We start from the raw sequence: 57671 nt of genomic DNA on the forward strand, positions 1-57671 counted from the left end.
TGGACGAAATGGCGCTTTTCTGCCATGCAGTCCATTTGTCTTATGACCTCGAGCAGCTAGGCGCTGCAGCTAGACAACTTAAAAGCGGAAGCGCCTCGTCAGCTGCGACAAGCATAAAGCGAATGGACGAAATGGCGCTTTTCTGCCATGCAGTCCATTTGTCTTATGACCTCGAGCAGCTAGGCGCTGCAGCTAGACAAAATTAAGACGGTTAAAACCCGTCCAATGCAAGACGGACGCCTCTGTGACCACTTGTGTCCCCTGGGCGTGACAGCTTACTCTGACTGAAACTATTAGCCGTTTTCCTTTTCCAATTACTCCACAAATTCAAATTCGTAATCAAGCAGACGAACGATATCGCCATCTTCTGCTCCCCGTTCGCGCAGTGCATCATCTACACCCATGGAACGGAGCTGGCGAGCAAAGCGACGAACAGAGTCTTCCCGAGAGAAATCTGTCATTTTAAACAGCTTTTCTACCTTCGCTCCACTTACTACGAACACTCCCGCTGAATCTCTTGTAATTAAGAATTCCGCCGGCTGATCTTCATGTTTGTACATCACACGATGGATGCCTTTTTCCTCCTCAAAATCGGCAAGAGGGAATTCTGGAGTTTTATCTACCATATCTGCTACAGCGAACAACAACTCTTTTAGTCCTTCACGGGTCACAGCGGAAATTGGGAAAACCGGCACTTCTTCACCTATCTTTTCTTTAAATGCTGCAAGGTTTTCCTCTGAGTCAGGCATATCCATCTTATTGGCCACAACAATTTGCGGACGCTCAGTCAGCCTTAAATTATATTCCTTCAATTCATTATTGATCGTTACATAGTCTTCGTACGGATCTCGCCCTTCCATGCCAGACATATCAATAACATGTACGATAACACGTGTCCGTTCAATATGGCGTAAAAATTGGTGGCCTAGCCCTACTCCCTCATGTGCACCTTCAATCAGTCCCGGAAGGTCTGCCATAACAAAACTGCGGCCATCTTCTGTTTCCACTACACCAAGATTTGGCACAATCGTTGTAAAGTGGTATTCAGCAATTTTAGGGCGGGCAGCAGAAACAACAGAAAGCAGGGTGGATTTTCCGACGCTTGGAAAACCGACAAGACCTACATCTGCCAATAGTTTTAACTCCATTACAATATAGCGTTCTTGACCCGGTTCTCCATTCTCGGACAATTCAGGAGCAGGGTTAGCTGGTGTAGCAAAGCGAGTGTTACCACGTCCGCCCCGTCCGCCTCTTGCAATAACGGCCCGCTGGCCGTGCTCGGTCAAATCAGCGATTACTTCTTTCGTGTCATCATCCATAACAACAGTGCCAGGAGGAACTTTTACAACCATATCGGTTGCATTTTTTCCATGCTGACTTTTGCTCATTCCATGCTCGCCACGCGGAGCTTTAAAATGACGCTGATAGCGGAAGTCCATAAGTGTTCTTAACCCTTCATCCACTTCGAAAACTACATCCGCGCCGTTGCCGCCATCGCCGCCAGCCGGTCCACCTTTTGGCACGTACTTTTCACGACGGAAAGCAACCATGCCATTCCCGCCGTCACCGCCTTTTACGTATACTTTTACCTGATCTACAAACATAAAATCCTCCTATTAATGAAGCTATGCATTTTGTGAAGTGTTCTATATGATTGCTTCAAAGAGCATTTCCTCTTCCGAGTGCACATGAATTTCATACCGTTTCACATGAGGCATGCTTAATATTTCTGCTAATTCGCTAGTTAACGCTTCTTCATTGGTTATTATCCCACTGAACTCAAAAAAGAAACGAATTCCTTCCTCTGCCTTTCCAATGGAGAGATACAAATGATTATCGGCATACGTTTCAATATAATTTTCAACCAACTGAAAAAGCGAAGATGTCCAGCATGCCAGACGGTGATCAGTTGCCCTCGTTGTTATATCCGTATCCAGCACTTCATATTCTAACTGAAAGGAGTGCGCTTCCCAATTAAATGTGATTAGTGTTTTTGCGAGCTCTGGCAAAGATAAATTGCATACATGAGCCTCCTGCTTTGCTTGCATAACCGCTCGTTCAATCACCCGCTCCGCTTCCTCTATTTTCCCAAGCGCAATATACCCTTTAATAAGCTGAATGTGATTCATCCAGTCATGTCGGGCGTGCTGAAGTGCTCGAATGATCGTCCAATTATTACTTTTCCTATCCACTGCACAGGTACCCCCCTTGTGCCAAACATAATGGAAGAAAAAGAAGGAGCTTCTGCCTTCTCATTCACCTGCGTTATTGGTAAATATACGTCCATAATCTTCCTGCCTGTTGTGGCTTTCCAATTAGTATAACAGAAATCGAGTGAATAGAGATAGCAAACACTTAAAAGCCTCTTCAAAATAACCATAAAGAAAGCTCTAACCGGTTGGTTAGAGCTTTCCACTTCCATTTTATCCAGCTTTTATTATTGAGCTGCAGGGTATACGCTCACTTTTTTCTTGTCACGGCCATAACGTTCAAAACGAACAACGCCGTCAACTTTTGCGAATAGAGTGTCGTCTCCACCACGGCCAACGTTTTCACCAGGGTAAATTTTTGTTCCACGTTGACGGTAAAGAATAGATCCGCCAGTTACGAACTGACCATCTGCACGCTTTGCGCCAAGACGCTTCGCTTCAGAGTCACGTCCGTTCTTTGTAGAACCAACCCCTTTTTTCGATGCGAAAAATTGAAGGTCTAATCTTAACATGAGTCTCACCTCCTGTTAGTGAAAAGTAATCTTTATATATTTGCTATACTCACGTTCAATCGTCTGTAAGGAAACAACCATTCCTTCAAGCAGCAACTGGACTTTTTCAGCCTCGTCCATCGGAAGATCCTCCGGAACAAGACAGCGAAGAAATCCGCCTTCTTTCCCTTGCTCGATCCCAAGCTTAGCATCAGTCAATGAAAGAATAGCATTAAGCACTCCGAAAGAGACAGCCGTCGCTCCTGCACATACGAGATCTTTTCCATGTTCAGCAAATTCTGCATGCCCCTCCATTGTGAAGGAAGTAATTCTTCCGGAAGGCTGCCTTATTACGTCTACCCGAATCATTGGATCATCGCCTTACGCGTTGATTTTTTCGATAACAACTTTAGTGTATGGCTGACGATGGCCTTGTTTTCTGCGGTAGTTTTTCTTTGCTTTGAATTTGAAAACAGTAATTTTCTTTTGACGGCCTTGTTTTTCAACTTTAGCTGTAACAGTAGCACCATCAACAGTTGGGCTGCCTACTTTTACATTTTCACCGCCGACGAATAATACTTGATCAAACGTTACAGAATCACCTTCTGCAGCATCTAATTTTTCAATGTAGATAGCTTGACCTTCTTCTACTTTTACTTGTTTACCGCCAGTTTCGATAATTGCGTACATTCCCTGCACCTCCTTAATTACTCAGACTCGCCATTCGCAGGTGGTTTGCTAACAGCATACACTTATGACCTGGTATGAGCGGTTGTAGCACGGGTGCTACAAACAATAACATTAGAATCTTATCACTTTTGCTTTTTTATGTCAACTGCTTTTTATCAACATTCCCTTCGTTGATAGCTCCTTAACGCTGCCCGTTCTTATCATTTTTCCTATCGGCACTTGTCCATCGATCACGTTGTAAATAATCTTTTTATGAAGCATTTCCTGCAGCTTTTCATGGTACTTATACCTTTCACCAACAAAGGCCTCCATAACATCCGGCGTTACCTCTACAAGCACTGCCTCCTCCACATTTTTTATTAATTCAAACAAGTCTCTTTCAAGCGCAAAAGCGGCTGTTTCGGCACTGATGACCCGTCCGGTCCCCCGGCATGCTCGGCAAGGTACCGTTACTGTTTCTATGAGAGACGGCTTTGTTTTTTTACGGGTGATTTGCATGAGACCGAGAGAGGTAAACCCGCGGATGGATATTTGTTTTGAATCCTTCTTTGCCTCCCGCATAAATTCACTCTCAATCTCCCTGCGATCTGCTTCATTTTCCATGTCTATAAAATCAATGAGAATAATGCCACTAATGTCGCGTAAGCGCAGCTGACGGGCACTCTCTGTTGCCGCTTCCTTATTGGTTAAAAAAACCGTCTGCCGCTGACTACTTTTCCCAGTGAATTTCCCCGTATTCACGTCGATTACTGTCATAGCTTCTGTCCGATCAATAACGATAAATCCACCGCTCGGCAGCCAGATAATACGCTTTAATGAAAATTCGGCTGCATCCGGCAATCTGAATGCCGAAAATATATCCTGATCGGCTGAATGGAGAACAGTTGTCCAGCTTCCCCTTTCGAAGCGAAAATCTTCTTTAATATCCGACAAAAAAGCTACCTCATCGCAAATCAACTCTCCTTGCCCTAATTGGCTCATTCGCGCAAATAGCTCTTCTTTTAACTGCTGCTTTTCCATTAACAAAGCCGGCGCCTTGCTTTTCTCTGCTTTTTTAACGATCTGCTCATGCTGAAGGCGAAGATGCTTCCATTCGGCAAGCAGTGCTTCTTTCGAAGAATGGAAGGCAGCTGTCCGGAGAATCAGCCCCTCCCTTTCCTCCTTATACTCTTCTGCCCACTTTATCCATTCACGGCGTTTCTTTTCATTATCCAGCTTTTTTGATAAAGCAATGTAATGTCCTGCCGGCAGATAAACAAGCAGCTCCCCCGGCCATTCAATAATGGCTGTTAATCGCGGCGCTTTCGCCTCTGATCCGTCTTTAATCACTTGAACGATGACCTTCTGGCCCTGGTGAACAAGTTCATCAATCGATTTATTTTGATGATTGGGAAAGTCATTGCGATGCAAATAAGCATTCTGTTCTAGCCCAATATTCACAAAACAAGCATTCATTCCTTTTTCTACCTTAGAAACAATTCCATAATAAATAAAGCCGACACGGGAAAGGTGTGACGGCTGAAAAACGTGAAACTGATCGGCTACTCCTTCTCTGACAACCGCCAATCTTTTTTCCCTGCCTTTTGCGCTGACAATCAACGTATTCATATCAGACCCGCTTTCCTCTTTTTGTTTCACTTTACTGCTGCAAGACACTTCCGTCAATCGACAGGCAATAAATCCTTCAGAAGGGAGTCTGTTTTCTTTTCTGAGAAATACGCATACAGTAATTCATTCTCGTCTAGCCGGCCTCGTTTTTCTCCTCCTTCTGTCACATAAATAATATGTTTGGCATTGCGTTGAAATCGTTCAAGCACATTCATGATTGGTTCTCCCGCTGGGACAGTGAGCGGCTTTAAGAAGGCGGCTGATCCTTTATTCCCGTAATGACGTTCGAGGAGAAAACGCATGAAAGCATAGCGTTTTTCCTTCCAGGCCCGCCACAGTGTCCATGCTAAATAAAAAAATAATGTCCATGCCTGCAAATGGAAAGGAAAAAAAAGAAAGGCGGTCATTTGCAGGCAGAATAGCAAGCATGCAGAGCATATAATAACAAGGCGAAAAGCAGACAAAAACGGCCTAGCCGCAGAAAAACTGAGCATTAGCAGCTTACCGCCGTCAAGTGGATAAACAGGCAGCAAATTAAACAGCAAAATAGCCAAGTTAATTTGCCAGAAAGCCTCATATATACTGGCAGGCAGAACCCCGCCTTCGTGTGCCAGCCAAGCTATTCCAAACAACCAAAGATGTTGGAGTGGCCCCGCCAGCACGACGAGCAATTCTTCCTTCAAGGGCCGATTTCCGTGCTCGTCCACCTCTGCTACCCCTCCAAATGGAAGAAGCACCACTTTTCTAATGCGCCATCCTAGTAGATGGGCAGCTAAAATATGGCCTAATTCGTGAATAACAATGACCGTAAACGCTAGTAGCAAGTGCAAAAAAGTCCCTGTTAAAATACAAACACCGGTGACTCCCCATAAAAGTGGATGGACATGAACATGTTTCATCCATTTACTCAAACGGAACCACCTCGTTTGGATCGATAAATACGTTATCACGCTTGATAGCTAAATAGAATTGCCCGCCATTTGCATTTTCTCCTGCTTCTGCTTTTGCAAGCGTACTTCCTGTTTTCACTCGTTCATAAGGCTGTACAGATATATTTGATAGATGACCATACCACGATTCACTATTATCAGCGTGTTGCAAAACTACTGTTTTTCCTAGCCCCTCCTTTTCACCAGTGAAAATAATCGTCCCCTCTTTAATAGCCTTTACCTCTTCAGCTGGTCCGGTCTCAACGAGAATCCCCTGACCGTTCGTTTGAAAGTCTTCCAAGATACGTCCTGACGCTGGCAAGGCGATTTCTGGAGAGGCATCGGGACTTTGTTTTTTATCCGTCCAGCCATCAGCCGTAAAAGGGAGCGGTTTTCCGAGCGTGTTTTCATACCAAGCAGCCGCTTTTGAAAAAGGAAATTCTTTTTCCATCGTCTTTTCCATCCATTCCCTTCCTTCTATAAAAACAGGAGAGGGGTGTTGAAACAAAATGGCAGTAGCTAACACTAATGCAGCCGCTGCTAGCCACTTAAATAAAAAACGATTCCAGCTAAACAATGGATGCAGTTGTTCTTTTTCTTCCGGCAGCGGAAACAGCTCCTTTTCTTCTTTCACGTATCCTTCCTCCTTTTCTACACAGGTTTGTACACTATATGAGTGACAGGCCTGATTAAGAAGAAAGAATTCACCTAATAAAAAAAGCCGTCTGCAGCTTCGCAGCTTGCAGACAGCCTCTTTCAACTAATGGAGCTATTTCGAACGAACGCCGAAAAACTTCTTTAAACGAGTAAAAAACCCTTCCTTTATGTCATCCAGCTGCTGAAGCGGGACAGATTCTCCAAGGATTCTTCTGGCAATGTTGCGGTAGGCGATAGATGCCCGATTGTTTGGATTGTGAGCAACCGGCTCGCCATTGTGTGAGGATTTAATAACCTCATCATCATCCACCACAATACCAAGCAGCTCAATCGACAAGTGTGCAGCTACTTCATCCACATCCAGCATATCCCCCTGCTGCATCATATGGTTACGTATCCGGTTAATAATCAGCTTGGGAGGTTCCATTCCTTCTTCTTTTTCTAACAATCCAATGACCCTATCGGCATCACGGACGGCAGATTTTTCAGGAGTGGTGACGACAATCGCCTTATTAGCTCCGGCCACAGCGTTTTTGTAGCCCTGCTCAATTCCAGCTGGGCAATCTATTAAAATATAATCAAATTCCTGCTTCAATTCTTCCATTAGTTTTTTCAGTTGTTCAGGCTGGACCGCCGACTTATCTGTTGTCTGGGCCGCCGGCAGCAGATAAAGCAAATCATTGAAACGCTTATCTTTTACAAGCGCCTGATGAGTCTTACAACGCCCTTCTACCACGTCTACCAAATCATAAATAATCCGGTTCTCAAGCCCCATCACGACATCTAAGTTTCTAAGCCCGATATCTGTATCAACTAAACAAACCTTTTTCTCTTGCAGTGCAAGTGCGGTGCCTAAATTGGCCGTAGTCGTTGTTTTGCCGACCCCGCCTTTTCCAGATGTAATAACTATAGCCTCACCCACTGTGCTTTCCCCCTTTAAACGTAGAAATTCCCGGTCTCAGATGCTTGAGCACCTGCAAGCGGTCAACCACAATCTGGTTAGAATCATCTATGTAAGCGCACTCCGTCTCATAGCCTTCCTCTTCCTCATAACGGTCAGGTGCGCGATTAAAATAACGGCTGATTCTAAGTTGAGACGGCATCATCCGGCTGGCAGCGATCACAGCCATTTCGTCTCCATAACAGCCGGCATGGGCCATTCCTTTTAAAGCGCCCATGATGAAAATATTTCTTCCGGCTCTTACTGTTCCACCAGGATTGACATCGCCGATCAGCAATAAATCACCGGGAACCTCAAGTACCTGCCCAGAGCGGATTCTTCCTGTATAGGAAACAATCTCGCTTTCCTCCTTCCAGCGAATAGCCTCTTCCATTGTCATCACATTAGATTTAACCGATTCAACAGCAAGATGCTCGCGCTGGTTAATTAAATTTTTTATTTCTTCTATTTCTTTATCTAATAAATAGCGGTTTCCCGCCTGAACAGTGACTGTAAGGAGAGAACCGTGCTCTTGGCCACTAACGGCATCCATTTTATCTTTTAGTTCCTGCAGCAATTCATCGTATGCACATTTGTCATTCAAATGCAGCGTGAGCCCATCTTTTGTCCCTTTAATGACAACGTTCTGTTTTGTTTTCATAGCACGAAATTCACCTCTGTTGTCCAATTAATTCGACAAGCCTTCTCCTGATTCCTCTTTTTCCATTCCTATGAAGCTAGTCATTGTAAATGCGCTGAAGCTTCTCAAAAGCATTTTTTAGCGGAAATGCTAGAAGAATATAAAAGATAAGATTTAAAAGTAAAGTTGGTCCCAAGCGAATCGACATAAATTGTGTTAAGTCTATATCAGTCCGCTTAATCAGCACATTTAGCTGGAATAAAATCAATTCCAACAAAAAGGCCCCAAACAAAACAATAAAACCAAGAATAAATAAATTGTTTTGCAGAACTTTTACAAGCTTCGATACAATATACACAACAAGAGGCAGGAAGAACATATAAGCCCCTAGTATCCCCGTGTAGAAAATATCAAAGAGAAAACCAAAGAGAAAACCATATTTAATTGCTGTATTACGGTCAAAGAAAACGGCCATCAGCAGCAAACCGATGACAAAAAAGCGTGGGGTGATTACATATTTGCCATCAAACGCCGTTTCCGGGAATACAGTAAGAAACAAGCTGTCACTATAAAAGAGGACAATCATTAGGAGAGGAAGATAAAGCCGTTTCACAAGTTCCCCTCCTCAACAAGAACCTGTTTGCGCTCTTCCTTTTCTGGAAGAACTGTTGTCATGCTGCGTTTTGTAACCATCACATGCTCAAGATCATTGAAAGAAGCCGCTGGTTTGATAAGGGCTGTTTGTGTCAAGCCGAACTCATCAGGGACCATTTCTTCGATCTTCCCAATAATTAAGCCTTCCGGAAAAACACCGCCTTTACCAGAAGTCATAACGAGCATTCCTTTTTTCACTTTAGAATCATAGGGAACTTTCGTCATAAGCAATGCTTTCTTCTCTTTATCATAGCCTTCAATTACTCCAAAAACATCGTTCTTTCCTTGAATGACGGCTGATACACGATTTCTTGAATCGTGGGCGCTCAACAACTGAACAGTCGATGTGAATTTTGATGTACTCTGCACTTTACCGATCAAACCTTGAGCAGTAATGACAGCCATATTAGGCTCGACGCCGGTCGCTTCTCCCTGATCAATGGTGATAACGTCATACCAACGGTCCGGATTGCGGGCAATCACGGTCGCCTGTACTGGCTCGTAATCTGCTAAACTCTTCTTTTTATCAAGCACTTTTCGAAGTTCCTGATTGTCCTTTTGAAGACGGGCAACATCACTTTCGAGCTGGGCAGTCTTATCAATTCTTGCTCGTAGCTCTTTGTTCTCCTCGTATGTATTCCGCAAGTCTTTAATTTCATCAAAAAAACCTGCGAAGCTGTTGGCAGGTTTAGACACCGCTGCTTGTCCCAAACCGACAATGTCTTTGACGAATTGCTCCGGCCAGGATAAATTCTCCCTATCGCGAAGAGAAAAACCAATTAAAGCGACAAGAACAATAATGCTTCCAAGTAAAATGATCAGACGCTTATTTGTAAAAAATTGTGGCATATACTCCACCTCTGTTTGTTTGCATTAAGTTAGAATCCGGCAGCTGTCAGCTGCTGCCGGATAAATGAAAAGAGAAAACGCCCGTCCAGTCCTAACAAGCGCAGGAGAAGACTGTATCTCATAGCTGTATTTAGGCTGGAAAGGCCAAGCCAGTTGTTCTAGAAATAGCAACTGCATGAAAAATATAAAAGGCGCTTGTTCAGAGAGAACAATATCCTCCCACTCTTCTTCAGCCATGATGCTGTTAGATCATGTTTGTTTTTATTTATTTTTATTTTTGAACAAATCAATATGATCGAGTGCCATTCCCGTCCCGATTGCTACACAATCAAGCGGATTTTCTGCAATAATCACTGGCATATTCGTTTCTTTGCTAATTACTTTATCCAGATTACGAAGCAATGCACCGCCGCCTGTAAGGACAATTCCCCGATCCATAATGTCTGCTGCTAGCTCCGGTGGCGTTTGCTCTAATGTACTTTTTACCGTATCTACAATAGCAGTTACTGTGTCTTTTAGGGCATCAGCAATTTCCTCGCCAGTAATTTCAATTGTTTTTGGCAATCCTGTTAACAGGTCGCGGCCACGAATTTCCATGCTTGGCAATTGCTCGAAATCGCCGGCCGAGCCAATTTCCATTTTAATTGTCTCAGACGTTCTGTCACCAATCAATAGGTTATACTGTTTGCGAATATATGCGACGATCGCATCGTCCATTTCATCTCCTGCTGTACGAAGAGATTGGCTTGTCACAATGCCGCCAAGTGAGATAATAGCTACTTCTGTTGTTCCGCCGCCAATATCAACGACCATGCTGCCTGTCGGTTCCCAAACAGGAAGGTTAGCACCAATAGCAGCCGCGAACGGTTCTTCAATAGTATAAGCGTCGCGGGCACCCGCTTGGCGAGTAGCATCGATAACAGCCCGTTCTTCAACGGCTGTAATGCCGGATGGTACACAAACCATTACATATGGCTTACTGGAAAGCAAACCTTTTCCGTTTTTTGTTGCTTGTTTTAAATAATATTTAATCATTGTGGCTGTTGTTTCATAATCAGCAATTACCCCATCTTTCATAGGGCGCGTAGCTATTACATTCCCCGGTGTACGGCCAATCATTTTTTTAGCATCGTTTCCAACGGCCACAATTTGTTTCGTATCCGTCTGTAATGCCACAACCGATGGCTCACGTACAACGACACCCTTTCCTTTAGCATAAACGAGCGTATTAGCCGTTCCTAAGTCTATTCCAAGATCTCGGCTTCCAATTCCAAACATACAAGTATCTCCCTTTCTCGGTCCATTACTTTTATCATGATTGATTTGACATTATTCTTTTATTTTTCGACAAAAACAACTAGGAAAAATCATAACTTATATTATAACCGAAGGAAAAAAAAAATCCTAGCGTTATAAATAGCCTTTTTCTTTTAAACTGACGAATTTCTTCTCTCCGATAATTAAATGATCAAGCAGTTCAATGCCAAGGATTTTGCCGCATTCAGCTAATCTCTTAGTCACATCAATATCTTCCCTGCTTGGCTGGGGATCACCGGATGGATGATTGTGAATACAGATAATAGAAGCAGCAGATCGGCGAAAAGCCTCTTTGAACACTTCACGAGGGTGAACAATAGAAGCATTTAAACTACCAATAAATAAAGTCTGCTTGTGGAGAACTTGATTTTTAGTGTTCAAATACAAGCAAACAAAATGTTCCTGGGTAAGAAATCTCATTTCTTCCATGACATAATCGGCCCCATCTTCCGGTGAGCGAATGACATAACGCTCCTCAAATCTCAGCTGACTGACACGCCTTCCAAGCTCAAGCGCAGATATAATTTGTATAGCTTTTGCTTCACCAATACCTTTAATGGAGGTCATTTCTTCGAGAGAGGCTTCTTTTAACAAGCGGAGGCCTTCAAACGTTTGCAAAAGACGGTTAGCCAGTTGCAGAACGGATTCATCTTTTGTTCCAGTCCGTAAAATAATAGCGAGGAGTTCATGGGTGGACAGGCTGGCTGCACCGTAGGCAACCAGCCGTTCCCGTGGACGCTCTTCTGCCGGAACGTCGCGGATCATAAATGTTTCTTTCGACATACTTTTCTCCTTTCGACCTTTCAGGAAGGAAAGAAGAAAGCGGCACCTTGCCAGCCGAGTCGTCTTAGATGCCTATATAGGGAAGAAATCGGCAGGCCGACAACAGAGAAATAGTCACCATCAATTTTTTTCACCAGAATGGCACCTGCTCCTTGAATACCATATGCACCGGCTTTATCGAATGGTTCATCTGTCTCTAAATAGCCGTTGATCTCTTCTTCTGTAAGCTCCCAAAAAGTGACTTTTGTTTTTTCATAAAATAGGTATTCATCTGCTCCATGCCTTACAGCCACTCCTGTACATACAGCATGCGTACGGCCAGAAAGACGCTGAAGCATATCTCTTGCTTCCTTTCGATTCTGCGGCTTGCCTAAAATTTCCCCATCGAGGGTAACAACTGTATCCGCTCCGATAATAAAACTATCTTCATGATTTGCTGCGACTGCAGCGGCTTTGATGGAAGCTAAATGCATAACGGCTTCTTCCGGAGTCATTCCAGAGGGGATCGTTTCATCAGCATGGCTTACTTTCACAGTAAACGACAAGCCGATTTGTTCGAGGAGTTCTTTCCGTCTTGGGGAGCCCGAAGCTAAAATTAACTGCGTCAAATCGATTCACCTATCTTTCAAAAATAAGGGAGATACATCGTTATCATATCAAAAGTGCCAAAACACTACAAACTTTTAAAGCAGGCTTAACGAGCAAATATTTATCAACAGGTTCTACGTATAATCTCTTAGTTTCACCAAAAATAAAAGGATGCCTTAGCATCCTTCAAGCAAATATGACTGGGCGAGTTGCCAAAAGTGAAGAATTGGCTAGAATGCTTAAGCACCCCTATTGACTATAAACAGCTAAAAAAGCCAGAAGCTTCTCCTGCGCAGCTTTGGCAGCTTGCGGCTGATTGCTTTTGGCTTCAGTTAACGCTCCTGTCAGCAACTTTTTCAATTCGGCGGATGTTTCATCGCTCGGCTCTACTTTCACAGCGTCTAATTTACTTTCCGCCTCCTTAAGTTTATTCTTATCCGCTTCCAGTCCGGCAGCTTTTTTGCCACTCTCTTCCGCAATACTTGAAAATAAGGCAGCCATTTCTCCAGATGATTCTTCAAGCTTTTTAGAAGGCGAAATCGCCAATTGCTTTGTATAAGTGTCCGCTCCGGCTGTGCCATATATACCTTCAATCAACTTTGCTGTTTCGATCGTGGAGGAAGCAGCAAGTAAGATAAGATATTGGCCGTTTTGCAATACTGCTTCAGCAGGCAGGCCTAAGTCACTCATTTTTTGTTTCATAGAATTAGCTCCATCTTCCGTCGAAAAAACCCCTCCTTGAACAACAGCGGTCTCTATTGAAAAGAGCGAGTTCTTCTCACTTTTTGCGGGTGGGGCAGCTTTCGGCGTAGTTACTTCTCTTTCCTTCACAGGTTTTTCTTCTTTTAAAATAGCTTGCGGTCGTCCCTCTTCCTTTTGAGTGACAACTTTCACTAATGCGTAGCCAAGCAATACACCAACAATGACAGCACTCATTACAATAATAAAGAGCTTGCCAGTTGCCCGTTTAGCTGTAGTTTTTTGCATCGTTGCATATTGTTCGATTACATCGGCTTTCTGCTCTCCTTCTTCAGGAAACAACCATTGGAACTCCTCTTCTTCTTTTTTTGGCTCAATGGCAGCCGCACTCTCTTTTTTTCCATTTTTCCACTCTGGCCCAATAAACTCTTTTTTTTGTTTACTGCCGATTGTTAAGAATATTCCTTCTGGTTTTTTTGGCTTATCCTTGTCCATCATTTGCGACCATCCTTCCGCCTACTTTGAAGTTGCCTTCATGCTAACACAGCAAATAAAAAAAAGAACAAGACTTTTGTCGTCCTGTCCTGGAAAAATTTCGGCAATCTTTTTATCCTCTATAATTAATAAGCTGAAGGTACCAGTGAATGAGTATTTCGCCATAAAATAGTTCAGCGAGCGTGGCGAGCGCAATAAATGGTGCAAAGGGCATTGGCTTGCCTTTTTTTATAATGTGAAACATCATAAGCACTACACCACAGACAGCCCCTAATGCACATGAAAGAAAGAAAATAACTAGCACTTTCTTCAAGCCGCTCAATAAGCCAATGACACCAAACAATTTAATATCTCCTCCCCCCATGCCGCCTTTTGATACAAGAGAAACCAGCAAAGGTATGAAAAAGCCTACCGCACCGCCCACAAACATGTCCCACCAAGGCTCAAGCGGATGAAAGGTCCTTCCCATCAAAAAGAGAAATAAAAAAATGAACAGTATTTTGTCGGGGATAACCATGTAAGTAAGGTCTGAAACAATAATAATAAGAAGAAGAGACATAAGTATTAAAGCAATGAAAAAGTCTGCCGTCAGTCCAAACGACATATACGCGCACCAAAACAAGAGGGCTGTAACGAATTCTATCAGAGGATAGAGAGGAGATATTCTTATCCTGCATACGCGGCACCTTCCTCTTTGCCATACATAAGAGAACACCGGTATAAGCTCCGCAAAATGCAGCTTATGATTGCATCTAGGGCAAGCACTGTGCGGCCAGAAAAGCGATTGGCCTTTCGGTACACGCAAGCCAACGACGTTAAAAAATGAACCAAATACAAAACCATACATTAAAACAAACAATTCTATCATTCTGTCTTGGCAGCTACTTCCACTGCTTGGGACCCATATCTTTTTCTCATTTGAGGCATGACTGTTCCTCCTATTTTAATTTTATGGATAACCAACCACAAGTTTTTCAACTCCTTTTTTACATGTTCAACCTTTAACTAAAAGGTTTTCTTACTTGCTCAAAAGCAGTGACTACCAGTCCAGCAGACTGCTTGCTCGCTGCTTCATTCTTGGAATGCAGAGTGTGAAAAGATCGTTTAAAGATAGGCTTGAAGGGGATCAGTGAAAATAAATCGGTGGGGAGATGGAGCTTGGAGGAGAAGATCTTTATATTCTTGTCTATATTCTATTATACTGATATGCCTTCTACTTTTACAGAATATTTTGATAAAAGGAAGGAGTTCACTTAAAAAGTTGCCGTGCAGAAAACTTGTCACTGTTGTTCGTAAACTAAAATAAAAAGTTTTTACATAGAAAAAGGCAACCCCCGTTTTAAACAAAAGAAGTTGCCGATCTCTATTATTTTTCTTTTATAAATTTCTTTACACTTGAAATGAAATAAAGAGAGCCTGTTACAATCAGTACTTCATTTTCTTTTGCTGTTGTCTGAAACTCCTCAATAAACCGTTGCCAATCCTCTATCCACATTTGATTTTCTAAAAAAGCTTGAAACTCTTTTTTGCCAGCCGCCCGCGGAAAGTCAAAACTTGTGAAGGCCATTCGATGAGCTGCCTGCTTTAAAATAGCTATCATTTCATCTAATTTTTTATCCCTCATGCCGGCAAATAAGGCAGTGATTCTCTTGTCAGGAAAACGCTCAGCAAGCGATGCAACAAGCGCCTTCATTCCTTCCGGGTTATGAGCGCCATCTAACAGAACGACGGGCTGCTCCATGGCATACTCCATTCTCCCTGGCCAGCTCACTGATTGTAGACCAGCACGAATATGTTCTTCTTCCACTAGAAACGCGTAAAAAGTACGTAAATATAAAATAGCCATCACGGCTGTTGCCGCGTTTTCTGTTTGATGAAGGCCATTTAAACCTGTTGGCAAGTCTCTCATATTGGCAAAAACAGATTCAAAATGGAACATTTCTCCTTGAGGCAATGACCTTTGCCAGTCTGCCTTGAATTGCTCTCCCAGCTGATAAACAGCAGACTTCACTTCTTTGGCACGCTGTTGAATAATTTCACGAGCCGCCTCCTGTTTCACACCGCTAACAACTGGTGCCCCATTTTTTATAATTCCAGCTTTCTCGAAAGCAATCGCTTCAAGTGTATCTCCTAAAAACTGCATATGGTCCATGCCAATTGTGGTAATCACAGACAACAATGGCTGAATCACATTTGTTGAATCTAATCGGCCGCCAAGCCCCACTTCAAACAAAACGATATCAACAGGGCGAATCCAGGCAAAATAATAAAGAGCCATCGCCGTAATCACTTCGAATTCACTCGGACTGCCCAATTCTGTTTTTTCCAATTCCTCTGCCAACGGCTTGATCACAGCAGTTAATTTCATAATTTCCTCGTCACTGATTGCCTCACCGTTCACGCTAATCCGCTCATTGAACTGTTCTATATATGGCGAGGTGAATGTTCCTACTTCATATCCCGCTTCCTGCAGCATAGAACGCATCATAGCAACAGTCGATCCTTTGCCATTCGTCCCCCCAATATGGACGGCACGCAGATGATGCTCCGGGTGATTCATTCTCTCCATAAGCCACTCCATTCGCTTCAAGCCGGGCTTAATGCCAAGCTGAAGCCGGCTATGAATCCAATCGATCGCTTCTTCATATGTATTCATCTTCTCTCTCCCTTCGATTCTGTTTTTAACATATTGGCCAAATTTTATGGTTTACTGACTTGGTTAATAAATTTGCTTGCTGAGCTCTGTGAAAAAGACGAATCTGCCCCCGGCAGATTCGTCTCATTCCCCTACTTACCCTTGCATTTCCTTCATGCGCGCTTCAACAGCGGCACGTTTTTCTAGATAGTCTTTTTCCTTGGCGCGCTCTTCATCAACAACTTTTTGTGGAGCTTTGCTGACGAAGCGCTCATTGCCAAGTTTCTTTTGAACACGTTCAACTTCACTGTTCCATTTATCCCATTCTTTTTGCAAGCGGGCAATTTCCTCTTCGATATTAATTAACCCTTCAAGCGGCAAGATTAGTTCGGCACCTGTGACAACAGCCGTCATCGCTTTGTCAGGGGCTGCAGCAGTCGTTGATAATACAAGTTCCTCCGGATTACAGAAACGCTCGATGTAAGCACGGTTGCTTTCTAATGTGTTCAATACAGTGTCATCTTTCGCTTTGATGATTAACTTAATCTTCTTGCTAAGCGGTGTATTCACTTCCGCGCGGATATTACGTACGGAACGGATAATATCTACAAGCAGCTTCATTTCCTCTGCTGCTTGTTGGTCAGATAGCTCTTCATTCACTTCTGGCCATTTAGCTGTGACGATCGTTTCCCCCTCATGCGGTAGATTCTGCCATATTTCCTCGGTAATAAACGGCATGAATGGGTGTAATAAACGCATCGTGTTATCTAACACATAAGCAAGGATAGAACGGGTCGTTTTCTTGGCTGCTTCATCTTCACCGTAAAGCGGCAGCTTCGCCATTTCAATATACCAATCACAGAAATCATCCCAAATGAAGTTGTAGAGCACACGGCCGACTTCACCAAACTCGTATCGGTCAGCAAGTTTGGTGACGTTTGCGATCGTATCATTCAAACGCGTTAAAATCCACTTATCAGCAACTGATTTTTCACCACTTAAGTCGATTTCCTCATATTTCAAGCCATCCATGTTCATTAGGGCAAAACGGGAAGCATTCCAAATTTTATTGGCGAAGTTCCAAATAGATTCTACTTTTTCTACAGAGAAACGCAAATCCTGTCCTGGAGAGCTGCCAGTTGATAAGAAGTAGCGCAGAGAGTCAGCCCCATACTGATCAATCACTTCCATCGGATCCACGCCATTACCTAACGATTTACTCATTTTCCGCCCTTCTGAATCACGGACAAGCCCATGAATCAATACATCATTAAACGGACGTTCACCGGTAAACTCAAGCCCTTGGAAGATCATCCGAGAGACCCAGAAGAAAATAATATCGTAACCGGTAACAAGTGCAGCTGTTGGATAGTAGCGTTTAAAGTCTGACGCCTCTTTATCCGGCCAGCCCATCGTAGAAAACGGCCATAATGCCGAGCTAAACCATGTGTCGAGTACATCTTTGTCCTGTTCCCAGTTCTCCGCATCTGCTGGAGCTTCCTGGCCAACGTATACTTCGCCTGTTTCTTTATGGTACCAGGCTGGAATACGATGTCCCCACCAAAGCTGACGGGAAATACACCAGTCACGGATATTTTCCATCCAGTGAAGATATGTTTTCTCAAAACGGTCCGGCACGAAATGTACTTTGTCTTCTTTTGACTGCAATTCGATTGCTTTATCAGCAAGCGGCTGCATCTTTACGAACCATTGAGTCGATAAGTATGGTTCTACAACCGCACCGCTGCGCTCTGAGTGACCGACAGAATGCATATGGTCTTCAATCTTGAAGAGGACGCCTTCCTCCTGTAAGTCTTTCACGATCTGTTTGCGGCAGTCAAAGCGGTCCATGCCGTTGTATTTGCCCGCACGCTCATTCATCGTACCATCCTCATTCATCACGAGAATGCGCTCTAAATCGTGGCGATTGCCAATTTCAAAGTCATTTGGATCGTGAGCCGGTGTAATCTTCACCGCTCCAGAACCGAATTCCATGTCAACGTAGTCATCACCGACGATTGGAATTTCTCGGCCAACGATTGGCAGAACAACCTTTTTACCAATGAGGTGTTTATAACGCTCATCTTCTGGATGAACCGCTACAGCTGTATCACCAAGCATCGTTTCCGGGCGAGTTGTCGCAATTTCAATATGGCCGCTTCCATCTGCAAGCGGGTATTTCATGTGATAAAATGCCCCCTGGACATCTTTGTAAATAACTTCAATGTCCGATAAAGCTGTTTTTGTTGCTGGATCCCAGTTGATAATATATTCACCGCGATAAATTAAACCTTTTTCATATAACGAAACGAATACTTCACGGACTGCTTTTGATAAACCTTCATCCAATGTAAAGCGCTCACGGCTATAGTCCAGACCAAGGCCAAGCTTTGCCCATTGCTGGCGGATAAAATTTGCATACTCTTCTTTCCACTTCCATGCTTCTTCTAAAAACTTTTCACGGCCAAGATCATAGCGTGTTTTTCCCTCTTCACGAAGCTTTTGCTCCACTTTCGCCTGTGTGGCAATCCCAGCATGGTCCATCCCTGGAAGCCAAAGCACATCGTAGCCCTGCATCCGCTTCATGCGTGTTAAGATATCTTGCAGTGTCGTATCCCATGCATGGCCGAGGTGCAATTTCCCTGTCACATTCGGCGGCGGGATTACGATGGTATAAGGGGATTTGGTTTGATCGTCTTTCGCTTCAAAATACTGCCCTTTTACCCACCAGTCATACCGTCCCTGTTCAATTGCTTTTGGATCATATTTTGTTGGCATGGACAATTCATTGTTTTCCATCAAGATTTCCTCCTCATTACACAATAAATGTACAAACATTCTGGTCAGTTATCCGCCATATGTGATTGCCTGTTTTTAAACAACAAAAAAACTCCTATCGTCAAAAGGACGAAGGAGTTGTTCGCGGTACCACCTTTTTTCACAGACAGCTGCCTACTGGCAGACCTATCTGGCTCTCAATCCATTAACGGCTGGCAACCGGCTTCCACTACTAAACGGTTCACAGAAGCAGCTCACGGGGGACATTCCAAAGGGTTCTTGCGGAAAACTTTTCAGCCATGAGTTTTCCTCTCTGCAAGCAAGCGCTATCTTTGTACTCTTCCCGGTCTTCGCTTTTCATTATCATTCATATATTATCTGAAAACAGGCAGGGGCGTCAATCTTTCCTCTATTATTTTTTTAGAAAGCCTTTTGATTGCAAGAATTCAAGCATATATGCCCGCCGTGGCTCGGATAAAAAAGCTGCCATGCCGCTCGTCCAGCCTGCATCTTTCTTATTTGTTGTACGGCTTGCATAATATTTATGCATTTGCTCGTCATACTCAGGAAGTAGGCGACTATACTTTTCCTCATCATATACATCTTCATGCAAAATTGCCTTCATTGGCAAGCGTGGCTTTACTTCGTTTGATTCTGCTGGCACACCTACCGTCAATCCAAATAATGGAATCACATAGTCAGGCAATTGAAGCAAGTCGCTGATTGCCTGCGGATTATTACGAACCCCGCCAATATAACAGATGCCATATCCTTTGGATTCGGCGGCTATTACAAAATTTTGGGCAAGTAGAGCCGTATCGATAACAGCTACAAGCAGATTTTCTGCCGTGCTACCTTCGAATTTTTTCCCATGAAGGGTAACGGCTTTTTCCAGACGTTTTAAATCCGCACAGAAAACAAGCGGCAAGGCCGCAGATTCAAATTGCTGTTTATTTTTAGACAGCTCTCCAAGCTTCAGGCGCTTCTCCTCATTCTTCACGCGCACAACGGAATAAGCCTGCACAAAATGAGAGCTTGCGGCATGTTGGGCAACTTCCAACAACTCGTGAAATACTTCATCTGAAATGGGTTCGTCTGTGTATTTTCGAACAGATGCATGAGACTTCAATAAATCTATCATCTTATCCTTCCTTCCTTGTTTGCTTCGTCATATAAAAAGCGTATGTATAGACCTGTTCTTCTTTTAACGTAAATCACCTTTTAAACGCTGTCAACGTTCCTGCTCTCCTCCTCTAAAATCACCTCTCTTTGTTTCCATACATATAGTAAAAGAAGAACCTTTCATAGCACGCTACTCGTGCTTATGAATTCACAGGCAGGTGTAATAATTGAGAAGAAGATACAATCCTTACTCGTTACCTCCATGGCTTCGAACAGTCCGAGCGGTCTGCTGCCAGCTAGCCGTTCCATTTTGCATATTTCAGGGGATTCGAACGATCTTTTTTCCAACGACATTTGATGTGATACTGCTATCTATCCTCGTGTTACTTGCTGTAGCTCTTTACCTTGAATGGATTTAAAAAGACGTCTTGTATGAGCAGACGTCTTTTTAAATATGTATAGATTTAAGGAGTTCTATTCTTTCTTTAGCTATTCAGCCAACTAAAAAAATAATATGAATTTTCTCTTTACAAACCAATCTTTCAGGAGTATATTAGCTAAATAAATTTTATATGTAAACTCAATTATACCTTATATCGCTTAATCCCTAAGGAGTGGGGGACCCATTTTTGTGCATCGTCACTTGGGGTGAATCCTTCATTAAGAAGGTAGGGCTACTCTCATGGCCCGAACCCGACAGCTAACCTCATAAGCGTTTGGAGAGGAGGTTTGCTTTGTGTTGTCTTAAAAGAGCACTAAGTAACACCTTAGTGTTCTTTTTTGTGTTTTCTTTAGAATTAAAAGCGCTCTGTGAGCTTTTACTAGGATTGGTAACGATCAAAGGGGGAATTATAATTTTATCAACTTTTTACAGAAGAGCTTTCTTACAGTAAAAATAAACGTATGCTTTCTCACTATATGATTGATTTACTTTTCTGGAGGTCATCATGACACGTTATTCACTAATGAAAAAAGCCTTAATTGGCAAGCCGCTTAAAACGAGTGCACTAGGAGAACAGAGAATCAGTAAGTTAAAGGCGCTGGCTATTTTATCCTCAGACGCCCTTTCGTCTGTAGCTTATGGACCTGAACAAATTTTAATTGTGCTGTCTACAATCGGTCTAGTTGCTTTTTGGTATTCTGTTCCTATTGGCATTGGAGTACTGGTTCTCTTAACGGCCTTAATTCTTTCGTATCGCCAAATTATTTATGCCTATCCGCACGGTGGTGGGGCCTACATTGTCTCGAGAAACAACTTGGGAGAAAATGCCGGACTCATTGCAGGAGGCTCCCTATTAGTAGATTATATTTTAACCGTAGCGGTGAGTGTATCAGCCGGAACCGACGCTCTCACCTCTGCTTTTCCGCAATTGCACGAACATAATGTATCTATTGCTGCTTTACTAGTTGTATTAATTACGATTTTGAATTTACGAGGGGTAACAGAATCTGCTTCTGTTCTTGCTTATCCAGTATATTTATTTGTAGCCGCCTTACTTCTTCTTTCAGCCGTAGGTTTATGGAAAATTGCAACCGGACAAATACCGAGTGATCTGCACTCTCCGATCGGAACAGCCGTTCCTGGCATCAGTCTGTTTTTATTGCTCAGAGCTTTCTCATCCGGCTGTTCAGCTCTTACTGGAGTAGAGGCTGTTTCTAATGCGGTTCCTAACTTTAAGGAACCCGCTGCTAAAAATGCAGCAAACACCTTAATAATGATGGGGATTATCTTGGCGATTCTTTTTTCTGGCATTATGTTTTTAGCTTATTGGCTAGGAATCACTCCTAAAGCAGAAGAAACAGTGGTATCACAAATTTCGTCTGAAGTATTCGGTAGAAATTTCATTTATTACTTTGTTCAAGGAACTACAGCTCTTATTTTAGTTCTTGCGGCTAATACTGGTTTTTCTGCTTTTCCATTGCTAGCCGTTAACTTAGCAACGGACAAGTATATTCCACGGATGTTTCTCATGCGTGGAGACCGGCTTGGTTACTCAAATGGAATCGTCACGCTCGGCATCATGTCTATTCTACTTATCGTGGCTTTTAGGGGGGAAACTGAACAGCTTATTCCATTGTATGCCGTTGGTGTATTTATTCCCTTCACCCTTTCCCAATCAGGCATGATTGTAAAGTGGGTAAAAGAGAAGCCTGTTGGCTGGACGTATAAATTAACAGTTAATTTAATCGGCGCGCTCATTAGCTTAACTGTTGTGGTGATTTTCTTTACCACTAAGTTTTCTCAAGTGTGGCCTGTGCTAGTTTTCTTACCGATTATTATCTTTATGTTTCATCGAATTAAAAGTCATTATATGGCAACAGGTGAACAACTGAGAATTAAATCTGGAGAAGAAGCACTTCAATTTAAAGGAAATGTCGTCATTGTCCCGGTTGCCGGCATTACAAAGGTAGTTGAAAATTCCTTAAATTATGCCGAACTAATCGGTGATACTGTCATTGCTGTTTACGTCGCTTTTGACCGTGAAAGCGAACGACAAATGGAGGAGAGATGGAGAAAGTGGAAGCCTAATGTCCGTCTTGTTACTCTGCATTCTCAATATAGAAGCTTAATGAGGCCTCTCGCCCGGTTTATTGACATAGCCGTGGAAAAAGCGAATGAAAGGAACCATACCTTAACCGTACTTATTCCACAATTCATTACGAAGAAGAGATGGCAGGACATATTACACAATCAGTCGAGCTTACGTTTAAGAATCTACCTTCTTTATCAAAAGAATGTCATTGTCACTACCGTCCCTTATCGATTTAAAAAATAATCTTTACTCAAATTACGAAACACCTCTTCGAGAGGATGACAGGGCTTTGTGCATATTCCAGAGAAGAAGAGCTAAAATTAACCATTGCAAGATTGATAAGAATTGACTATAATTCTAGTGTCAATTAAATATTCCCATTTACCGATGGGATAGAGGCTGCAGCTTATATGAGTAAAGCGGAAGAGAGACAATGACATCTATGACTCCGTTTGAAAGGATAAACTGCCGAAGTGTGGACAGGTCATTGTCTGTTCATGCTGGGGATGTTTTCGAACAGGAACATCACTGTCGCGTTATTTAACGTGGAGGGCTATCTTCGGAAGGATTAAACGGACTTGTTAACAGCCGTCGATCTTCTTCGACGGCTGTTTTTTATTTGCCCTTGAAATGATTCAATCTTTATCACGAAAAGGAGTGCACAATATTGAGGAATACAGTTACGTCATCATCATCGACATCATCATCAAAGCCCAATCAGTTGAAGAGGACTCTAAAAGCACGCCATCTAACGATGATTTCTCTCGGAGGATCCATCGGAACAGGGATATTTTTAGCAAGCGGCGGAGCTATTCATAATGCCGGTCCTGGAGGGGCACTGCTCGCTTATGCAGCAATCGGAGTAATGGTCTATTTCTTAATGACGAGCCTTGCAGAAATGGCGGCCTATATGCCGGTAGCTGGTTCCTTTAAGGTATATGCATCAAAATTTGTTGATCCGGCCCTTGGATTTGCCATCGGCTGGAATTATTGGTACAACTGGGCGATTACCATTGCTGCAGAACTTGCCGCTGCAGTGCTCATTATGAAATTTTGGTTCCCTGACAGTCCTTCCATTCTCTGGAGCGGTCTCGCACTTTTAATTATGTTTGGCTTGAATTTTATGTCTGCCAAAGGATTTGGAGAATCAGAATTTTGGTTTGCACTTATTAAAGTAGTCACTATTATTTTATTTATTGTTACCGGTTTGTTTATGATTTTTGGTATTATGGGCGGCGAAGCCATTGGCCTCACAAACTTTACAATTAAAGACGCTCCTTTCAATGGCGGGTTTTTAGCTGTTTTAGGTGTTTTCATGGCAGCTGGCTTCTCTTTCCAAGGCACGGAGCTGCTCGGAGTAGCCGCCGGTGAAAGTGAAGAACCAGAAAAAAATATTCCTAAAGCTATTAATTCTGTATTTTGGCGCATTTTGCTTTTTTATATTTTAGCTATTCTTGTGATCGGATTGATTCTCCCATACACAGACGAACGTCTGCTAAGTGACTCTGTTTCTGTAAGTCCCTTCACGCTAGTGTTTGAACGGGCAGGTTTTGCTTTTGCTGCTTCTGTTATGAATGCTATCATACTCACTTCTGTATTGTCCGCAGGCAATTCAGGCATGTATGCTTCCACCCGTATGCTCTGGGACTTGGCACGTGATGGACAGGCCCCAAAATTTTTGGCTCGCCTTGACAAAAGAGGGGTACCGGTCAATGCGCTCATTATTACCACATTGGTCGGTTCTCTCGCATTTCTAACTACTTTCTTTGGCGACGGCGCTGTCTATGTTTGGCTGTTAAACGCTTCCGGAATGGCTGGTTTCGTCACATGGCTCGGGATCGCCATTAGTCACTATCGCTTCCGTCGGGCTTTTATCGCTCAAGGAGGGGACGTAACCACTCTTCCTTATCGTGCAAAATGGTTTCCAATTGGGCCATTGTTGGCACTTATTCTATGTACTTTCGTCATTTTGGGCCAAAATTTCCAAGCGTTTATGGGAGGCCAAATTGACTGGAATGGAGTCCTTGTTTCCTATATTGGTCTTCCTCTATTCTTGATCTTTTGGATTGCTTACAAAATCAAACACAAAACGAAAGTCATTCCTTTGGAAGAATGTGATTTCAACAGGGACTAATAGGTTATTGCTAAAGCAGAAGTAAAATTTTATCAAAGACATTATACGAGGATTACGATTACACCTTGTCAGAGCTGGAGGAATTTCATTCCTCCAGCCATTTTTTTATTCTTCCTCTTCTTTTAAGTCTGTGACGAAATACTCGATATTTTTTAACTGCCAATAATTTTGCTGCAGCTGATCCGTATAGCGATACTCGTTTTGTTTTCTTTGTGCCGAGAAATAGGCAGCTGCTGTCTCATAAAGCGCTCCCGGGTAAGCAATATAGCTTTGGAATAAAAGTTTCTCCCCTTTTTTCAGCGGAAAAAAATTTGTATAGTAACTGAATAACTCTCTCGCTAAAGCTGATCTTTCTGGGTACCCCTTCAATGTACGGGAGAAATAGGGAATTAAATCATGAATCGGCGTGGCTCTGCGAGATTGCTCCAAGTTAATAAAGTAGCCTCCCCCCCCTCGATCAATAAGAAAATGACCTGGGTCCAGTTTGCCATGAACCTGGACCGTTCTCTCTTTCTCCTCTTCCTCTGTTGCCTCTTTCCATTCTTTCAACTTTTCCTTGGCATAGAAAAAAGCTTGGCGAACATCTGTATAATAAAGACAAAACAACAATTGAAACGGAGACATATATGTTTCCCTTTCTGAAAGCTCTAAAAATTGCTCTAAGTGCTCTTCCTGTCTTTCCCACAAAGCCTTGACCTGTTCATATTGATAGATCCGCGCCTCCTTCGCTACAGCTACATCCGTGGAAGAAACGAAATGCAGCCTGGCAACCTCCCGAATCATCTTTTTTTCTCTCTCGGCTATTTCTTGCTCACCACTTTCGATCCACGGCATTAAATAATAAATATGAGCTCCCTCTAAAATGCCATATCTGCCATCCAAAGCCGGATAAACAGGAACAAATCGGTGATAACCCGTCTGGTAAAGCTTTTGCATATTGAATAAAAAATCCATCCCTTGTACTGAAGGAATTCTTTTTAAAGCAAAATTCCCTTTATCTGTTGATATTTTTTGCACGTGGCCTAATGTTTCTATGTGCAAAGGGGTTAATCCGTAGCTTCTCCAAATAGCTGAATAGGGCTGTTCCACTTTCTTCACCCGCTTTATAAAAAATAAGGCTGTCCCACCTTTAATCGGGAACAGCCGGATCATTAACGAGAATTCGGTATATAGAGTACCTGGCCTTCTTCAATGCTTTGGCTGGTCTCCAATTTGTTTTCTCGGACTAAGTCAGCTACCGGTAACTCATACCGCTCAGCAATCTTTTGGAGTGTATCATCTCTCTGCACAAGACAAACCTTCCAGGTTACAGCTTCCTCTGACTCTTTCCTTGAGAAGAAATCTGCTAGCGACATCGTTTCCGTTTTTTTCAAGCTAAATGACTTTTTCTTTTTCTGTGTGTTCTCCTCCTCCATTTCCTTTGAGGACGACTCTGCCATATGGGCTGGCTCTTGAGCCGGAGACTCTGTTAGCTCTGAAACATTAGGAACTTCATGATGAGATGACGGACTCGCGGAAGCAGACTCCATTATGGACAATGATTCAAGCACATTAGGAGATTCTTCGATTGCTGCAACTGCGGAATGATTGCTTTCCATCTCCAAAACAATATTTGGAGATTCTTTCTGCTGTTTTTCTTCTCTTTGTTCACTCATTGGTGGAACTGAAACTTCCTTCTTCTCTTCCTCAAGCACATCAGGTTGCCTTTTGACTTCAACCGAAAAATCTGTCTCCCTTCCTGTTTCCTCTGAGCCGCCTGCATCATTCACATCCAACTTTAAAATTGAAAACCCTGGTTCGTCATTTTTTACATTTTCTTCTTGTTCTATTTGTAACTCTTCGTCTGCTGGTGTCATTTCAACTAATTCATTCACCTGCTCTCTTTCTTTCTCTTCTTCCTCTTCCATGATCCCTGATATTGATAGATCGACTGTTAATTTCAAATTTGCTTTTTCAGGGAATTCATAGTCAAACGAATCAATGTAAATCTCCACATCTTCCATTTTAGCAATGCGTGATTTAGGAATCGTTATATCAATCGGAAAGTGATGAAAGAATTCACACTCATTCTCTCCGCGCTCCAGCACTTGTTGCACATATTTATAAGTAGGTGTATCCAGTGGTTCGGTTTGCTGCTCTGATGGAGCGTATTCTCCAGAAAGTTCCAAGAAACCGTGCATTCTAATAAATTCATCTGTTTCTTCAGTTTGAATTTGCGGATCAAGAGAAATAGAATATAATTCTCCTACTTCCTGACCACTCGTAAAACGGACAGTTTCTTCTAATGAAAACCGCAAATATGACAGGTCTTGAGACGCCACTTCATTTCCTCCTTTCTATTCATCGGCCTTATGCCATCCATTTGTTTATACAACGGCAAGATATTCCTATTGATCTTCTTTCACAATTTATTTGTATGACGCTTCTCTAAGAAATATGAAAGATTGCCTCATTCTATTTAGAATACGAAAAAAAACCGCCAGCATATAGCCAGGCGGTTTTTTCTATTATTATTTCTTTAGGCGGCTGAACGCTTTTTCAGCTGCAGCAATCGTATGCTCAATATCTTCTTCAGTATGGGCGCTGGATAAAAATAACCCTTCAAACTGAGATGGCGGCAAAAACACACCTTCATTTGCCATCTCCCGGTAATATTCAGCAAACAGTGCAAGATCAGATGTTTTTGCCTTTTCATAATTGGTTACATGTTCGTTAGTAAAGAAGAGGCCAATCATCGAACCAGCGCGGTTAAATGTAATCGGAATGTTATGCTTTTGTGCAGCTTCGGTCAATCCTTCTTCCAGGCGATCTGCTTTGCGTCCGAACTCCTCGTATATCTCTGGTGTTAACTGCCGGAGTGTTTCCAATCCGGCAGCCATCGCCATTGGATTTCCAGAAAGAGTGCCTGCCTGATAAATTGGTCCGCTTGGAGCAATTTGATTCATAATATCTGCCCGGCCACCATAGGCACCAACCGGCAGCCCACCACCGATTACCTTGCCAAGGCACGTAAGGTCAGGCGTGATGCCAAAGAATCCTTGCGCACAGTTATAACCGACACGGAAACCAGTCATAACCTCATCAAAAATAAGGAGAGCACCGTTATCCTGCGTTACTTCACGAAGTCCTTCCAAGAAACCAGGCTGTGGCGGTACAACGCCCATATTGCCTGCAACAGGTTCAACAATGACACAAGCAATGTCCTCACCAAATTGTTCAAAAGCATATTTAACACCGTCAAGATCATTGTAAGGTACGGTAATTGTGTTCTTCGCCACGCTCTCAGGAACGCCTGGACTATCTGGCAATCCTAAAGTAGCCACACCAGAACCAGCTTTAATTAAGAGGGAATCGCCATGACCATGGTAACAGCCTTCGAATTTTACTATTTTACTGCGGCCTGTAAAACCGCGGGCAAGACGAAGCGCACTCATGGTGGCCTCCGTCCCAGAAGAGACCATACGAACCACTTCAATAGACGGAACACGCTCGATCACAAGCTTCGCTAGTTCATTTTCAATGAGAGTCGAGGCACCAAAGCTCGTCCCAGTTTCAGCCGTCTTTTTCAAAGCTTCTACAACTTGATCATTCGCATGGCCCAAAATAAGTGGCCCCCACGATAAAACATAGTCAATGTACTCATTGCCATCAATATCGTAAATCTTAGAGCCCTTCCCCCGTTCCATAAAAATTGGATCCATATTTACGGACTTAAAGGCGCGAACTGGGCTGTTCACCCCTCCTGGCATTAATTTAACCGCCTCTTGGAAGGCTTGCTTTGATTTTTCGTAAGAACGCATACAAGAACCCCCTTATTGTTCATCCAGCCAGCGGGCTGCATCTTTAGCAAAATACGTAATAATTAGATCGGCACCTGCTCTTTTCATGCTGATCAACTTTTCCATAACGATTGCCTTTTCATCGATCCAGCCGTTCAATGCCGCAGCCTTCACCATGGAGTATTCACCGCTCACATTATAAGCGACAATTGGCAATTTAAATTCATTTCTCATGTCACGCACGATGTCCAAATAAGAAAGAGCGGGTTTGACGATTAAGAAATCAGCCCCTTCTTCTACATCTGACTCTGCCTCGCGAAAAGCTTCCAGGCGATTAGCCGGGTCCATTTGATAGGTTTTTCGATCACCAAACTGCGGAGTAGATTCGGCTGCGTCACGGAAAGGCCCGTAAAAGCCTGATGAGTATTTAACGGCATAAGACATGATCGGTACATCAGTGAAGCCTGCTTCATCCAATCCACGGCGAATAGCAGCGACAAACCCATCCATCATATTAGATGGAGCAATGATGTCGGCACCTGCTTCAGCCTGGCTGACTGCTGTTTTAGCAAGCAAACTTAATGATGGATCGTTTAACACTTTGCTGCCCTCGATCACTCCGCAATGGCCATGGTCTGTATACTCACATAAACACGTATCAGCGATAACCACCATATCCGGATAGTGCCCCTTAATAAAGCGTGTTGCCTGCTGAACAATGCCGTGATCATGATAGGCACCCGTTCCTTCTGCATCTTTTTCAGCTGGTACGCCGAATAAAATGACAGATTTTAACCCGAGCGCTAGAATTTCGTCCATTTCTGCTTTCAAGCGATCCATTGACAAATGATACACACCAGGCATGGAAGGGACTTCTTTTTTTATGTTTTCGCCTTCTACAATAAAGAGAGGATAAATAAAGTCCTCTTTATGAAGATAAGTTTCACGTACCAATGCACGCATATTAGCTGATTGGCGCAAGCGGCGATGACGTTTAAATTGTAATTCCATTACTCTTCTTCCTTTCTGAAATAGCGGGCAATTGCCTCTGCCAACGATTCGCTCGTATATACCTCTGGGCAAATCTGCGTATGAAGACCGAAGCGGTCCGCTTCTTTTTTAGTTACTGGGCCGATGCAGGCAACAACAGAATGTTCCAGCGTGTGCATGCCCACTTCCTTTATTGCTTTCATAAAATGACGGACAGCAGAAGGACTTGTGAATGTGAGGATGTCCGCTTTATTCGTTACAAGTAAATCAATTAATTGCTGATTTGCTTCTTCGGGGAAATATGTTTCATAAACGATCCATTCGTCAGCCGTCATCCCTTTTTCCCTGAGGGCGTCAGCAATAGCTGTTCTGGCAAGATTCCCCTTCGGAATTAACACCTTTTTCGCTTCAAAGCGCCCTCCGGTAATTTCTTCTACAAACTGATCAGCGGAAAATTTCTCGGGAATATACTCAGCATGAAATCCGTAGTTTTGGAGCACAGCAGCTGTTTTCGTTCCAATAGCAGCAAAACGGCCACGTATAACTGTGCGGTCTATGTTTCTATTCTTTAGCTGCTGAAAGAAAAAATCGACACCATTTTTACTCGTTAAGATAATCCAATCATATGTAGACAATTGCTGCAACCATTCTTCCTCACGATCATCTGAGAAAGACTGGAAAGCGATCAGGGGAACGAAGTGAACGATTCCCCCGGCTGTTTCTATTTTATCAATAAATGAAGCTGCTTGTCCTCTTGGACGGGTCACTAATACATGCTTGCCTGCAAGCGGCCGACCGGGTGTCATTCGGCATCAAGCTCTGCTTTCACCGCTTCAATCAATTCTTTAGCGCCACGTCCCGAAAGCAAAGCTGCTGCTTCTACACCCACAGCTTGCGGATCGCTGCCTCTTACTATTTCCTTATAAATCGTTTTTCCATCTGGTGAGGCGACAAGAGCAGTTAGCACGGTTTCATTGCCGTCAGCTACAGCAAACCCGGCGATGGGCACCTGACAGCCGCCTTCCATCTTGTGAAGGAAAGCCCGCTCAGCAGTCACCGTTTTCGTCGTTTCCTCGTTGGCAAAAGCAGCGAGCAGCTCAAGTAATTCTTTATCATCTTCCCGGCATTCAATAGCAAGGGCTCCCTGGCCTACTGCAGGCAGGCAAAGTTCTGGCTCCAAAAATTCTGTTACAACGTCAGAGGCCCATCCCATGCGTGACAAGCCTGCCGCGGCCAAAATAATCGCATCGTATTCCTCAGTTTCAAGCTTTGCTAAACGCGTATCGATATTGCCTCGAATCCATTTAATTTCCAAATCCGGGCGAGCAGCTAACAGTTGGGCGCTGCGGCGCAGACTACTCGTACCGATAACGGCCCCTGCTGGCATATCCTTAAGCTTTACATGATCTTTTGAAATGAAAGCATCACGGTGATCTTCCCGCACTGGAATACAGCCAATGGTCAATCCCTCGGGAAGCTCAGCTGGCATGTCTTTCATGCTATGCACGGCCATATCAATTTCCTTATCATACATGGCCTGCTCAATTTCCTTGACGAACAAGCCTTTCCCGCCCACCTTAGAGAGCGTAACATCCAGGATGCGATCGCCCTTTGTAACGATTTCTTTTACTTCAAAGTCGTATTCCGGCTTTAACTTTTTCAACTGGCTAATCACCCAGTTTGTTTGTGTTAAAGCTAGCTTGCTTCGGCGGGAGCCGACAATAATTTTTCTCATAATATCCCCCTGCTTTGCTTTTAAGTGTACCAAAAGTGAAACGACGAAAATCGGCTCACTAGGAAAAAGTTAATTAAAATAATTAAAAAGGCAGCAGTGTTCAACAGTGCCAATGATTTGCCATAAAGGCCCTTGCGAACTTTCAGGTAAAGGTAAATGCCGTAAATAATCAACAGAATAAAAGAAGTAATAATTTTCACGTCATACCAGCTTACATCCGGCAGTTTAATAAACTTCCAGATCAACCCAAGAATTAAGCTTAGCAACAGCATTGGCACTCCGACTGCATTTGATACGTATGAAAATTTCGTCAGCTTATCTAAATCACCTAGACGCCATAAACGCTGACTCCATTTTTTCATTTTTAATAGCCTGTACTGCAGCAAATAAAGTGCAGAAAAAATAAAAGAAAGCGAGAATGCAGCGTACGACAAAATGGCCATTGTAATATGAATAAGCAGCAATTCAGAAACGAGCTGTTCCGCCATCGCCTGAGATTCCATTTGCACAGGGGCAAATGTGTGTATCGCCATAATGGCAAAGCCAATCATATTAGTAAAGAAAACGGTAAAATCCATACGCAGCAGCCGGTTAATAACCAATGAAAGCGTAATTAAGATCCACGCATAAAAATAAAGCCCTTCAAAAAGGGTAAGAACCGGAAAACGGCCGGTTTTGAACATATATAAAAACAAAAAAATTGTTTGAAGAACCCAAACAATCGATAAAGTCCAGAAGGCGACTTTATTCGCCTTCCGGTTCTGATTTAAAAAGTCGATAAAATACAGCATAACACTCAGCGCATATAAAATTACCATCAATTCGTGGAGCCTGGCCATTCCTTGTTCAAACATCAAGTAACCCCGCTTACACTTGGAATAATGGCTTTGTCTGAATCTGCTGGGTAGACTGTTCCGCTGTTTTTACCTGCTTCTCTGCTTTCACTTCTTCTTCAATGTTAAAGATTTGTGTAAACAGAGCCAGCTTTTCAGCCGAACGTTTATCCCCAGCGAGTTCCTTCGCCTGTAAAATTGGATCCTTTAACAGCTGATTAATAATACTTTTTGTATGCTTGTTTAATACTTTTCGTTCACGATCTGTTAGGTTAGGCATTTTTCGTTCGATGCTGACCATTGTTTCTGCCTGGATGGCAAGCGCTTTTTGACGAAGAGCGGAAATAACCGGAACGACTCCCAGCATATTAATCCAATCGTTAAAAGCGACGATTTCTGCTTCGATCATCAATTCAATCTTTTCAGCCGCTTTCTGACGCTCTGCCATGTTTGCTTGTACAATGCCTTCCAGATCATCGATATCATAAAGAAAAACACTTTCCAGATCAGAAATAGCCGGATCAAGATCACGCGGAACAGCGATATCAACCATAAACAATGGTTTTCCTTTACGCATTTTTTCCACGACGGCCATTCTTTCTTTCGTAATAACATAGCCGCTTGAGCCCGTAGAACTGATTAAAATATCGGCTTCCACGAGAGCACATTGAAGCTCTGCCAAAGTTTTGGCATTGCCGTCAAATTTCTCAGCAAGCGCAACTGCTTTTTCAAACGTCCGGTTCACAACTGTCACTTTTGTAGCTCCGCTGCCATGCAGATTTTGAATGGCAAGCTCACCCATTTTGCCAGCACCAACAACAAGCACGTGCTTGCCGGAAAGACTGCCGAAAATCTTCTTAGCGAGCTCTACAGCCGCATAGCTGACAGATACCGCATTCGCGCCAATTTCCGTTTCCGCATGCGCTTTCTTGGCCAGTGTGATGGCTTGTTTGAATAAATGATTAAAGACCGTGCCCGTTGCCTCAATCTCCTGGCTTCTTAAAAAGCTCGAACGAACTTGTCCCAAAATTTGCGTCTCGCCAAGGACCATGGAATTCAATCCACTTGTTACTTTCAACAAGTGCTCGACTGCCGCTTCCTGCTCATGAATAAATAGAAAAGGAGTGAATTCTTCCTTTTCCATGTTAAACCATTCAGATAAGAAATGTTTAATATAATAACGCCCTGTATGGAGCTGATCGACGACCGCATAAATTTCTGTCCGGTTGCAAGTGGAAAGAATGACATTTTCCAAAATGCTTTTTTGCTTACGGAGCTCTGACATGGCTTTTTCTAAGTCCGTGTCCTGAAAAGATAATCGTTCACGTATCTCCACTGGGGCTGTTTTGTAGTTTAGTCCCACCACAATAATATGCACGTTCTCAGCACCCCCATAAAAATCTGTTATATTCATTATAACACGGAACAAATTTTCCTTATTCACAAATTGTGAACATATGCTAACATTAAAACCAATAAACCTTTTTAAACCCAATAGCAAGCGTAACAAAATAAGAACTAAGATTCAAGTTAGGAATATGGAAAGCGGGGAAACTATTTATGAAGCAGCAGCGAATTTTTCCGGGAACCATTTTAATCGGATTCGGTTTATATTTCTTTTTGCAGCAGGCTGCTATCGTCTGGTTTCAGCCCTTTTTAAGCTGGCCAACACTTTTGATTGTTATCGGACTTGCGTTCTTAGCGGACGCTTACAGCGGCAAAGAAGGGAATAATATTTTGCCCGGTGTTATTCTGACAGGCTTTGGTGTTCACTTTCATGTGGTGAATCATTTTGGCTTTTGGTCTAATGACACTGGCGTCTTTATCTTAATCATTGCACTCGGATTCTTGCTTCAGTATCAGAAAACGAGAAACGGTCTGTTTCAAGGATTGCTATTTCTTATTCTTGCCGTTATCACCCTCTTTTATGATAAAGTAATCGAGTGGCTTGGCTTGCTTGAGAATCGAGCGCTCTCCCTCTGGCAATTTTGGCCTGTTATTCTAATTGTCATTGGCGGTTATTTACTATTTGTGAAAAAGAAATAAATTGAGCGAATAGAGAAGGAAACCAGACCACCCAAATACATACTTTAAAGCCCTTTTAAAACTGCAGCAGCCCGCCACACTTTTATTAGGTCTATTTAACGGGCTACCCTTCCTTCTATTCCCTTGTTCGGTATCACTTTATCCTTCTTAAGTCCTTTTATAAAAGATTTAAAGAAAACACAGCTGCTGCCTTTAGATGGAATTTCTTTCATAGGAATTCCTCTTTTTTTTGCTTGGCTCTGTTGATCTTTCCTGGAGTCGCCACCTTCCGCTACAATCAACTATTGAAAAAACAATATTCCTCTTTAACAGAGACTTTCATTTAAGAAACTGGTCTTCTCTCACCTGTTTGGCAGGATGTCTATTCTTTTCAAAGATATAGCGCCAAGGTTCACGTTTCTCGGCAACAAGCTGGCAGTCTGTCGCTTTTTCTCCGAACAAAAAGCTGCCCACTATTCAGCGGACAGCTTTGCTTTCTTCATTCTTTTATGAATAACACTCCACGCTTCGTCTTTTCCCTGTCCAGTTTCAGAAGAGAAAATAACGATATCGTCTGTCGGTTCAAATTCGAGCGCTTCTTTCACTACCTTTAAATGCTTTTGCCACTTGCCTTTTGGTATTTTGTCGGCTTTAGTGGCCACGACCACAACAGGGATTTCATAATGCTTTAAAAAATTATACATCATGACATCGTCTTCTGTCGGAGAGTGCCTCAAGTCAACAATCAGCACACATGCCCGCAACTGTTCCCTTGTCGTTAAATACGTTTCAATCATTTTGCCCCATGATTCCCGTTCTTTTTTGGAAACTTTCGCAAATCCATATCCCGGTACATCAACAAAATAAAGTGACTCCTCAATTTTATAAAAATTGAGCGTCTGTGTTTTTCCCGGCTTAGATGAGATCCGAGCCATGCTTTTACGCTGAATCATTTTATTAATAAAAGAGGACTTTCCTACATTAGAGCGTCCAGCTAGCGCAAATTCCGGAAGAGAACCTTCCGGATATTGTGCTGGTTTTACTGCACTGATAACAAGTTCTACTTGATTAACCTTCATAATTTTCTCCTGTCAGCGCAACTTTTAATACATCATCCATGTGAGAGGCAAGAATGTATGTTAAATCGTTGCGCACACTTTCTGGCACATCTTCAATATCTTTCTCATTATCCTGTGGCAGGATAATTGTTTTGAGCCCGGCTCTATGGGCACCAAGCGATTTTTCTTTCACACCGCCAATGGGCAGCACACGGCCACGAAGAGTGATTTCACCGGTCATTCCAACTTCCCGACGAATTGGACGGGCTGTTAATGCTGAGACGAGCGCCGTAGCCATTGTAATGCCGGCAGATGGGCCATCCTTTGGCACAGCGCCTTCCGGGACGTGAATATGAATGTCATATTTCTCGTGGAAGTCAGCTTCAATATTCAGTTCTTCGGCCTTGGAACGAACATAACTGAATGCAGCCTGTGCGGATTCTTTCATTACGTCCCCGAGCTTCCCAGTTAAGATTAGCTTGCCTTTTCCTGGGGACAAGGACACTTCTATTTGCAGTGTATCTCCGCCGGAAGCTGTATAAGCCAGTCCGTTGGCTACACCAACCTGGTTAACCGTTTCAGCCTGTCCATAGCGGAAGATTCGCTTTCCTAAAAATTCTTCCAAGTTCTTACTCGTTACGACTACACGCTTTTTTTCCTCCGAGACGATCATTTTGGCTGTTTTTCGGCAAATTGCTGCAAGCTGACGCTCAAGGCTACGAACGCCCGCTTCACGTGTATAATAACGGACCACATCTTGAATCGCATCATCCCTTACCTGAAGCTGAGATTTTGTGAGCCCATGCTCCTCCACTTGCTTCGGAAGCAAATGGGATTTTGCAATATGAATTTTCTCCAGCTCCGTATAGCCCGCAATTGTAATGATTTCCATCCGGTCGCGAAGAGGGCCTGGGATCGTTGCCAGGTCATTAGCTGTCGCAATGAACATCACTTTCGATAAGTCGTATGTTTCTTCAATGTAATGATCACTAAAGTTAAAGTTTTGCTCAGGGTCCAGCACTTCGAGCATGGCTGCGGACGGATCGCCTCTAAAGTCACTTGACATTTTATCAATTTCATCAAGTAAAAAGACTGGGTTAATTGTCTCTGCTTTTTTCATACCTTGAATAATCCGGCCAGGCATGGCTCCGACATATGTGCGGCGGTGGCCGCGGATTTCTGATTCGTCACGCACGCCGCCAAGAGAAATCCGGACAAAGTTTCTGCCAAGTGATTCGGCAATGGAGCGTGCCAATGATGTTTTACCGACCCCTGGCGGTCCTGCTAAACAAAGAATAGGCCCTTTAAGAGACTGGGTAAGCTGCTGAACAGCCAAATATTCAAGCACACGCTCTTTCACTTTTTCCAATCCATAATGATCTCGATTTAAAATGGCTTCTGCTTTTTCGATATCCAGGTCATCTTTCGTCGCTTTCGTCCACGGCAGTGTAACGAGCCATTCAAGATAGTTGCGGATAACGGCACTTTCTGCCGCGCTTGAAGGAATTTTCTCATAACGATTCAATTCCTTTAAGGCGGTCTTTTTCACATGCTCAGGCATGTCCGCTTCTTCGATTCGTTTCAACAGCTCCTCGACTTCACCGGTTTTTCCTTCTTTATCGCCCAGCTCCTGCTGAATTGCCTTCATTTGCTCACGCAGAAAATATTCTTTTTGTGTGCGCTCCATAGATGTTTTCACACGCTGACCGATTTTCTTCTCTAAATTCAACACTTGCTTTTCGTTATTTAATAAATCAATGATTCGGTTAAGACGGTTCTTTACATCAAACGTCTCAAGAATCTCTTGTTTATCTTTCATTTTAATCGGCAAGTGAGAAGCAATGATATCGGCCAACCGGCCCGGTTCGTCAATATCGGCTACCGTAGAATAGGTTTCTGCAGAAATTTTCTTCGACAGCTTGATATACTGTTCAAAGTACTCCAGCAGTGTGCGCATCAGCGCTTCAGTTTCTATATCTTTTGCTGCATCGTCCTCGTGCACTTCAACTGTTGCCAAATAAAAAGTTTCTTTATCATCAAGCTGCTTAATAACCGCGCGGTTTAGGCCCTCAACGAGTACACGGATGGTTCCATTTGGTAGCTTCAACATTTGTTTTACTTTCGTTAATGTTCCTGTTTCAAACAAATCCTCTCGTAAAGGATCGTCTATATTGGAATCTTTTTGAGTGGATAAAAAAATCAAATGATTGTCTAGCATTGCCTGCTCCAACGCCTCGATCGAGCGATCACGGCCAACATCCAGGTGCAGAACCATTGTAGGGTACACTAATAATCCCCGGAGTGGCAGGAGGGGCACAGTGTGAACAGTTTGATTACTCATAAACATAACCTCCATCACTTCAAACATCAGGCGAAATAGCTGCCTGTTCTCTCTTTTACGCTTTCTGCCGCAAAATAGGTGTTTTGTACAATCTTATCTTATTTAAATAGGAGTGTCCATTATTGAACGGGATATCACCTTCCCGTCTTTTTACCTATTCCTCACTTTGGCAGAAAACAAACAACAGGGCTGCCTTAAAAGTAAAAAAATGATCACTTTATAAGGCAGCCTTTCTTCTGCTATGCTATATTGATTTCTTTTCCTTCGATAATATATTCCCCGGCTGAACGAGTCCTTTCTGTTCTGCCTGCTTATCAAAGAAATGATCAAATGCTTCTTTAAGCTGGGAAACTGGAATGAGCTCCACCCCTTCCACTTTCTCTAAAAGAAGTGTGTCATTTTCTTTTGGAAAAAGCACCTTTTTTGCCCCCGCTTCTTTAGCGGCTATCACTTTTTGTAAAACTCCCCCGACCGGTTTTATCTGCCCGTGGAGGCCGATTTCTCCCGTAATCGCTGCTGTTCGATCCGCCGGATGATTGTATATTGCTGAATAAATGGATAGTGCTATCGCCGCTCCGGCAGACGGGCCATCTACAGGCATGCCTCCGGGAAAGTTAACAAAAATATCAAACTGCTCCACCGGCACACCCAACGATTTTAGAACGGTCACCGCATTGTCTACTGACCCTTTGGCCATGCTCTTTCGTTTGATTGATTTTGCTGGCTGGTTGAATGTTTCTTCTTCAACAATCCCAGTCACTGTTACTGTCCCTTTGTCTGCCGCAGAAAGAACAGCGGCCTCAATACTAAGAAGAGCTCCACTGTTTGGCCCGGTTACAGCTAGTCCATTAATCAGACCAATTCTTGACTCTTCAGGAATCCGCGATTCCCATTTTGGTGCTAGTCGGCTTGAGCGGATCACCCATTCCACTTCCTCATTGTATATTTCTTTTCGATTCTCCATCATCGCTAGGCCGGAAGCCATCTGTACAAGGTTTACAGCTTCCCGGCCGTTACGGGTATGCCCAGCGATCAGAGCTAGTCCTTTTTCAGAGAGATTCATCCCCGCCTTTTCGGCAGCTTTACGAGCGATATCTGTTAAATGTTTATTATCTAATTCATTGAAATACACTTCTTGACAGCGAGAACGAATGGCAGCTGGGATTTCCTCGGGCTGTTTAGTCGTTGCACCAATCAATCGAAAATCCGCTGGCAGTCCCTTCTTAAAAATATCATGGATGTGTCTTGGAATATTATCATTTTCCTCACTATAGTACACGCTCTCAAGAAGTACTTTTCGATCCTCTAACACTTTTAATAGCTTGTTCATCTGAATAGGGTGCAATTCCCCAATTTCATCAATAAACAAAATACCGCCGTGTGCATTGCTTACTGCCCCTTTTTTAGGCTGAGGAATACCTGCCTGCCCAAGAGCACCAGCCCCTTGATAAATCGGGTCGTGTACAGAGCCGATAAGCGGATCAGCAATGCCTCTCTCATCAAACCGGGCTGTAGTGGCATCCAGTTCCACAAACACTGCAGACGGAGCAAACGGAGAGCGCTTATTCTTTTTTGCTTCCTCAAGCACGAGACGGGCCGCTGCTGTTTTCCCCACTCCCGGCGGCCCATAAATGATGACATGCTGTGGATGGGCGCCGCAAAGAGCTGCTCGCAATGCTTTAATGCCTTCTTCCTGACCAATGATATCTGAAAAATTTTGCGGACGGATTTTTTCAGCAAGCGGCTTTGTCAAAGAAATTGCCCGCATTTTTCCCATAGCTTCCATTTCCTTTTTCGATTCCTTGTCAATCGTTATTCTGCTCGTATGCTGTTTTTTGAGCATCGTGAGAAAATAAAGACTGATAATCAGCCCAAACACAAGCTGACCCGCGATTGCAATTGCTGTCCAATTCATATCGTATCCTCCCATACCAGCAAAGTGAACCCTGCATTGACGGCTGACTTTTCTCCAAAGGTTTACGGTCTTCTGTTCATTCGACTGCTTCCCTTTAATTGTTAATCAACCGTTTTCTTATTCGCCAGTATCGCCTCATTTTGATACTCATAAACAGCAATTCATCCGGAAGTTCTTCTCTCCACGGAAAAAACAGGACAGCCTTCTCATCCTAAGCTGTCCTGTTTTTTCATTTAGTTTATTTTTTTCTTACTTTTCGCCTGGTGCTTCCCTGCTTAAGCGGATGTTTTCGTCAAATCTATCTTTTGTCCATTTTCTCCAAGCAATCTTGGTGCAGCATTGTCAAGAACGGTCTCCTTTGTGATGACACATGTCTTAATATCCTCTCGAGAAGGCAAGTCATACATCACATCGAGCATGATGCTTTCAATAATGGAACGGAGCCCACGGGCACCTGTTTTGCGTTCGATCGCCTTCTTGGCAATCTCACGAAGTGCTCCCTCGTCAAATTCAAGGTCGACTTCATCCAGTTCCATCATTTTTTGATATTGCTTAACGAGCGCATTTTTTGGCTTCGTTAAAATTTCAACGAGCGCTTCTTCGTCAAGCTGCTCAAGGCTCGCAATAACTGGAAGACGACCAATAAATTCAGGGATCAGTCCAAATTTAAGAAGATCTTCCGGTACTAATTTAGATAAAAGAGAGCCATCTGCCGCCTCTTCCTGCTTCGTTTCAAAGCCGAAGCCAATGACCTTTTGGCCAAGGCGGCGTTTAATAATTTGCTCCACTCCATCAAATGCTCCCCCGCAAATAAAAAGAATGTTTGTCGTATCAATTTGGATAAATTCTTGATGAGGATGCTTTCGTCCACCTTGTGGAGGGACACTTGCCACAGTTCCTTCTAAAATTTTCAAGAGAGCCTGCTGTACACCTTCACCGGAAACATCACGCGTAATGGACGGATTTTCAGATTTACGTGCCACTTTATCAATTTCATCGATATAAATGATGCCTTTTTCTGCTTTCTCCACGTCATAGTCAGCCGCTTGGATCAGTTTGAGAAGAATATTTTCCACATCTTCCCCCACATAGCCTGCCTCTGTTAAAGAGGTAGCATCAGCAATCGCAAATGGAACATCTAGAATACGTGCAAGCGTTTGAGCAAGGAGCGTTTTCCCGCTTCCTGTTGGCCCGATTAAACAAATATTACTCTTAGCCAGCTCAACATCGTCCACCTTGCTGTTGGAATTAATACGTTTATAGTGATTATAAACAGCTACAGCGAGCGACTTTTTAGCACGTTCTTGCCCAATAACATAATCATCTAAAATATCACGAATTTCCATCGGCTTCGGTACATCTTTAAATTCTACTTCTTCCTCAGTGCCAAGCTCTTCCTCCACTATTTCAGTGCAAAGCTCGATACACTCATCACATATATATACACCGGGACCAGCTACAAGTTTGCGCACTTGATCCTGTGTTTTACCACAGAAAGAACATTTTAGCTGTCCTTTTTCATCGTTAAACTTGAACAATGTGTTTCACCCCTTATAAATAATAATCGCTTGTCCAGCTACAGGCGCTAGCGCATACACTGATTTCGCTCCCTCTGTCGGAGTCTGAAAAGCGACTCCTCATCCAGAGCCCTAATCCGTTATCACACTAATCGAGCGCCTTTTGCTTTTTGTGTCCAGCTACGCCTCCCTGGAACTCGAGGTCATGAGCCGGTCCGGCTGTGCGGCTAGAAAGCGCCGCTCCTCCGGCCTGCCTTATGCTTGTCGCTCCCATACAGTCGGCTTCGCTTTTCTGTCCAGCTGCAACGCTCCATTCCTTCAGAGTAAACAGACGTCTTTTTTTGAAAACGACATTTGTTTCTCTTCTCTAACAGGCACGCTTCGCTGTTTATTTGCCCTATCCAGCTTTAATGGTTTGCTGCGGCGGGACAGGTAATTATTCTCTCTTCCCCTGTTCAGCTACAAGCATCAACGCACATACTGAACGAGCGCCGTTGGCTCTTTGTAAAAAAGTTATGTATTGCATTGTACCACATTTTTCTCTGTTCAAAAAACAAAAGGTCTTTTGTATATATAATGTGTTACCAGCTTGACTATTACTAAAACATTTTTTCACATTTTCTTGTCAAGCTTTATCTATTTAGGAAGATGAAATCAAACGCTGCAAAGAGTATCATTGCAGCTTGTTATTTCCCTATCCCTATAGAATTCATATGTATGATAGTAAAACAAGTAGGTAGAAAACAAGGCACGAGCAGTTCGCGCCTTGTCTACCTTTATCTATTATTATGCACTAGTTTTGCTGTTTTCCACAAGAAATTCGATTGCTTTGCGAATTTTCAAGTCAGCCTGCATGCCATCTAAGTTGCCCAATGCTTTTTTGATATCTTCTACGGACAAATTAAATTGCTCTGCCATTTTGCTTAATTCTTTTTCTGTATCTTCTTCCGTTGCTTCTAAGTTTTCTGCATCTGCAATCGCTTCAAGCGTCAAGCTTGTGCGTACGCGTGTTTCTGCATTCTCTTTCATTTGTCCGCGAAGGTCTGCTTCACTTTGACCAGAGAATTGATAATACAGGTCAAGGTTCATTCCTTGCATTGAAAGATTTTGTGTGAACTCTTGAAGCATGCGGTCGATTTCATTTTCAACCATCACTTCTGGTACATCGATTTCAGCATTCGCAGCTGCTTTTTCTACAAGCGTATCACGAAGTGTTTGTTCTGCAGCTGTTTTCTTTTGCTCTTCAAGGCGAGTGCGGATTTTCGCTTTCAATTCATCAAGTGTTTCCACATCTTCATCTGTTTCTTTTGCAAATTCATCATTCAGTTCAGGAAGCTCTTGTGCTTTGATTTCGTGAATTTTCACCTTGAATACAGCTGGTTTGCCTGCAAGCTCTTCTGCATGGTACTCTTCAGGGAAAGTAACTTCTACCTCTTTCTCTTCACCAGAAGCTACGCCGATCAACTGCTCTTCAAACCCAGGAATAAACGTGCCAGAGCCGATTACTAAAGAATAGTTTTCTGCTGTACCGCCTTCAAACACTTCTCCATTAACAGAACCTTCAAAGTCAAGGACAACAGTGTCGCCATCTTCTACTTTGCCATCTTCTTTTACAACAAGTTCAGCATGACGCTTTTGCAGAGCAGTCAGTTCTTCCTGAACGTCTTCATCTGTTACTTCTGTGCTTAACTGTTCTGCTTCAAGCCCTTTATATTCGCCAAGCTTTACTTCAGGCTTTACTGTAACAGTCGCTTTGAAAATTAGCTCTTTGCCTTTTTCCATTTGCTCAATGTCAATCTCAGGACGGTCAACAGGATCGATTCCTGCTTCTTCAACTGCTTTCCCGTATGCTTCTGGAAGAATAATATCCAGTGCATCTTGATAAAGAGACTCTACACCGAAGCGCTTTTCAAACAAAGCACGTGGCATTTTTCCTTTACGGAAACCAGGTACGTTAATATTCTTTACTACTTTTTTAAATGCGGCATCTAAACCGTTGTTTACTGTTTCCGCATCTACTTCTACTGTTAGAACCCCTTGGTTCCCTTCTTGCTTTTCCCATTTAGCAGACATAAAGTTCCCTCCAAAAATCTATAAATTGATCATCATGAACATTATAAGTTGTTCGGCCGCCCTATGTATATTTCTCTTACACAAAAAGGACACATTATGACCTTTACATTATACCATACGTTTTTTCTCTTTCAACCAAAAGCCTACATGATCGGTGAAGAAATTTCATCTAGTTTTCTTATAAAATTAAGGCTCAGCTGCACATCCTCTTCCTGCTCATTTTCCTTTACCACCCCTGCGCCTTCATAATATGAGCGTAGCTGATAGAGCGATGCTTTTGCCCATCCCGCAGGAGAAATTTCTTCCGGTTCAAACGGATATAGAAGAAAAAAATGGCGTTTTACCATTTCTTTCGCCTGCTCCAGTTGAACAGGGTCCTTATCGGCCAGCTCTTCCTCAAGAAAAGAAACCACTTGTTTAAAATAATCCTTCTCAAAGGCATCTACCAATTGCGCTGGAATAACCGTTCCCACAAAACAGAGTTTCTTCACCGTGACCATCTTTTCAATCCCATGCTCTTTTAACACATTGAGAACGAGCGTTTGCAGAAAAGGATGGGCATCCTCTTTCTCGAGCATTGCTTTTAGCTCATTATAATATGGATGAATATTTACATGGGCAAGCTCCATTAATTTCAACGTTTGTTCACGTAAGCTTTCTTCGCCAGTAAATAACATTTCCCACTTTGTTTCAGGAGAATCCATCATCTTTTGGCTCAATTCAAGCAGCCTACCGAAATAGTCTCGCTTGTTTTCTGGCAGCTGCTTTTCCTCCATGAGAGCTGACAGCGTGGAGAAAATAGTATTGTATTGTTTTTGCTGCATAAGAATGAGTACATAAATATCTAGTACATCATAATAGTCCCCAAGACCTTTATGAAGCATGTCACTGCATAATTCCAAGGCCCTTTCGTAACGGCCGCTTTCGTATAGCGCTAATAAAAGGGCTGTCTTTACGTCTCCCTCTTCAGCAAGCGGATATTTTAACGCTTCCGATAAAAAGGAGGCCGCCTCATCATAGTCTTTCTTCTCAAGTGCCGCTCGTCCTTTTTGAATAAGCGCTTGAGCTGTTCCTGGAAAAATAAATACATTTCCTTTTCTATCCCACTTTTTTTTCTTCATAGTCAGTCACCCGATTGTCTTTAGCTCTATGAAAACAGCAGCTGCTTTCATTCCTTTTTCTGTATTTCTGTAAGTGTAGCATGTCTGTTTCGAAAAAAAAAGCCAGGAGCGAAGGAGCAAAGTTCCATTCACCTTAAAATAAGAGACACACGCAAGAATAATAAAATAAATTCCAGAATAAAAACCTTCCAAGCAATTGCCTGGAAGGTTGGTTTACTTATGTATGGCGTCCCAGGAGAGATTCGAACTCCCGACCGACGGCTTAGAAGGCCGTTGCTCTATCCAGCTGAGCTACTGGGACAATTTCTAAAAAATTTTGAACTAGTTATGTAAGACATTTACTATAATAACAACCCATAAAAAAATTGTCAATGCGTTTTTGATAATTTTTTCTTTTATTGTATAGAAAAAACTTATTCTGCATGAAAAAGAGAAGTTCGGTCCAAAAAGTTAGCGAAGATCAAGCTTTCCGGACCGCTTCTTTCAAGAGTATAGAACCGGCCAATGAAAAAAGTCCATGGATAAACGCCTGATAACTGCTTTTATTGTATACAGAAAAGCCAGCAAAGTATACCTACCTACTTTTTAAAATGAAAATGTACAACTTAGCTCTGTCAATTCCCGATGGGTGTCATCGAAAAAGCGGATCACAGCCTGCTGCTTGTCCGTTTCTACAAGAGCATACGTTTTCTCACGCCGGCCGCGCGGCATCGCAATGCTCCCTGGATTTAAGAAGAGGGTGTCACCAATCTTTTCTGCTCCTAATATATGAGAGTGGCCGAAAAAGGTTAAATCTGCTCCATATTCCTGTGCCTTATAAGTTAATTTCATGAGGGACATCTTTACATCATAACGATGGCCATGAGTAATAAATATTCTCTTGCCCTTGACTCCCTCTACTACATCATATGGAAATTCTTCTTCGGCATCGCAATTGCCTCTCACAACAAGATAGCCTTCAATAGCAGGATCATCAGCGCTAAGCTCAGAATCTCCACAATGAATGAAGACATCCACTTCTTCTTCATAGCGCTGTTTTATCTCTGCCAAAATTTCGCTCCACCCGTGACTATCACTCACTACTAATGCCTTCATCCAGTTTCACCACCAATCAGTTCTGGAAGCATTCTTCCCAATTTCCTCATAGCCACTCCACGGTGGCTGACGCTGTTTTTCTCTTCCGGCTGCAATTCTGCCATCGTTCTCTCAAAGTCCTCCAGCCAAAAGATCGGATCATACCCAAAGCCATTTTCCCCTTTTTTCATCATTGTGATCTTGCCCTCACACGTTCCTGATACCGTTACCGTTTCTTTGCCTGGACGGGCAATCGCCAATACACAATGAAAACGGGCTGTTCGTTTTTCCATCGGCAGTCCTTGAAGCTCAGCAAGCACTTTTTGAATATTTGCTTCATCGTCCTTATCGGCACCCGCATAGCGTGCGGAGTATACGCCCGGACGGCCTTCAAGTGCGTCGATACTTAACCCCGAATCATCGGCAATAACAAGCTGTCCCGTCTCATTCGATATTGTTTTTGCTTTCAGGATGGCGTTTTCCTCGAAAGTCTCACCTGTTTCTTCCACATCAGCTAACGCCGGATAGTCAATCAGCGTTTTTACATCCATCCCGTAATCTGCAAATAAACTTGAAAACTCTTTTGCTTTTCCTTTGTTTTTGGTTGCTATAATTACTGTTTTCATTCCGCTGCTCCTTTTGCCTGACTGCCGATTTTCCCGGCAATTTCTCCTAAAGCGGCTGATTGAATAGTAAATAAGCTCGTTATTCCTGTCTGGGCAAGCTCCAAAAGCTGCTGTAGATCATTAATAGAAAACGTCGCTTCTTCTCCTGTTCCTTGTAATTCCACAAATTCATTGTTGCCAGTCATCACTATGTTCATGTCTACTTCCGCCTGGCTATCTTCTATGTAATTTAAATCTAACACAGGTCCATGCTCTTGGACGATTCCCACGCTTGTCGCTGCAAGAAAGTCGGTAACCGGAAACGATGGCAATCCTTTTTCCTCATACAACTTATTTAAAGCGAGAGTCAAAGCGACAAAGGCTCCACTTATAGAAGCTGTCCGCGTACCGCCATCTGCTTGAATCACATCACAGTCAACCCAAACGGTCCGCTCGCCAATCACTTCTAAATTTACAATCGCTCTAAGGGCACGACCAATCAGGCGCTGAATTTCCATTGTTCTTCCCGATACTTTTCCTTTGGAGGATTCGCGAATGTTTCGTTGTCCAGTGGCCCTCGGCAACATAGAATACTCAGCGGAAATCCAGCCCTTTCCGCTCCCTCTCATGAATGGAGGCACACGCTCCTCAATGCTCGCTGTACAAATCACTTTTGTGTCACCAACCTGGATTAGCACTGATCCTTCTGGATGTTTTAAATAATTAGTCTCGATATGTACATCTCTCAATTCATGTGCTTGTCTTCCATCAAATCTCATCCTAATTCCCTCCGTTATTTCATTTGGTCCGCATCTTCCTATAGTAGCACTTTTCTTTCAGACATAAAAAAGAAATCATTCACCTAAGCCCTCTGACAGCAGACGGTTAGATAGATGATTATCAGAAAAGTCACTTGCATATACGGTCTGTTAAAGGGAAGGGAGCCTTTCACAAATCAACCGGATTTACCACATCCGGCCGTGTTACGGAGCTGCTCAGCGGCTTTCCTTGTTCAGTCGTAATATTAGAACTGCCGCCGACTCGAAGAGCCAGACTCTCAATTTGAGTTCCTTCCGTTAAAGACAAAGCGAGTGATTTTAATATATGCTCGGATACCATTTTGTTTTCAAAGCTCCCAAGAATGGCTTCATTGAAATTCAGGGTAACCCGCCCCTCTTTAATTACAGGCTTTTCTAGTAATTCAGCCTCCGGTAAGAACTCTGTTACAAGACCTGAATTGGCGCGCGGCCCCTTTGCCAGCTCCTTAACGATAGCGGTAATTTGATCTTCTTCCGCATTACTTACACGTTTGGTGACAGGCACGTAATAATAGCCTTCTCCTTCCTGGGCCATATAATATACAGTTACTGGTCTTGTATTGATAATGTCAACCACTCCTGATGTATCTATATTAATCCCAGCCTGCCGCGTCAGTCCCTCTTCATCAAGCGCCATCTTTCCAACTGGCATTTCTGAAAGCGATTGTCCGTTCACCTGTAGCTTGACCCTCTCCACTGAATCAAATTGTGTTAATGTCCAAGCAATGGATTGAACAATTCTTTCTTCATCTGCCTCGTCATATTCTTTAAATTCAGGTGAAAAGTCAACTGTTGCAGTTCCCTCTTTAATGTCTACGCTCTTCACTTGTGTACCGGCTGGCAAAACAGCCCGAAAACCATTGGGAATACTGTTAGATACAGGCCCCTCTGCTACCAGATACTCCAGCGCCTGCTTGGCCAAACTTTTTGTATTTGGAAGCGGCATCGTTTGGGAAACCACATAGCCATTCTTATCGATTAAGTATAACTCTGTCATGACCATATCTTTTTTCTGCGCGGCTTTCTGTCCCTCTTCACCGGACAAGCTGTCCGTATAAACAACGGATTGCGGAGGATCAATTTTTTCCTTTTTCTCTTCAGGCCATAATCCGCAGCCAGCTGTATAAACGGAAGAAATCAAAATGACTGCCACTGCTGCCGTTTTCTTTTTTCGCATAACTACCCCTCCTAAAACTGTTTGTACTAAATATACGGGTGTTTCGAAAACTTAGAACCGGCTTGGCCAAATCTTCTATTCTTACCAGCACAGACAACAAAAAAACCGCTTAGTTGCCTAAGCGGATCGCTTCGATGTGTAATTCCTTTTCCTGCAGCCAATCAGAAGCAATTTCGTAAAATAACTCCTTCGAGCCTGTTGTATAAAAAACATGTGGCAGTCGAGGAGTGTCCTTGGCCAACAGCTTTTTATAATCAAGAATAGCACTTACCTCACGAGCCGTTTCTTCCCCTGAACTAATAACCTGTACCCGGTCACCAAGAGACTTAGCTATAATCGGTTCGAGCAGAGGATAATGAGTGCATCCTAAAATCACCGTATCAATATTAGTATTTTTCAAAGGAGTCAGCGTCTCTGCCACAACCTTTTCAGCCATTGGTCCCTTGTATTCCCCACTTTCCACGAGAGGAACGAATTTTGGACAGGCGAGGGAAGTAACAATCGCCTTTTTATTTATCGAAGTAAGCATTTTTTCATAAGCACCGCTTCTTATCGTACCTATCGTTCCGAGCACGCCAATCTGATCGTTTCTCGTCTGCTTAATAGCCGCTCTTGCTCCTGGGTGAATCACACCGATAACTGGAATGGACAAGGCTGTCCGAATTTCTTCGAGCACAACCGCCGTAGCCGTATTACACGCAATAACAAGCATCTTGATCTTCTTTTCTATTAAAAAACGGGTCATCTCCCAAGTGTATTCGCTAACTTCCTCTGCCGGCCTTGGACCATACGGGCAGCGGGCAGTATCTCCCGTATAATAAATCGTTTCATTTGGAAGCTGGCGCATGATCTCTTTAGCTACCGTCAGGCCGCCTACTCCCGAATCAATTACACCGATCGGTCTATTCACTTTTCTCGCCTCATTTTACTTTCATTTCCTGATGCATTTTCTCTAGGTTGCTTTTTAAAGACAAGATTTCATCTTCACTGAAATCTTGTAAAATCTGCTGGACATACAACTGGCGCTTCTTTATTACCTCTTCAATCATGCTCGCACCTTCTTTTAGCAGATGAATGCGGACAATCCGGCGATCATTCATATCTTTGACCCGTTCAACAAGCTTATTTCGCTCCATTCGGTCAATTAAGTCTGTCGTTGTACTAAAAGCCAAAAACATTTTTGTGGACAACTCTCCAATGGTCATATCTCCCTCTTCAAATAACCATTGCAAAGCAATAAACTGAGGAGGAGTAATCTTGTAATCACTTAATATTTCTCGGCCTTTTTGTTTAATAATCCCGTTTATGTATCGTAATTCTTTTTCAATATCCGCGACGAAGTCGAGCGACTGCTCAAAATCTGCTTCCATGTTTTGCACTCCTTACTCATCGTTCCCTTTTTCAAAACCACACCTACAAACTCATTTACCTGTTTATTTTCGCTTTTTTCCTTGTAAAATGCAAGGTAAAGAAGACATAAAAACGCAAGCTATAACAATTACCTCACTATACTTATTCTTCATTAAATGGAAATCACCGTATGAGGAGAGGGAGAATGATCCTTAAAAAAATAACTAGCTTTATAGCCACATGGTTTATTTTATGTGGAGCGACTTATGGTCTCCCTTTGTTAAAGGACAGATTTTTTCGATTATTCCTTTTTCATCGGAGGAATGGGTGTGATATTCATTAAGCTTTTCCGCTCATCCGATGGTTTTCCTAACGATAGCATAGATAGGCCCTTATAAAGCCGAACAGCATGAGGCAAAACTGGCAATCAACATCTTTTCGGTCCCCTAACTAGTTTTTATGCAGCTATTCTATCAGTTGAATGCTGCTTTATTATCGATCATATTTTTAAAACAGCCGCTTTACGCAAAGGCAAAACAGATGGCGGTCCAGCGGACGCCATCTGTCTTCTTAAAGCTTTAATTCACCCATCCTGAGCAATTCAACGATTGCCTGCGCCCGTCCTTTCACCCCGAGCTTTTGAATGGAATTTGAAATATGGTTGCGGACCGTCTTTTCACTGATAAATAGTTCCTCAGCAATTTCTCTTGTAGTCCGATCCTGCACGAGCAATTCAAATACTTCTTTTTCTCTCTTTGTTAATAGCGGTTTACGATCAAAGCGATGCTCCCTCACTTGACATGTACCCTCCTCGCTTCCGCCAGCTTCTGATCACTTAATCAATGGAACGGCCGTTACGGTATCATATGTGAGGGAACAGAGAATTGACAGTGGAGTCACAAAATTCCCTGTTATTTTTATTTTTATCATTCTATCGGGTTACTGGCCGAGTAATTTTTCCTTTAACTCTGTTGTGAATGAAATCGCTTTGCCTGTCTTTGGAGAAATTTGCACAAGCGTTCCTCTGCCGACAAAGCACACTCTTCCGTCTTCTGTTGTCCCTTTGTAATGAATATCACAGGAAGAACGTCCAAAACTATCTACTTTGACACCGATGGATAACTTCTCGCCAAAAAATACCTGTTCTAAAAAATCACATTGTAAATCAGCGACAACCGGAATGCTTTCACTTTTTTGGCTAAGCCATTCATCCTTCAAGCCTCTAGCTGCTAAAAACTCAATGCGCGCTTCTTCGAAATAAACAAACGGCACTGTATTATTTAAATGACCAAACATATCAGTTTCGGAAAAACGCACTTTGATTGGATGAAAAAAGCTGAATCCTTTTTGCCACTGTTCAAAATCTTCAATATAAGAAAACTTCTTCATCACTGTTCCCCCTTTGTTCTACAAAAAACAGCCTCCAGCTGAAACAGCTGAAGGCTGGAGTCAATTAATCTACTTGATGATCGCTTCCGAAGAAGTTACGGAAAGATTGCACAGTAGCTGCTCTGTTCATTGCTGCAATGGATGTCGTTAAAGGAATTCCTTTTGGACATGCCTGCACACAGTTTTGAGAGTTTCCGCAATCTTGCAAGCCGCCATCACCCATTAATGCATTCAATCGTTCATCTCTATTCATTGCACCAGTTGGATGGGAATTGAATAAGCGAACAAGAGAAATGAATGCAGGACCGATAAAGTCAGATTTGCTGTTTACATTCGGACATGCTTCCAAACAAACACCGCAAGTCATACATTTAGATAATTCATATGCCCACTGGCGTTTTCTTTCTGGCATACGCGGACCAGGTCCAAGTTCGTACGTGCCATCAATTGGAATCCAAGCTTTGATTCGTTTCATTGAATCAAACATGCGCTCCCGGTCAATCTGTAAATCACGAACAACCGGGAATGTGCTCATCGGCGCCAGGCGAACAGGCTGTTCCAGCTTATCGATCAAAGCTGTACAAGCTTGACGCGGCTTACCGTTAATAACCATTGAACAAGCACCACAGACTTCTTCAAGACAGTTCATATCCCAGGCAACCGGTGTTGTTTTCTCACCTTTAGCGTTAACCGGGTTACGCTGAATTTCCATGAGCGCTGAAATAACGTTCATATTCGGGCGATATGGGAGAACGAATTCTTCTTCATACGGAGCCGAATTCAGTGCGTCTTGACGAGTAATAATAAAGCGAACTGTTTTATTTTCACTCATCTTTATTTCTCCTCCTTGTTTTTCGTATAGTCACGTTTGCGTGGAGGGATCAAGGAAACATCTACCTCTTCGTAATGGAAAGCAGGAGCTTGGTTCTCCCCTTTAAATGTTGCCATTGTTGTTTTCAGGAAGTCCTCATCATTACGATCCGGGAAGTCCGGCTTGTAGTGAGCTCCACGGCTCTCATCACGGTTAAGAGCTCCGATTGTAATTACACGGGCAAGATGAAGCATGTTTTTCAACTGACGAGTAAAGGCCGCGCCCTGGTTGCTCCATTTCGCTGTATCGTTAATATTGATGTTTTTATATCGTTCCATCAACTCAACAATTTTATTGTCTGTTTCTTTAAGCTTATCATTGTAGCGGACAACTGTAACATTGGCTGTCATCCACTCACCGAGCTCTTTATGAAGCAAGTAGGCATTTTCCTTGCCGTCCAAGGACATGATATCATTCCATTTTGCTTCTTCTTGTTTCACATATCTATCAAAAACAGAGGAAGAAATGGCATCCGCTGATTTTTCTAATCCATGAATGTATTTTACCGCATTCGGGCCGGCAACCATTCCGCCATAAATAGCAGACAGAAGGGAATTCGCACCTAGGCGGTTCGCACCATGCTGTGAGTAATCACACTCACCAGCTGCGAATAAACCAGGAATATTTGTTTGTTGCTCATAGTCCACCCATAGTCCACCCATTGAATAGTGAACAGCAGGGAAGATTTTCATTGGTACTTTACGTGGATCTTCACCCATAAACTTTTCATAAATTTCAATGATACCGCCAAGCTTAATATCAAGCTCATGCGGATCTTTATGAGAAAGATCAAGGTATACCATGTTCTCTCCGTTAATACCAAGTTTTTGATTTACGCACACATCAAAAATTTCACGTGTCGCAATGTCACGTGGTACGAGGTTTCCATATGCCGGATATTTTTCTTCTAAGAAGTACCATGGCTTACCGTCTTTATATGTCCAAATCCGTCCGCCTTCTCCGCGTGCTGATTCACTCATAAGACGAAGTTTGTCGTCTCCTGGAATAGCTGTTGGGTGAATTTGGATAAATTCGCCGTTTGCATAATTTACACCTTGCTGATAAACGATAGAAGCTGCAGACCCTGTATTAATAACAGAGTTCGTAGACTTACCAAAAATAATACCAGGCCCTCCGGTAGCCATGATAACGGCATCACCAGGGAATGATTGGATGTGCATATCCCGTAAATTCTGAGCAACGACCCCACGACAAATGTTTTCGTCATCAAGAATTACACCGAGGAATTCCCATCCTTCATATTTTGTAACTAGTCCTGCTACTTCAAAGCGTCGAACCTGCTCGTCCAATGCATATAAAAGCTGCTGGCCTGTTGTCGCTCCAGCAAATGCTGTCCGGTGATGCTGCGTACCGCCGAAACGACGGAAGTCAAGCAATCCTTCTGGAGTTCGGTTAAACATAACTCCCATACGGTCCATTAAATTGATGATGCCCGGCGCAGCCTCTGCCATTGCTTTTACAGGTGGCTGGTTCGCTAAAAAGTCGCCGCCATAAACTGTGTCATCAAAGTGAATATAAGGTGAATCGCCCTCACCTTTTGTGTTAACCGCACCATTAATGCCGCCTTGCGCGCATACAGAGTGGGAGCGTTTAACGGGAACTAGAGAAAACAAGTCAACCTGTGTTCCTGCTTCTGCTGCTTTAATTGTAGCCATTAAACCGGCCAATCCGCCGCCGACTACAACAATTTTTCCATTACTCATTGAGACTCACTCCTTTTTCTCCCAAATCCAAACTTAACTTAATTCAAGAACTTACTTATACGAACGCAAGAATTGCACTAACACCTACATAAGAAAGCGCAACAAAAATAACCATTGTGACATATGTCATAATGCGCTGTGAACGAGGAGAAACAGTAATTCCCCAGCTTACACTGAAAGACCACAGACCATTAGCAAAGTGGAATACAGTTGAGATGACACCAATTATGTAAAAACCAATCATTAATGGATTAGAAAATACATCCGCCATCATTTGGAAATCCACTTCAGCGCCAAGGGCCGCCTGAATTCTTGTTTCCCATACGTGCCACGCAATGAATACAAGCGTAATCACACCAGATACACGTTGCAAGAAGAACATAACGTTCCGGAAATAGCCGAATCTGCCAATGTTGTTTTTCGCTGTAAAAGCAATATACAATCCGTAAATAGCATGAAATAACAGTGGTAGGAAAATAACAAATGTTTCCAATAAATAACGGAATGGCAAACCTTCCATAACACCGGCAGCTTGGTTAAATGCCTCCTCGCCTTTTGTTGCAAAGTGGTTTACGACTAAGTGTTGCGTTAAGAACAACCCTACAGGTATGACACCAAGCAATGAGTGCAGCCTGCGATAAAAAAATTCTCGGTTGTCAGCCATGTTTTACCCCCCTTAATCTTGAAGCATCCGACAAATCCTCTCTTCTTTCGGCAAAGCTTCATATTGTAACTATTTTGTGACAAGACCATTTTACTCTCATCCATATGAAGCGTCAAGGACAGGTGTGCTCTTTTTATATTGTAAAAAAGCTACCAAAACTGAATGTTTCTTCAGTATTTTTGTTTTTCTTTAGAGATTTATTATATCACAATACTAAGCTAATAAATTCCTTTTTTCTCTTCCAACTGTTGTATATAATGGATAACAGAAAGTGGGGATAAAAATTGACAAATCAACTCGATCAACAAGAGACAAAAAGCCTCTCTGTGCCTATTTTCGGTTATGAATTAATCAGGGATGCTCTATTAGCAGATGTGCTCGGAAAAGAGGCTGGTCCAATTCTTTACTGGGCAGGTAAATCACTTGCTAGAAAGTTTCCTTGCCAAAACAGCGAAGACCTTTGCTCCTTTTTTGAAGAGGCTGGCTGGGGGACGCTTACCCTCTTAAAAGAAGCAAAACGGGAAAAAACTTTTGAACTGAGCGGCCCTTTCATTGAAAGGAGATTTTCTGTTCAATCCGAGCCCTCCTTCTCTCTTGAAAGCGGATTTTTAGCTGAACAGATCTCCTCCAACGAACAGGCTGAGGCGGAATCAGTCGTTGATATACAAAAACGGACGAAAAAAGTCACGCTCATTGTAAAATGGGAATAAGGTTTTAAGGCATCATAAAAAGGCTGTCCTACAATTGACCGTTTCTCTTCGTTTGGACAGCCTTACCTCTTTACTTTTCTTCGTTTTTCCTCTGCAACTGCTCAAGAAGATCCTCCGCGGTTCTCTCGGGAATACCGATAGCCCGCAGTTCCTCCTTCGTTGCTTCTTTGATTTTCTTCACGGAACCAAAATGTTTTAATAGCTGTTTTTTACGCTTCGGCCCTATTCCAGTAATGTCATCTAAAATGGACTGAAATGTTCCCTTTCCACGAAGCTGGCGGTGAAAGGTAATAGCAAAACGATGAACCTCATCCTGAATACGCTGTAATAAGTAAAATTCCTGACTATTGTGCAAAAGTGGTACAACGGAGAGCGGTGACCCATAAAGAAGCTGTGACGTCCGGTGTTTATCATCCTTTGCGAGGCCGGCAACCGGAATATCCAAATTTAATTCATTAAGCAAGACATCTTTTGTTGTTTCAATCTGCCCTTTTCCACCATCAATAATAATTAAATCTGGAAGCGGAAGCCCTTCCTTTAGCACCCGGCTATAGCGGCGGCGTATCACTTCACGCATCGAGGCATAATCATCCGGTCCATGAACGGTTTTAATTTTGAATTTGCGATATTCTTTTTTGGCCGGCTTGCCGTCAATGAACACAATCATGGCCGAGACTGGATCTGTTCCCTGGATATTTGAGTTGTCAAACGCCTCAATGCGGAGCGGTGTGTGAATATTCATTATCCTTCCCAGCTGTTCCACCGCTTTAATCGTCCGTTCCTCATCTCGTTCAATCAACGCAAACTTTTCTGCCAGAGCCGCTTGGGCGTTGCTTGCTGCTAGATGAACAAGCTCTTTTTTCTTTCCTCTTTGAGGCTTAATCATTTTCACTTCAATTAACTGCTCAGCGAGTGCCTCATCTACTTTTTCAGGCAGAAGAATTTCTTTCGGTTTAAAGTGATTTGGCTGATCATAAAATTGTCCGAGATAAGTTAAAAACTCTTCTTCTGGTTCATCGTAAATAGGAAATAAGGACACATCGCGCTCGATTAACTTTCCTTGGCGGATAAAGAACACCTGCACACACATCCAGCCTTTATCGACAGCGTAGCCAAATACGTCCCGGTCTGTAAAATCTGTCGTATTAATTTTCTGCTTCTCCATCGTGGCCTCAATGTGAGCAATTTGATCCCGGAACTCCTTTGCCCGTTCAAATTCCAGGTTTTCAGCTGCTTCATGCATTTTTGCAGTCAGCTGCTCTTTTACCTGCTGATGCCCTCCATTTAGAAAACGGACAATCTCATTCGTCATTTCTTTATACTGTTCATCTGTTATTTCATTCACACAAGGAGCAAGGCATTGGCCCATATGATAATACAGACACACTCTATCCGGTAAGTTGATACACTTTCTAAGCGGGTACAAGCGGTCAAGCAGCTTTTTTGTCTCATTAGCCGCATAAGCGTTGGGATAAGGACCAAAATATTTCGCTTTATCTTTTTTCACCTTTCTAGTGATAATAAGACGCGGGTGTTTCTCCGCTGTTAGTTTGATAAATGGGTAACTTTTATCATCCTTCAGCATGATATTGTATTTCGGATCGTGCTTTTTAATTAAATTTAGCTCAAGGATGAGGGCTTCGAGATTGGATGAAGTAATAATGTATTCAAAGTCCTCTATTTCACTAACGAGTCGCTGCGTTTTTGCATCATGCGAGCCGGAAAAATAGGAACGGACACGATTCTTTAACACTTTGGCTTTCCCTACATAAATAACGGTTCCCTGGCGATCTTTCATTAAATAGCAACCGGGTTTGTCCGGAAGCAGCGCCAGTTTATTTTTAATAGTTAGATTCATTCTCCCACCTCCCGGACGAGTTTTTGTTCAATCACTTTATTTGTACAAAAAACCGTCTTCTGTCCCAGACAGAAGACGGTTTTTTGTAATTAAATTAAGCATGTTTGTTTACTAATTCTGCTAATGCTTCTTTCGGTTGGAAACCGATCACTTTATCAACAGGCTGGCCGTCTTTAAACAAAATAAGTGTTGGAATGCTCATCACACCGTATTTTCCAGCTGTCTCTTGGTTTTCATCTACGTCAATTTTTACAATTTTTACTTTGTCGGCTAACTCTGCATCAAGTTCTTCCAATACAGGAGCAATCATTTTACATGGTCCGCACCATGGAGCCCAGAAGTCTGCCAGCACAAGGCCGCTAGCTGTTTCGTTATTAAAGTTTTGGTCAGTCGCTTTTACAATTGCCATCAAAAACCCTCCTAAAGTTACGTATACTATGGTCAGTATAGCACCGATTATAATTGGATGCTATTTTTTTGCTTTACATTTTATTTTCCCCTTTTGAAGTGCCTCTACTCCTGTTCTACCAGCTTGTATAAGAATATCTTACCGCAAATTGAAAGCCTATCATAAAAGAACAAATAAAGAGCTGATGCTTAAAGCATCAGCTCTTTGTTTAGCTAATCAAGAGGAAGCTACCTTTAACTTTTTAAATTCTTCTGTCAGCATCGGTACCACTTCGAATAAATCACCGACAATGCCATAATCGGCTACACCGAAAATACTAGCTTCTGGATCTTTGTTGATCGCAACAATAATTTTTGAATTGGACATACCGGCTAAATGCTGGATCGCTCCGGAAATTCCGCAGGCAATGTACAAGTCAGGCGTAACAACCTTCCCTGTCTGTCCAATTTGCAGTGAATAGTCGCAATAGTCCGCATCGCATGCGCCGCGGGAAGCACCGACCGCTCCGCCGAGCACATCAGCCAGCTCCTGCAGCGGCTTAAAGCCTTCTTCACTTTTGACACCGCGTCCGCCAGCAACAATTACTTTTGCTTCTGATAAATCAACGCCTTCTGACGTTTTGCGAACGACCTCCTGAATAACGGTGCGAATGTCTGTAATGTCTACAGTGACAGGGTAGACATCTCCTGAACGGGATTCATCCTTCTCAAGGGGCGAAATATTGTTTGGACGTACAGAAGCTAGCACAAGCCCTTCGCTCACTTTTTTTGTCTCAAAGGCTTTCCCTGAATAAATCGGACGGGTAAAAATAACCTCTCCGCTCTCTTCTTCAACTGCCGTTGCATCAGAAATTAACCCTGCCTGGAGTCTTGATGCAATTTT

At 42.9% G+C, this 57671-nt stretch carries 55 protein-coding genes, 1 tRNA gene, 1 pseudogene, 2 riboswitches and 2 other annotated features (1 of these 61 cut by a window edge); of the genes and pseudogenes, 6 read left to right on the forward strand and 51 right to left on the reverse strand.

What is annotated here, in order from left to right; all coding sequences use genetic code 11:
- Window positions 1–206: hypothetical protein (locus ACH0BF_RS17450; protein ID WP_406909894.1), on the forward strand; the 206-nt coding region annotated here is incomplete at its 5' end.
- Between the two features lie 108 nt (window positions 207–314).
- On the opposite strand, the gene obgE is transcribed toward ACH0BF_RS17450, so the two are convergent.
- The 21 genes and pseudogenes from obgE to nfsA form a co-directional block, all read right to left on the reverse strand.
- Window positions 315–1604 (reverse strand): GTPase ObgE, encoded by a 1290-nt coding sequence (gene obgE / locus ACH0BF_RS17455; RefSeq protein ID WP_406909895.1) that lies wholly within the window; start codon window positions 1602–1604, stop codon window positions 315–317.
- 42 nt (window positions 1605–1646) lie between these two features.
- A complete protein-coding gene (locus ACH0BF_RS17460) occupies window positions 1647–2192 on the reverse strand; it encodes a Spo0B C-terminal domain-containing protein (protein WP_340853127.1) in 546 nt (181 codons plus the stop codon).
- A 245-nt stretch (window positions 2193–2437) separates the two neighbouring features.
- Window positions 2438–2722 (reverse strand): 50S ribosomal protein L27, encoded by a 285-nt coding sequence (gene rpmA, locus ACH0BF_RS17465; protein ID WP_049663432.1) that lies wholly within the window; start codon window positions 2720–2722, stop codon window positions 2438–2440.
- Between the two features lie 15 nt (window positions 2723–2737).
- Window positions 2738–3070: a ribosomal-processing cysteine protease Prp gene (locus tag ACH0BF_RS17470; protein ID WP_340853122.1), complete on the reverse strand. Its 333-nt coding sequence runs from the start codon at window positions 3068–3070 to the stop codon at window positions 2738–2740.
- 12 nt (window positions 3071–3082) lie between these two features.
- Window positions 3083–3391 (reverse strand): 50S ribosomal protein L21, encoded by a 309-nt coding sequence (gene rplU / locus ACH0BF_RS17475; protein WP_120033422.1) that lies wholly within the window; start codon window positions 3389–3391, stop codon window positions 3083–3085.
- A gap of 13 nt (window positions 3392–3404) precedes the next feature.
- Window positions 3405–3485: a sequence feature (ribosomal protein L21 leader region), on the reverse strand.
- A gap of 47 nt (window positions 3486–3532) precedes the next feature.
- Window positions 3533–4999, reverse strand: a complete 1467-nt coding sequence (locus ACH0BF_RS17480; RefSeq protein ID WP_406909896.1) for an Rne/Rng family ribonuclease — start codon at window positions 4997–4999, stop codon at window positions 3533–3535.
- Window positions 5000–5052: 53 nt separating this feature from the next.
- Entirely contained in the window at window positions 5053–5910 is an 858-nt protein-coding gene (locus ACH0BF_RS17485; RefSeq protein ID WP_340853118.1) for a M50 family metallopeptidase, read from the reverse strand.
- Entirely contained in the window at window positions 5903–6562 is a 660-nt protein-coding gene (locus ACH0BF_RS17490; RefSeq protein WP_340853116.1) for a peptidoglycan DD-metalloendopeptidase family protein, read from the reverse strand. Before ACH0BF_RS17490 ends, ACH0BF_RS17485 begins: the two co-directional genes overlap by 8 nt.
- A gap of 135 nt (window positions 6563–6697) precedes the next feature.
- Window positions 6698–7507 carry a septum site-determining protein MinD gene (gene minD / locus ACH0BF_RS17495; RefSeq protein WP_120033432.1) on the reverse strand — a complete coding sequence of 270 codons (810 nt, stop codon included), beginning with the start codon at window positions 7505–7507 and terminating at the stop codon, window positions 6698–6700.
- Window positions 7500–8186 carry a septum site-determining protein MinC gene (gene minC, locus ACH0BF_RS17500; protein WP_120033435.1) on the reverse strand — a complete coding sequence of 229 codons (687 nt, stop codon included), beginning with the start codon at window positions 8184–8186 and terminating at the stop codon, window positions 7500–7502. Before minC ends, minD begins: the two co-directional genes overlap by 8 nt.
- Before the next feature lie 76 nt (window positions 8187–8262).
- Entirely contained in the window at window positions 8263–8778 is a 516-nt protein-coding gene (mreD, locus tag ACH0BF_RS17505) for a rod shape-determining protein MreD (protein ID WP_340853114.1), read from the reverse strand.
- On the reverse strand, window positions 8775–9668 hold the full coding sequence (gene mreC / locus ACH0BF_RS17510; protein ID WP_340853112.1) for a rod shape-determining protein MreC: 894 nt from the start codon (window positions 9666–9668) through the stop codon (window positions 8775–8777). The genes mreD and mreC overlap by 4 nt, the downstream gene beginning before the upstream one ends.
- A gap of 261 nt (window positions 9669–9929) precedes the next feature.
- The gene (locus ACH0BF_RS17515; protein WP_120033448.1) at window positions 9930–10946 is read right to left on the reverse strand and encodes a rod shape-determining protein; all 1017 of its coding nucleotides are present in this window, start codon (window positions 10944–10946) and stop codon (window positions 9930–9932) included.
- A 132-nt stretch (window positions 10947–11078) separates the two neighbouring features.
- Entirely contained in the window at window positions 11079–11768 is a 690-nt protein-coding gene (gene radC / locus ACH0BF_RS17520; RefSeq protein WP_340853109.1) for a RadC family protein, read from the reverse strand.
- Window positions 11769–11788: 20 nt separating this feature from the next.
- Window positions 11789–12376, reverse strand: a complete 588-nt coding sequence (locus ACH0BF_RS17525; RefSeq protein WP_120033454.1) for a Maf family protein — start codon at window positions 12374–12376, stop codon at window positions 11789–11791.
- A 229-nt stretch (window positions 12377–12605) separates the two neighbouring features.
- Complete coding sequence (locus ACH0BF_RS17530; protein ID WP_406909898.1) at window positions 12606–13553, reverse strand: hypothetical protein; 948 nt, start codon at window positions 13551–13553, stop codon at window positions 12606–12608.
- 109 nt (window positions 13554–13662) lie between these two features.
- Window positions 13663–14154 (reverse strand): prepilin peptidase, encoded by a 492-nt coding sequence (locus ACH0BF_RS17535; RefSeq protein WP_406909912.1) that lies wholly within the window; start codon window positions 14152–14154, stop codon window positions 13663–13665.
- Between the two features lie 3 nt (window positions 14155–14157).
- Window positions 14158–14418, reverse strand: a pseudogene (locus ACH0BF_RS17540) (prepilin peptidase); the annotation flags it as partial.
- A 498-nt stretch (window positions 14419–14916) separates the two neighbouring features.
- A complete protein-coding gene (locus ACH0BF_RS17545; RefSeq protein ID WP_340853107.1) occupies window positions 14917–16206 on the reverse strand; it encodes a bifunctional folylpolyglutamate synthase/dihydrofolate synthase in 1290 nt (429 codons plus the stop codon).
- Between the two features lie 135 nt (window positions 16207–16341).
- Window positions 16342–18984, reverse strand: coding sequence for a valine--tRNA ligase (locus tag ACH0BF_RS17550; RefSeq protein ID WP_340853106.1), 2643 nt, complete (start codon window positions 18982–18984; stop codon window positions 16342–16344).
- A 101-nt stretch (window positions 18985–19085) separates the two neighbouring features.
- Window positions 19086–19323, reverse strand: a binding site (T-box leader).
- Between the two features lie 52 nt (window positions 19324–19375).
- Window positions 19376–20104 (reverse strand): oxygen-insensitive NADPH nitroreductase, encoded by a 729-nt coding sequence (gene nfsA / locus ACH0BF_RS17555; RefSeq protein ID WP_340853104.1) that lies wholly within the window; start codon window positions 20102–20104, stop codon window positions 19376–19378.
- A gap of 208 nt (window positions 20105–20312) precedes the next feature.
- Here nfsA and ACH0BF_RS17560 point away from each other — a divergent pair, with 208 nt between their 5' ends.
- The 3 genes from ACH0BF_RS17560 to ACH0BF_RS17570 all read left to right on the forward strand — a co-directional run bounded on the left by ACH0BF_RS17560 (window position 20313) and on the right by ACH0BF_RS17570 (window position 24753).
- Window positions 20313–20504 carry a hypothetical protein gene (locus tag ACH0BF_RS17560; RefSeq protein ID WP_065409421.1) on the forward strand — a complete coding sequence of 64 codons (192 nt, stop codon included), beginning with the start codon at window positions 20313–20315 and terminating at the stop codon, window positions 20502–20504.
- 168 nt (window positions 20505–20672) lie between these two features.
- A riboswitch (cyclic di-AMP (ydaO/yuaA leader) is annotated at window positions 20673–20814 on the forward strand.
- Window positions 20815–21032: 218 nt separating this feature from the next.
- Window positions 21033–22862, forward strand: a complete 1830-nt coding sequence (locus ACH0BF_RS17565) for an APC family permease (protein ID WP_340853100.1) — start codon at window positions 21033–21035, stop codon at window positions 22860–22862.
- A gap of 142 nt (window positions 22863–23004) precedes the next feature.
- Window positions 23005–23183, forward strand: a riboswitch (Lysine riboswitch).
- Between the two features lie 100 nt (window positions 23184–23283).
- The gene (locus tag ACH0BF_RS17570; RefSeq protein WP_406909913.1) at window positions 23284–24753 is read left to right on the forward strand and encodes an amino acid permease; all 1470 of its coding nucleotides are present in this window, start codon (window positions 23284–23286) and stop codon (window positions 24751–24753) included.
- A gap of 105 nt (window positions 24754–24858) precedes the next feature.
- Here the strand turns inward: ACH0BF_RS17570 and ysxE are convergent, their stop codons facing one another.
- The 8 genes from ysxE to hemA form a co-directional block, all read right to left on the reverse strand.
- Entirely contained in the window at window positions 24859–25842 is a 984-nt protein-coding gene (gene ysxE / locus ACH0BF_RS17575) for a spore coat protein YsxE (protein ID WP_340853098.1), read from the reverse strand.
- 62 nt (window positions 25843–25904) lie between these two features.
- Window positions 25905–27074: a stage VI sporulation protein D gene (gene spoVID / locus ACH0BF_RS17580; RefSeq protein ID WP_340853096.1), complete on the reverse strand. Its 1170-nt coding sequence runs from the start codon at window positions 27072–27074 to the stop codon at window positions 25905–25907.
- Between the two features lie 189 nt (window positions 27075–27263).
- Complete coding sequence (hemL, locus tag ACH0BF_RS17585; RefSeq protein ID WP_340853094.1) at window positions 27264–28553, reverse strand: glutamate-1-semialdehyde 2,1-aminomutase; 1290 nt, start codon at window positions 28551–28553, stop codon at window positions 27264–27266.
- 12 nt (window positions 28554–28565) lie between these two features.
- Window positions 28566–29543 carry a porphobilinogen synthase gene (hemB, locus tag ACH0BF_RS17590; RefSeq protein WP_340853093.1) on the reverse strand — a complete coding sequence of 326 codons (978 nt, stop codon included), beginning with the start codon at window positions 29541–29543 and terminating at the stop codon, window positions 28566–28568.
- On the reverse strand, window positions 29543–30328 hold the full coding sequence (locus ACH0BF_RS17595; protein ID WP_340853092.1) for a uroporphyrinogen-III synthase: 786 nt from the start codon (window positions 30326–30328) through the stop codon (window positions 29543–29545). The genes hemB and ACH0BF_RS17595 overlap by 1 nt, the downstream gene beginning before the upstream one ends.
- Complete coding sequence (gene hemC, locus ACH0BF_RS17600) at window positions 30325–31257, reverse strand: hydroxymethylbilane synthase (protein WP_340853091.1); 933 nt, start codon at window positions 31255–31257, stop codon at window positions 30325–30327. The genes ACH0BF_RS17595 and hemC overlap by 4 nt, the downstream gene beginning before the upstream one ends.
- A 20-nt stretch (window positions 31258–31277) precedes the next feature.
- Window positions 31278–32111 carry a cytochrome C assembly family protein gene (locus tag ACH0BF_RS17605; protein WP_340853089.1) on the reverse strand — a complete coding sequence of 278 codons (834 nt, stop codon included), beginning with the start codon at window positions 32109–32111 and terminating at the stop codon, window positions 31278–31280.
- A 13-nt stretch (window positions 32112–32124) separates the two neighbouring features.
- Window positions 32125–33468 carry a glutamyl-tRNA reductase gene (gene hemA, locus ACH0BF_RS17610; RefSeq protein WP_120037843.1) on the reverse strand — a complete coding sequence of 448 codons (1344 nt, stop codon included), beginning with the start codon at window positions 33466–33468 and terminating at the stop codon, window positions 32125–32127.
- 182 nt (window positions 33469–33650) lie between these two features.
- On the opposite strand from hemA, the gene ACH0BF_RS17615 reads away from it, so the two are divergent.
- The gene (locus ACH0BF_RS17615; RefSeq protein WP_120033483.1) at window positions 33651–34136 is read left to right on the forward strand and encodes a LiaI-LiaF-like domain-containing protein; all 486 of its coding nucleotides are present in this window, start codon (window positions 33651–33653) and stop codon (window positions 34134–34136) included.
- A gap of 452 nt (window positions 34137–34588) precedes the next feature.
- Here the strand turns inward: ACH0BF_RS17615 and yihA are convergent, their stop codons facing one another.
- From yihA to ACH0BF_RS17710, 19 genes are all read right to left on the reverse strand, one after another.
- The gene (gene yihA / locus ACH0BF_RS17620) at window positions 34589–35194 is read right to left on the reverse strand and encodes a ribosome biogenesis GTP-binding protein YihA/YsxC (RefSeq protein WP_120033485.1); all 606 of its coding nucleotides are present in this window, start codon (window positions 35192–35194) and stop codon (window positions 34589–34591) included.
- A complete protein-coding gene (gene lon / locus ACH0BF_RS17625; RefSeq protein WP_120033487.1) occupies window positions 35184–37514 on the reverse strand; it encodes an endopeptidase La in 2331 nt (776 codons plus the stop codon). Before lon ends, yihA begins: the two co-directional genes overlap by 11 nt.
- A gap of 244 nt (window positions 37515–37758) precedes the next feature.
- A complete protein-coding gene (lonB, locus tag ACH0BF_RS17630) occupies window positions 37759–39429 on the reverse strand; it encodes an ATP-dependent protease LonB (protein ID WP_340853084.1) in 1671 nt (556 codons plus the stop codon).
- Between the two features lie 275 nt (window positions 39430–39704).
- Window positions 39705–40967, reverse strand: coding sequence for an ATP-dependent protease ATP-binding subunit ClpX (gene clpX / locus ACH0BF_RS17635; RefSeq protein ID WP_340853082.1), 1263 nt, complete (start codon window positions 40965–40967; stop codon window positions 39705–39707).
- 127 nt (window positions 40968–41094) lie between these two features.
- The gene (locus tag ACH0BF_RS17640) at window positions 41095–41220 is read right to left on the reverse strand and encodes a hypothetical protein (RefSeq protein ID WP_406909899.1); all 126 of its coding nucleotides are present in this window, start codon (window positions 41218–41220) and stop codon (window positions 41095–41097) included.
- A 512-nt stretch (window positions 41221–41732) separates the two neighbouring features.
- Window positions 41733–43019, reverse strand: a complete 1287-nt coding sequence (gene tig, locus ACH0BF_RS17645) for a trigger factor (protein WP_120033493.1) — start codon at window positions 43017–43019, stop codon at window positions 41733–41735.
- A gap of 143 nt (window positions 43020–43162) precedes the next feature.
- On the reverse strand, window positions 43163–44140 hold the full coding sequence (locus ACH0BF_RS17650; protein ID WP_120033495.1) for a tetratricopeptide repeat protein: 978 nt from the start codon (window positions 44138–44140) through the stop codon (window positions 43163–43165).
- Window positions 44141–44364: 224 nt separating this feature from the next.
- Window positions 44365–44441 (reverse strand) — tRNA-Arg (locus ACH0BF_RS17655).
- A 284-nt stretch (window positions 44442–44725) separates the two neighbouring features.
- The gene (locus tag ACH0BF_RS17660) at window positions 44726–45235 is read right to left on the reverse strand and encodes a metallophosphoesterase family protein (RefSeq protein ID WP_340853081.1); all 510 of its coding nucleotides are present in this window, start codon (window positions 45233–45235) and stop codon (window positions 44726–44728) included.
- Window positions 45232–45840, reverse strand: coding sequence for an XTP/dITP diphosphatase (locus ACH0BF_RS17665; protein WP_340853079.1), 609 nt, complete (start codon window positions 45838–45840; stop codon window positions 45232–45234). Before ACH0BF_RS17665 ends, ACH0BF_RS17660 begins: the two co-directional genes overlap by 4 nt.
- On the reverse strand, window positions 45837–46598 hold the full coding sequence (rph, locus tag ACH0BF_RS17670) for a ribonuclease PH (RefSeq protein WP_340853077.1): 762 nt from the start codon (window positions 46596–46598) through the stop codon (window positions 45837–45839). The genes ACH0BF_RS17665 and rph overlap by 4 nt, the downstream gene beginning before the upstream one ends.
- A 169-nt stretch (window positions 46599–46767) precedes the next feature.
- The gene (locus ACH0BF_RS17675; protein WP_406909900.1) at window positions 46768–47814 is read right to left on the reverse strand and encodes a GerMN domain-containing protein; all 1047 of its coding nucleotides are present in this window, start codon (window positions 47812–47814) and stop codon (window positions 46768–46770) included.
- Between the two features lie 109 nt (window positions 47815–47923).
- Window positions 47924–48724, reverse strand: a complete 801-nt coding sequence (gene racE / locus ACH0BF_RS17680) for a glutamate racemase (RefSeq protein WP_120033508.1) — start codon at window positions 48722–48724, stop codon at window positions 47924–47926.
- A 10-nt stretch (window positions 48725–48734) separates the two neighbouring features.
- A complete protein-coding gene (locus tag ACH0BF_RS17685) occupies window positions 48735–49184 on the reverse strand; it encodes a MarR family winged helix-turn-helix transcriptional regulator (protein ID WP_120033510.1) in 450 nt (149 codons plus the stop codon).
- A gap of 550 nt (window positions 49185–49734) precedes the next feature.
- The gene (locus ACH0BF_RS17690) at window positions 49735–49959 is read right to left on the reverse strand and encodes a helix-turn-helix domain-containing protein (protein WP_041097586.1); all 225 of its coding nucleotides are present in this window, start codon (window positions 49957–49959) and stop codon (window positions 49735–49737) included.
- A gap of 144 nt (window positions 49960–50103) precedes the next feature.
- Complete coding sequence (locus ACH0BF_RS17695) at window positions 50104–50553, reverse strand: acyl-CoA thioesterase (protein WP_340853067.1); 450 nt, start codon at window positions 50551–50553, stop codon at window positions 50104–50106.
- A 64-nt stretch (window positions 50554–50617) separates the two neighbouring features.
- Window positions 50618–51385, reverse strand: coding sequence for a succinate dehydrogenase iron-sulfur subunit (gene sdhB, locus ACH0BF_RS17700; protein WP_120033514.1), 768 nt, complete (start codon window positions 51383–51385; stop codon window positions 50618–50620).
- Window positions 51386–51387: 2 nt separating this feature from the next.
- On the reverse strand, window positions 51388–53148 hold the full coding sequence (gene sdhA / locus ACH0BF_RS17705) for a succinate dehydrogenase flavoprotein subunit (RefSeq protein WP_120033516.1): 1761 nt from the start codon (window positions 53146–53148) through the stop codon (window positions 51388–51390).
- Between the two features lie 55 nt (window positions 53149–53203).
- Window positions 53204–53812, reverse strand: coding sequence for a succinate dehydrogenase cytochrome b558 subunit (locus tag ACH0BF_RS17710; protein ID WP_120033518.1), 609 nt, complete (start codon window positions 53810–53812; stop codon window positions 53204–53206).
- Between the two features lie 284 nt (window positions 53813–54096).
- Here ACH0BF_RS17710 and ACH0BF_RS17715 point away from each other — a divergent pair, with 284 nt between their 5' ends.
- Window positions 54097–54522 carry a YslB family protein gene (locus ACH0BF_RS17715; protein WP_120033520.1) on the forward strand — a complete coding sequence of 142 codons (426 nt, stop codon included), beginning with the start codon at window positions 54097–54099 and terminating at the stop codon, window positions 54520–54522.
- A gap of 70 nt (window positions 54523–54592) precedes the next feature.
- Here the strand turns inward: ACH0BF_RS17715 and uvrC are convergent, their stop codons facing one another.
- The 3 genes from uvrC to ACH0BF_RS17730 form a co-directional block, all read right to left on the reverse strand.
- Window positions 54593–56380, reverse strand: coding sequence for an excinuclease ABC subunit UvrC (uvrC, locus tag ACH0BF_RS17720; RefSeq protein ID WP_406909903.1), 1788 nt, complete (start codon window positions 56378–56380; stop codon window positions 54593–54595).
- A gap of 94 nt (window positions 56381–56474) precedes the next feature.
- A complete protein-coding gene (trxA, locus tag ACH0BF_RS17725; RefSeq protein WP_120033524.1) occupies window positions 56475–56789 on the reverse strand; it encodes a thioredoxin in 315 nt (104 codons plus the stop codon).
- A gap of 216 nt (window positions 56790–57005) precedes the next feature.
- Window positions 57006–57671: the 3' portion of an electron transfer flavoprotein subunit alpha/FixB family protein gene (locus ACH0BF_RS17730; RefSeq protein ID WP_120033526.1), read on the reverse strand. 315 nt of this gene lie beyond the right edge of the window; only the last 666 of its 981 coding nucleotides appear in the window; its start codon lies off the right edge, out of view — the gene reads right to left on this strand; its stop codon occupies window positions 57006–57008.

The sequence above is a fragment of the Pseudobacillus sp. 179-B 2D1 NHS genome (assembly GCF_045370945.1).
In the GTDB taxonomy this organism is placed as follows: Bacteria; Bacillota; Bacilli; order Bacillales; family Domibacillaceae; genus Pseudobacillus.

Bases quoted from the DNA above. Each gene is read 5' to 3' on its own strand.
- radC (WP_340853109.1), bottom strand. From the start codon at position 11,768: ATGTCGAAAGAAACATTTATGATCCGCGACGTTCCGGCAGAAGAGCGT.
- hemC (WP_340853091.1), bottom strand. From the start codon at position 31,257: ATGAGAAAAATTATTGTCGGCTCCCGCCGAAGCAAGCTAGCTTTAACA.
- ACH0BF_RS17605 (WP_340853089.1), bottom strand. From the start codon at position 32,111: ATGTTTGAACAAGGAATGGCCAGGCTCCACGAATTGATGGTAATTTTA.
- ACH0BF_RS17545 (WP_340853107.1), bottom strand. From the start codon at position 16,206: ATGAATACATATGAAGAAGCGATCGATTGGATTCATAGCCGGCTTCAG.
- ACH0BF_RS17470 (WP_340853122.1), bottom strand. From the start codon at position 3,070: ATGATTCGGGTAGACGTAATAAGGCAGCCTTCCGGAAGAATTACTTCC.
- ACH0BF_RS17650 (WP_120033495.1), bottom strand. From the start codon at position 44,140: ATGAAGAAAAAAAAGTGGGATAGAAAAGGAAATGTATTTATTTTTCCA.
- ACH0BF_RS17615 (WP_120033483.1), top strand. From the start codon at position 33,651: ATGAAGCAGCAGCGAATTTTTCCGGGAACCATTTTAATCGGATTCGGT.
- hemL (WP_340853094.1), bottom strand. From the start codon at position 28,553: ATGCGTTCTTACGAAAAATCAAAGCAAGCCTTCCAAGAGGCGGTTAAA.
- ACH0BF_RS17550 (WP_340853106.1), bottom strand. From the start codon at position 18,984: ATGGAAAACAATGAATTGTCCATGCCAACAAAATATGATCCAAAAGCA.
- ACH0BF_RS17685 (WP_120033510.1), bottom strand. From the start codon at position 49,184: ATGGAAGCAGATTTTGAGCAGTCGCTCGACTTCGTCGCGGATATTGAA.
- lon (WP_120033487.1), bottom strand. From the start codon at position 37,514: ATGAGTAATCAAACTGTTCACACTGTGCCCCTCCTGCCACTCCGGGGA.
- ACH0BF_RS17640 (WP_406909899.1), bottom strand. From the start codon at position 41,220: ATGGGAGCGACAAGCATAAGGCAGGCCGGAGGAGCGGCGCTTTCTAGC.
- hemB (WP_340853093.1), bottom strand. From the start codon at position 29,543: ATGGAATTACAATTTAAACGTCATCGCCGCTTGCGCCAATCAGCTAAT.
- mreC (WP_340853112.1), bottom strand. From the start codon at position 9,668: ATGCCACAATTTTTTACAAATAAGCGTCTGATCATTTTACTTGGAAGC.
- nfsA (WP_340853104.1), bottom strand. From the start codon at position 20,104: ATGATAGATTTATTGAAGTCTCATGCATCTGTTCGAAAATACACAGAC.
- ACH0BF_RS17595 (WP_340853092.1), bottom strand. From the start codon at position 30,328: ATGACACCCGGTCGGCCGCTTGCAGGCAAGCATGTATTAGTGACCCGT.
- ACH0BF_RS17660 (WP_340853081.1), bottom strand. From the start codon at position 45,235: ATGAAGGCATTAGTAGTGAGTGATAGTCACGGGTGGAGCGAAATTTTG.
- ACH0BF_RS17565 (WP_340853100.1), top strand. From the start codon at position 21,033: ATGACACGTTATTCACTAATGAAAAAAGCCTTAATTGGCAAGCCGCTT.
- ACH0BF_RS17710 (WP_120033518.1), bottom strand. From the start codon at position 53,812: ATGGCTGACAACCGAGAATTTTTTTATCGCAGGCTGCACTCATTGCTT.
- obgE (WP_406909895.1), bottom strand. From the start codon at position 1,604: ATGTTTGTAGATCAGGTAAAAGTATACGTAAAAGGCGGTGACGGCGGG.
- ACH0BF_RS17675 (WP_406909900.1), bottom strand. From the start codon at position 47,814: ATGCGAAAAAAGAAAACGGCAGCAGTGGCAGTCATTTTGATTTCTTCC.
- ACH0BF_RS17695 (WP_340853067.1), bottom strand. From the start codon at position 50,553: ATGAAGAAGTTTTCTTATATTGAAGATTTTGAACAGTGGCAAAAAGGA.
- yihA (WP_120033485.1), bottom strand. From the start codon at position 35,194: ATGAAGGTTAATCAAGTAGAACTTGTTATCAGTGCAGTAAAACCAGCA.
- ACH0BF_RS17535 (WP_406909912.1), bottom strand. From the start codon at position 14,154: ATGTCGTTTGGACTGACGGCAGACTTTTTCATTGCTTTAATACTTATG.
- sdhA (WP_120033516.1), bottom strand. From the start codon at position 53,148: ATGAGTAATGGAAAAATTGTTGTAGTCGGCGGCGGATTGGCCGGTTTA.
- ACH0BF_RS17515 (WP_120033448.1), bottom strand. From the start codon at position 10,946: ATGTTTGGAATTGGAAGCCGAGATCTTGGAATAGACTTAGGAACGGCT.
- rplU (WP_120033422.1), bottom strand. From the start codon at position 3,391: ATGTACGCAATTATCGAAACTGGCGGTAAACAAGTAAAAGTAGAAGAA.
- uvrC (WP_406909903.1), bottom strand. From the start codon at position 56,380: ATGAATCTAACTATTAAAAATAAACTGGCGCTGCTTCCGGACAAACCC.
- trxA (WP_120033524.1), bottom strand. From the start codon at position 56,789: ATGGCAATTGTAAAAGCGACTGACCAAAACTTTAATAACGAAACAGCT.
- ACH0BF_RS17665 (WP_340853079.1), bottom strand. From the start codon at position 45,840: ATGAAAACAGTAATTATAGCAACCAAAAACAAAGGAAAAGCAAAAGAG.
- lonB (WP_340853084.1), bottom strand. From the start codon at position 39,429: ATGAATTGGACAGCAATTGCAATCGCGGGTCAGCTTGTGTTTGGGCTG.
- ACH0BF_RS17530 (WP_406909898.1), bottom strand. From the start codon at position 13,553: ATGATGGACAAGGATAAGCCAAAAAAACCAGAAGGAATATTCTTAACA.
- minC (WP_120033435.1), bottom strand. From the start codon at position 8,186: ATGAAAACAAAACAGAACGTTGTCATTAAAGGGACAAAAGATGGGCTC.
- rph (WP_340853077.1), bottom strand. From the start codon at position 46,598: ATGAGATTTGATGGAAGACAAGCACATGAATTGAGAGATGTACATATC.
- rpmA (WP_049663432.1), bottom strand. From the start codon at position 2,722: ATGTTAAGATTAGACCTTCAATTTTTCGCATCGAAAAAAGGGGTTGGT.
- tig (WP_120033493.1), bottom strand. From the start codon at position 43,019: ATGTCTGCTAAATGGGAAAAGCAAGAAGGGAACCAAGGGGTTCTAACA.
- sdhB (WP_120033514.1), bottom strand. From the start codon at position 51,385: ATGAGTGAAAATAAAACAGTTCGCTTTATTATTACTCGTCAAGACGCA.
- ACH0BF_RS17480 (WP_406909896.1), bottom strand. From the start codon at position 4,999: ATGAATACGTTGATTGTCAGCGCAAAAGGCAGGGAAAAAAGATTGGCG.